This is a genomic window from Candidatus Thorarchaeota archaeon (assembly GCA_021498125.1).
Lineage (GTDB): Archaea > Asgardarchaeota > Thorarchaeia > Thorarchaeales > Thorarchaeaceae > B65-G9.
The window spans coordinates 576,716-634,386 of sequence record JAIZWL010000001.1 but is presented as its reverse complement, the minus strand read 5'-3'; the positions used below and the strand labels follow the sequence as shown (position 1 = coordinate 634,386).

General features: G+C 47.5%; 56 protein-coding genes and 1 pseudogene (1 of these 57 cut by a window edge). 36 read left to right on the top strand and 21 right to left on the bottom strand.

The features are described from left to right. On the top strand, positions 1 to 541 hold the 3' end of the coding sequence (locus K9W43_03285) for a hypothetical protein (GenBank protein ID MCF2136240.1). It extends 1,526 nt beyond the left edge of the window; the window shows 541 of its 2,067 coding nt (coding positions 1,527-2,067); the start codon falls outside the window, past its left edge; its stop codon occupies positions 539 to 541. 142 nt (positions 542 to 683) lie between these two features. Here the strand turns inward: K9W43_03285 and K9W43_03280 are convergent, their stop codons facing one another. After that, the gene (locus K9W43_03280; GenBank protein MCF2136239.1) at positions 684 to 2,270 is read right to left on the bottom strand and encodes an ABC transporter permease; all 1,587 of its coding nucleotides are present in this window, start codon (positions 2,268 to 2,270) and stop codon (positions 684 to 686) included. 244 nt (positions 2,271 to 2,514) lie between these two features. Here K9W43_03280 and K9W43_03275 point away from each other — a divergent pair, with 244 nt between their 5' ends. The 4 genes from K9W43_03275 to K9W43_03260 are packed head-to-tail and all read left to right on the top strand — an operon-like array spanning position 2,515 to position 7,326. Continuing rightward, a complete protein-coding gene (locus K9W43_03275; protein ID MCF2136238.1) occupies positions 2,515 to 3,648 on the top strand; it encodes a radical SAM protein in 1,134 nt (377 codons plus the stop codon). Beyond that, entirely contained in the window at positions 3,641 to 4,660 is a 1,020-nt protein-coding gene (locus tag K9W43_03270; protein MCF2136237.1) for a radical SAM protein, read from the top strand. The genes K9W43_03275 and K9W43_03270 overlap by 8 nt, the downstream gene beginning before the upstream one ends. A 7-nt stretch (positions 4,661 to 4,667) precedes the next feature. Next, complete coding sequence (locus K9W43_03265; protein ID MCF2136236.1) at positions 4,668 to 6,275, top strand: DUF116 domain-containing protein; 1,608 nt, start codon at positions 4,668 to 4,670, stop codon at positions 6,273 to 6,275. Then, entirely contained in the window at positions 6,265 to 7,326 is a 1,062-nt protein-coding gene (locus K9W43_03260; GenBank protein ID MCF2136235.1) for an NAD(P)/FAD-dependent oxidoreductase, read from the top strand. The genes K9W43_03265 and K9W43_03260 overlap by 11 nt, the downstream gene beginning before the upstream one ends. A gap of 74 nt (positions 7,327 to 7,400) precedes the next feature. Here the strand turns inward: K9W43_03260 and K9W43_03255 are convergent, their stop codons facing one another. From K9W43_03255 to K9W43_03245, 3 genes are all read right to left on the bottom strand, one after another. Then, entirely contained in the window at positions 7,401 to 7,766 is a 366-nt protein-coding gene (locus K9W43_03255) for an MscL family protein (protein ID MCF2136234.1), read from the bottom strand. 187 nt (positions 7,767 to 7,953) lie between these two features. Beyond that, on the bottom strand, positions 7,954 to 9,003 hold the full coding sequence (locus K9W43_03250) for an ABC transporter permease (GenBank protein MCF2136233.1): 1,050 nt from the start codon (positions 9,001 to 9,003) through the stop codon (positions 7,954 to 7,956). A 180-nt stretch (positions 9,004 to 9,183) separates the two neighbouring features. Then, positions 9,184 to 14,580 (bottom strand): hypothetical protein, encoded by a 5,397-nt coding sequence (locus K9W43_03245; GenBank protein MCF2136232.1) that lies wholly within the window; start codon positions 14,578 to 14,580, stop codon positions 9,184 to 9,186. 807 nt (positions 14,581 to 15,387) lie between these two features. On the opposite strand from K9W43_03245, the gene K9W43_03240 reads away from it, so the two are divergent. The 4 genes from K9W43_03240 (at position 15,388) to K9W43_03225 (ending at position 18,854) form a co-directional block, all read left to right on the top strand. Further along, positions 15,388 to 16,029, top strand: coding sequence for a hypothetical protein (locus K9W43_03240; GenBank protein MCF2136231.1), 642 nt, complete (start codon positions 15,388 to 15,390; stop codon positions 16,027 to 16,029). Continuing rightward, positions 16,026 to 16,262, top strand: coding sequence for a hypothetical protein (locus K9W43_03235; protein MCF2136230.1), 237 nt, complete (start codon positions 16,026 to 16,028; stop codon positions 16,260 to 16,262). Before K9W43_03240 ends, K9W43_03235 begins: the two co-directional genes overlap by 4 nt. 22 nt (positions 16,263 to 16,284) lie before the next feature. Beyond that, positions 16,285 to 17,544 (top strand): hypothetical protein, encoded by a 1,260-nt coding sequence (locus K9W43_03230; protein ID MCF2136229.1) that lies wholly within the window; start codon positions 16,285 to 16,287, stop codon positions 17,542 to 17,544. Positions 17,545 to 18,005: 461 nt separating this feature from the next. Beyond that, positions 18,006 to 18,854 (top strand): DUF3782 domain-containing protein, encoded by an 849-nt coding sequence (locus tag K9W43_03225; protein MCF2136228.1) that lies wholly within the window; start codon positions 18,006 to 18,008, stop codon positions 18,852 to 18,854. Between the two features lie 166 nt (positions 18,855 to 19,020). Here the strand turns inward: K9W43_03225 and K9W43_03220 are convergent, their stop codons facing one another. Next, positions 19,021 to 19,308 carry a MarR family transcriptional regulator gene (locus K9W43_03220; GenBank protein ID MCF2136227.1) on the bottom strand — a complete coding sequence of 96 codons (288 nt, stop codon included), beginning with the start codon at positions 19,306 to 19,308 and terminating at the stop codon, positions 19,021 to 19,023. A 234-nt stretch (positions 19,309 to 19,542) separates the two neighbouring features. Between K9W43_03220 and K9W43_03215 the strand changes: the two genes are divergently transcribed. Then, positions 19,543 to 20,631 carry an AsnC family transcriptional regulator gene (locus tag K9W43_03215; GenBank protein MCF2136226.1) on the top strand — a complete coding sequence of 363 codons (1,089 nt, stop codon included), beginning with the start codon at positions 19,543 to 19,545 and terminating at the stop codon, positions 20,629 to 20,631. A gap of 488 nt (positions 20,632 to 21,119) precedes the next feature. Here K9W43_03215 and K9W43_03210 read toward each other — a convergent pair. The 4 genes and pseudogenes from K9W43_03210 to K9W43_03195 all read right to left on the bottom strand — a co-directional run bounded on the left by K9W43_03210 (position 21,120) and on the right by K9W43_03195 (position 23,253). Beyond that, a pseudogene (locus tag K9W43_03210) lies at positions 21,120 to 21,464 on the bottom strand (iron-sulfur cluster assembly scaffold protein). A 2-nt stretch (positions 21,465 to 21,466) separates the two neighbouring features. Further along, entirely contained in the window at positions 21,467 to 22,636 is a 1,170-nt protein-coding gene (locus tag K9W43_03205) for a cysteine desulfurase (protein MCF2136225.1), read from the bottom strand. Between the two features lie 13 nt (positions 22,637 to 22,649). Continuing rightward, positions 22,650 to 23,003 carry a DsrE family protein gene (locus tag K9W43_03200; protein ID MCF2136224.1) on the bottom strand — a complete coding sequence of 118 codons (354 nt, stop codon included), beginning with the start codon at positions 23,001 to 23,003 and terminating at the stop codon, positions 22,650 to 22,652. A 10-nt stretch (positions 23,004 to 23,013) separates the two neighbouring features. After that, positions 23,014 to 23,253, bottom strand: a complete 240-nt coding sequence (locus K9W43_03195; protein ID MCF2136223.1) for a sulfurtransferase TusA family protein — start codon at positions 23,251 to 23,253, stop codon at positions 23,014 to 23,016. A 195-nt stretch (positions 23,254 to 23,448) separates the two neighbouring features. Here K9W43_03195 and K9W43_03190 point away from each other — a divergent pair, with 195 nt between their 5' ends. Both K9W43_03190 and K9W43_03185 read left to right on the top strand, forming a co-directional pair. Further along, positions 23,449 to 24,492, top strand: a complete 1,044-nt coding sequence (locus K9W43_03190; protein ID MCF2136222.1) for a hypothetical protein — start codon at positions 23,449 to 23,451, stop codon at positions 24,490 to 24,492. Positions 24,493 to 24,586: 94 nt separating this feature from the next. Further along, complete coding sequence (locus K9W43_03185) at positions 24,587 to 25,951, top strand: PAS domain S-box protein (protein ID MCF2136221.1); 1,365 nt, start codon at positions 24,587 to 24,589, stop codon at positions 25,949 to 25,951. A gap of 38 nt (positions 25,952 to 25,989) precedes the next feature. Here K9W43_03185 and K9W43_03180 read toward each other — a convergent pair whose 3' ends face one another. Continuing rightward, a complete protein-coding gene (locus K9W43_03180; protein MCF2136220.1) occupies positions 25,990 to 26,265 on the bottom strand; it encodes a hypothetical protein in 276 nt (91 codons plus the stop codon). A gap of 140 nt (positions 26,266 to 26,405) precedes the next feature. Here K9W43_03180 and K9W43_03175 point away from each other — a divergent pair, with 140 nt between their 5' ends. Both K9W43_03175 and psmA read left to right on the top strand, forming a co-directional pair. Continuing rightward, positions 26,406 to 27,101, top strand: coding sequence for a radical SAM protein (locus K9W43_03175; GenBank protein ID MCF2136219.1), 696 nt, complete (start codon positions 26,406 to 26,408; stop codon positions 27,099 to 27,101). Positions 27,102 to 27,221: 120 nt separating this feature from the next. Continuing rightward, positions 27,222 to 27,965: an archaeal proteasome endopeptidase complex subunit alpha gene (gene psmA / locus K9W43_03170; protein MCF2136218.1), complete on the top strand. Its 744-nt coding sequence runs from the start codon at positions 27,222 to 27,224 to the stop codon at positions 27,963 to 27,965. A 32-nt stretch (positions 27,966 to 27,997) separates the two neighbouring features. Here the strand turns inward: psmA and K9W43_03165 are convergent, their stop codons facing one another. Continuing rightward, entirely contained in the window at positions 27,998 to 28,885 is an 888-nt protein-coding gene (locus K9W43_03165; GenBank protein ID MCF2136217.1) for a RimK family alpha-L-glutamate ligase, read from the bottom strand. Between the two features lie 163 nt (positions 28,886 to 29,048). Then, positions 29,049 to 29,711 (bottom strand): hypothetical protein, encoded by a 663-nt coding sequence (locus K9W43_03160; GenBank protein MCF2136216.1) that lies wholly within the window; start codon positions 29,709 to 29,711, stop codon positions 29,049 to 29,051. A gap of 62 nt (positions 29,712 to 29,773) precedes the next feature. On the opposite strand from K9W43_03160, the gene K9W43_03155 reads away from it, so the two are divergent. Together K9W43_03155 and K9W43_03150 are read left to right on the top strand one after the other, a co-directional pair. Beyond that, entirely contained in the window at positions 29,774 to 30,265 is a 492-nt protein-coding gene (locus K9W43_03155; GenBank protein ID MCF2136215.1) for a hypothetical protein, read from the top strand. Between the two features lie 64 nt (positions 30,266 to 30,329). After that, positions 30,330 to 30,620, top strand: a complete 291-nt coding sequence (locus K9W43_03150) for a hypothetical protein (GenBank protein ID MCF2136214.1) — start codon at positions 30,330 to 30,332, stop codon at positions 30,618 to 30,620. 92 nt (positions 30,621 to 30,712) lie between these two features. Here the strand turns inward: K9W43_03150 and K9W43_03145 are convergent, their stop codons facing one another. After that, positions 30,713 to 31,369 carry a hypothetical protein gene (locus K9W43_03145; protein MCF2136213.1) on the bottom strand — a complete coding sequence of 219 codons (657 nt, stop codon included), beginning with the start codon at positions 31,367 to 31,369 and terminating at the stop codon, positions 30,713 to 30,715. 310 nt (positions 31,370 to 31,679) lie between these two features. Between K9W43_03145 and K9W43_03140 the strand changes: the two genes are divergently transcribed. The 5 genes from K9W43_03140 to K9W43_03120 all read left to right on the top strand — a co-directional run bounded on the left by K9W43_03140 (position 31,680) and on the right by K9W43_03120 (position 39,811). Then, positions 31,680 to 32,927 (top strand): hypothetical protein, encoded by a 1,248-nt coding sequence (locus K9W43_03140; GenBank protein ID MCF2136212.1) that lies wholly within the window; start codon positions 31,680 to 31,682, stop codon positions 32,925 to 32,927. 3 nt (positions 32,928 to 32,930) lie between these two features. Next, entirely contained in the window at positions 32,931 to 33,749 is an 819-nt protein-coding gene (locus K9W43_03135; protein MCF2136211.1) for a hypothetical protein, read from the top strand. 82 nt (positions 33,750 to 33,831) lie between these two features. Next, a complete protein-coding gene (locus K9W43_03130; protein ID MCF2136210.1) occupies positions 33,832 to 34,863 on the top strand; it encodes a hypothetical protein in 1,032 nt (343 codons plus the stop codon). Positions 34,864 to 35,085: 222 nt separating this feature from the next. Further along, positions 35,086 to 35,889: a hypothetical protein gene (locus K9W43_03125; GenBank protein ID MCF2136209.1), complete on the top strand. Its 804-nt coding sequence runs from the start codon at positions 35,086 to 35,088 to the stop codon at positions 35,887 to 35,889. A gap of 22 nt (positions 35,890 to 35,911) precedes the next feature. Then, the gene (locus tag K9W43_03120; protein ID MCF2136208.1) at positions 35,912 to 39,811 is read left to right on the top strand and encodes a hypothetical protein; all 3,900 of its coding nucleotides are present in this window, start codon (positions 35,912 to 35,914) and stop codon (positions 39,809 to 39,811) included. Here the strand turns inward: K9W43_03120 and K9W43_03115 are convergent. The 3 genes from K9W43_03115 to K9W43_03105 form a co-directional block, all read right to left on the bottom strand. Next, positions 39,808 to 40,230, bottom strand: coding sequence for a GNAT family N-acetyltransferase (locus K9W43_03115; GenBank protein ID MCF2136207.1), 423 nt, complete (start codon positions 40,228 to 40,230; stop codon positions 39,808 to 39,810). The two genes, K9W43_03120 and K9W43_03115, sit on opposite strands and share 4 nt — an antisense overlap. 68 nt (positions 40,231 to 40,298) lie before the next feature. Beyond that, positions 40,299 to 40,664: a zinc ribbon domain-containing protein gene (locus K9W43_03110; GenBank protein ID MCF2136206.1), complete on the bottom strand. Its 366-nt coding sequence runs from the start codon at positions 40,662 to 40,664 to the stop codon at positions 40,299 to 40,301. A gap of 5 nt (positions 40,665 to 40,669) precedes the next feature. Then, complete coding sequence (locus K9W43_03105; GenBank protein MCF2136205.1) at positions 40,670 to 41,023, bottom strand: iron-sulfur cluster assembly protein; 354 nt, start codon at positions 41,021 to 41,023, stop codon at positions 40,670 to 40,672. A gap of 267 nt (positions 41,024 to 41,290) precedes the next feature. Here K9W43_03105 and K9W43_03100 point away from each other — a divergent pair, with 267 nt between their 5' ends. From K9W43_03100 to K9W43_03075, 6 genes are all read left to right on the top strand, one after another. Then, positions 41,291 to 41,722: a hypothetical protein gene (locus tag K9W43_03100; GenBank protein MCF2136204.1), complete on the top strand. Its 432-nt coding sequence runs from the start codon at positions 41,291 to 41,293 to the stop codon at positions 41,720 to 41,722. 103 nt (positions 41,723 to 41,825) lie between these two features. Continuing rightward, positions 41,826 to 43,337 (top strand): hypothetical protein, encoded by a 1,512-nt coding sequence (locus K9W43_03095; protein ID MCF2136203.1) that lies wholly within the window; start codon positions 41,826 to 41,828, stop codon positions 43,335 to 43,337. A 47-nt stretch (positions 43,338 to 43,384) separates the two neighbouring features. Further along, positions 43,385 to 44,224: a DUF362 domain-containing protein gene (locus K9W43_03090; GenBank protein ID MCF2136202.1), complete on the top strand. Its 840-nt coding sequence runs from the start codon at positions 43,385 to 43,387 to the stop codon at positions 44,222 to 44,224. 162 nt (positions 44,225 to 44,386) lie between these two features. Then, entirely contained in the window at positions 44,387 to 45,601 is a 1,215-nt protein-coding gene (locus tag K9W43_03085) for a pyridoxal phosphate-dependent aminotransferase (GenBank protein ID MCF2136201.1), read from the top strand. After that, the gene (locus tag K9W43_03080; protein MCF2136200.1) at positions 45,567 to 46,169 is read left to right on the top strand and encodes a YkgJ family cysteine cluster protein; all 603 of its coding nucleotides are present in this window, start codon (positions 45,567 to 45,569) and stop codon (positions 46,167 to 46,169) included. The genes K9W43_03085 and K9W43_03080 overlap by 35 nt, the downstream gene beginning before the upstream one ends. Before the next feature lie 43 nt (positions 46,170 to 46,212). Continuing rightward, on the top strand, positions 46,213 to 47,166 hold the full coding sequence (locus K9W43_03075) for an NAD-dependent epimerase/dehydratase family protein (protein ID MCF2136199.1): 954 nt from the start codon (positions 46,213 to 46,215) through the stop codon (positions 47,164 to 47,166). A 3-nt stretch (positions 47,167 to 47,169) separates the two neighbouring features. On the opposite strand, the gene K9W43_03070 is transcribed toward K9W43_03075, so the two are convergent. The 3 genes from K9W43_03070 to K9W43_03060 all read right to left on the bottom strand — a co-directional run bounded on the left by K9W43_03070 (position 47,170) and on the right by K9W43_03060 (position 49,371). Next, entirely contained in the window at positions 47,170 to 48,138 is a 969-nt protein-coding gene (locus K9W43_03070; protein ID MCF2136198.1) for a hypothetical protein, read from the bottom strand. A gap of 46 nt (positions 48,139 to 48,184) precedes the next feature. Continuing rightward, on the bottom strand, positions 48,185 to 49,138 hold the full coding sequence (locus K9W43_03065) for a hypothetical protein (GenBank protein ID MCF2136197.1): 954 nt from the start codon (positions 49,136 to 49,138) through the stop codon (positions 48,185 to 48,187). 92 nt (positions 49,139 to 49,230) lie between these two features. After that, positions 49,231 to 49,371, bottom strand: a complete 141-nt coding sequence (locus K9W43_03060; GenBank protein ID MCF2136196.1) for a ribbon-helix-helix domain-containing protein — start codon at positions 49,369 to 49,371, stop codon at positions 49,231 to 49,233. Positions 49,372 to 49,805: 434 nt separating this feature from the next. Between K9W43_03060 and K9W43_03055 the strand changes: the two genes are divergently transcribed. From K9W43_03055 to K9W43_03020, 8 genes are all read left to right on the top strand, one after another. Continuing rightward, a complete protein-coding gene (locus tag K9W43_03055; GenBank protein ID MCF2136195.1) occupies positions 49,806 to 50,576 on the top strand; it encodes a nitroreductase family protein in 771 nt (256 codons plus the stop codon). Between the two features lie 2 nt (positions 50,577 to 50,578). Continuing rightward, complete coding sequence (locus K9W43_03050; GenBank protein ID MCF2136194.1) at positions 50,579 to 50,836, top strand: hypothetical protein; 258 nt, start codon at positions 50,579 to 50,581, stop codon at positions 50,834 to 50,836. Then, a complete protein-coding gene (locus K9W43_03045) occupies positions 50,836 to 51,108 on the top strand; it encodes a hypothetical protein (GenBank protein MCF2136193.1) in 273 nt (90 codons plus the stop codon). Before K9W43_03050 ends, K9W43_03045 begins: the two co-directional genes overlap by 1 nt. A 4-nt stretch (positions 51,109 to 51,112) precedes the next feature. Next, a complete protein-coding gene (locus K9W43_03040) occupies positions 51,113 to 51,472 on the top strand; it encodes an SCP2 sterol-binding domain-containing protein (GenBank protein ID MCF2136192.1) in 360 nt (119 codons plus the stop codon). Between the two features lie 11 nt (positions 51,473 to 51,483). Continuing rightward, complete coding sequence (locus tag K9W43_03035; protein ID MCF2136191.1) at positions 51,484 to 52,608, top strand: 3-hydroxyacyl-CoA dehydrogenase; 1,125 nt, start codon at positions 51,484 to 51,486, stop codon at positions 52,606 to 52,608. A gap of 115 nt (positions 52,609 to 52,723) precedes the next feature. Then, positions 52,724 to 53,536, top strand: coding sequence for an enoyl-CoA hydratase/isomerase family protein (locus tag K9W43_03030; GenBank protein ID MCF2136190.1), 813 nt, complete (start codon positions 52,724 to 52,726; stop codon positions 53,534 to 53,536). A gap of 185 nt (positions 53,537 to 53,721) precedes the next feature. Next, positions 53,722 to 54,888 carry a thiolase domain-containing protein gene (locus K9W43_03025; protein MCF2136189.1) on the top strand — a complete coding sequence of 389 codons (1,167 nt, stop codon included), beginning with the start codon at positions 53,722 to 53,724 and terminating at the stop codon, positions 54,886 to 54,888. A gap of 2 nt (positions 54,889 to 54,890) precedes the next feature. Beyond that, positions 54,891 to 55,304: a Zn-ribbon domain-containing OB-fold protein gene (locus K9W43_03020; GenBank protein MCF2136188.1), complete on the top strand. Its 414-nt coding sequence runs from the start codon at positions 54,891 to 54,893 to the stop codon at positions 55,302 to 55,304. A gap of 54 nt (positions 55,305 to 55,358) precedes the next feature. Here the strand turns inward: K9W43_03020 and K9W43_03015 are convergent, their stop codons facing one another. Further along, the gene (locus K9W43_03015; GenBank protein ID MCF2136187.1) at positions 55,359 to 55,694 is read right to left on the bottom strand and encodes a hypothetical protein; all 336 of its coding nucleotides are present in this window, start codon (positions 55,692 to 55,694) and stop codon (positions 55,359 to 55,361) included. A 215-nt stretch (positions 55,695 to 55,909) separates the two neighbouring features. On the opposite strand from K9W43_03015, the gene K9W43_03010 reads away from it, so the two are divergent. Then, positions 55,910 to 56,815, top strand: a complete 906-nt coding sequence (locus K9W43_03010) for an MBL fold metallo-hydrolase (protein MCF2136186.1) — start codon at positions 55,910 to 55,912, stop codon at positions 56,813 to 56,815. Between the two features lie 43 nt (positions 56,816 to 56,858). On the opposite strand, the gene K9W43_03005 is transcribed toward K9W43_03010, so the two are convergent. Then, positions 56,859 to 57,644, bottom strand: coding sequence for an enoyl-CoA hydratase/isomerase family protein (locus K9W43_03005; GenBank protein MCF2136185.1), 786 nt, complete (start codon positions 57,642 to 57,644; stop codon positions 56,859 to 56,861). Positions 57,645 to 57,671: the final 27 nt, after the last annotated feature.

Sequence of the window (57,671 nt, the reverse complement as noted above, 5' to 3'; positions counted from 1 at the left end):
TCGCTTCATCGCGGTCCCTGAGGAATTTCACAGCCCCGCGGACTACCTACACGTGTTGGCTCAACTTGTTCCCCCACAAAGATATGAACAGAAAGCCAAAAAGTTCAGCAATGAGATCAATGCTGGTAAACACGCGCCTGTGGGCCTGCTCAGCCTATTACGAGTCTTCGAACTAGCCGTTGACAAAGAGAAAGGCAAAGTAGCACCCGAAGACAACACCGAATCTTGGAAGACATTTTATGCTCATCGCACATCCGAGATCCGTCAGCTCCTCTCACGTCTAAAGTTCATTGACTCAACTGCTGAGTTGCGTAGGCGACTGGAGTCCATTCACTCCTACGAGAGTGGAGAGATTGTCTCATCCAAAGAACACTGGGCCAACGTCTCACGCTTTTTCAAGGCAATAGAGGTGTATCTGCTTGGCGGCAACGTAGAGGCTACAAAGAGAATCGCAGGTCGTGCCTTTACTCGTACTCACCTTGATGATAGCGCGCCTCTGCCATATCTCCTCAAATATGCTCTGAGGAGAGATCTGGTATAAACAGATACTACATACCATAATTTTAGGTCTTGAAATGTCAACGAAAAAGAAGAGGGAGATGGAGCTGCCCGCTTGTTCGCAGGCAGGCCCATCGTACGTATGCGTGTGTGGAAGAAAGAGGCGAGTGAGAGGAGAAATCGAATTACCTCTCTCTCAACCGCGGGTTCAACACCTGATCAAGTGTGTGACCCACAAACGTGAACGCCAGCGACAAGATCGTGATCATCAGTCCTGGGAACACGACCACCCACCAGGCCCCGTTGCTGAAGCCTCCTGATCCTTGCGCGTCTGCCAGCATTCTACCCCAGCTCGGCTCGCTCGGGTCCGTCAGCCCCAAGAAGGACAGCCCTGACTCCGATAGGATCGCTCCCACTACGCCTAAGGTGATGTCTGCAAAGAGCAGAGGAGACACATTGGGAAATACATGTTTAAAAATAATATATGTATCGCTTGCGCCTATTGCCCGAGCCGACTCTACATATGCCTTATTCTTCTCGGCCATGACCTGAGATCGGATGAGCCGGGAAGTACCGGTCCACCCGAGGATCGCAATGACAACAATGATATTTTGAATCGTCGGCCCGAGAAATGCGGCAAGTACCATCATCAATGGTAAACCAGGAATGACTAGCAAGAAGTCAACGACGCGCATGAGCACTTCATCGATCTTGCCGCCATAGTATCCAGCTATTAAGCCGACGGTGACACCGACGGCGGTAGAGAGGGCAGTAGCTAGGATACCAATCGTGAGAGAGATGCGTGTACCAAAGATGAGTTGAGCCCACGCGTCAGCGCCCTTGTCGGTAGTACCAAGAGCACCAAAGTAATCGCCATAGGCATAGAGGCTGATGCCGTAGTAGCGAGCAGAGACAGAACCATTATAGTGATCATACTCAAAGTAGAAGTTTCTGGTTGGAGCGAGACCAATAGCAAGAGTGAGAGTGTCATCGGGATCTTCTTGGCCATTACCCGAACTAATCATGCCGCCCCATGCCTCTTCCATATCGAAGTAGTTGAGGTCAACAACACGGTTCTGAGTGACGGTGGTATAGGGTGGGAAGGACTTGTAAATCATACGCCAATTACCGGATGAATCGATAAGCCAGACATAGGTCTTGAACATGAGCCCACCGTTCTCAGAAGTGGAAAAGTTGCCGCTGAGATACATTGAGACATTAAAGGAAACGACAACATCATTTGGGAGACGGTTATACGGCCATTTGAAAGACTGTGTGAAGTAAATGAAATCGCGGGTGTCGGGCATCTCGCTCTCACCAGCAAAGGGGAGAACAAAGTTTGGTCGATCACCCGCATGATGGTCCCACGTAAGTTGGACATAATTTGAGTCATCCGCATCAGTAGCGAGATGATGCGTTCCAGAGAACGAGGACGCATTCCCATAAGTTGCCGAACCGTAGGTCCGGATATAATTGGTCTGTAGGGAATCAGTGGGATCGTATAATTGGGACAGATTGGGATCTGGCAGGTATTCACGATTCTCGACGGCGCCGGGGTCGACCGCCCGCATCCAGTCGGGAGCCAGAAACGGGGGTGCAATCTTGGCACTTGGAGAGGGAGAGTATTGGACAAAGAGGGGGGCCCAGATGGCCAATACTACAAATCCAAGAATAATAGACAGACCCAAGAGTCCCAGTCTGTGCCGACGGTACTCATTCCAAAAGGACATTGTTGACTGAAACCAGTTGCTGTCACGCCAATTGTTTTTCACTTTGGACAATGTAAACACCTTGGGGTTGATGTGAGCGAAAAGTCGCCCGAGTCAATGTGAAGACTCGATGCGGATAATGGCAACCGCGAAATGAGACCCACTTATAGAGATTATGGACACAGCGGATTTGTTCAGAGGTGGTAACTATTAACTCTCACAATCTAATAAATATCAGATTGTAACTTGCGTTAAACTCTAAAGCAGGACTTGCACAGAAATGACAGAGCAAGCGCGGTGAATTCGGGTGAACACTGAAGACCAAGCAATCAACATTCCCCAACAGGAGGACCTCGAGTCTCCACAGTACGTTAGAACGAGTCTTGCTGCGGCAATGACAATGGGAAAGATCCCCGGAAAATTCTATCGTGACGCGAAATTATATTGTATTAATATTCTCCTCACCTACAACGAGGGGTGCCACGCAAAATGTGCGTATTGTGGTCTGTCAGGTTCGCGTGTCACTGAGACGGACTGGACCGATAACTCGTTCATACGGGTGGATTGGCCAATCTTTTCAGTTGATGATGTCAAGAGATCACTGGTAGATGGCACAGCCCCTCATGTGGAGCGGGTCTGTGTGTCGATGATCACCCTCGGCAAGGCACGCGACGACTGCATTGAGGTGGTCCGCCAGCTCAGTGAAGCAACATCCAATATCTCCATACTCATCACGCCGACCATCATTAACAAGGACTGGCTTGAAGAAGCAAAACGGGCAGGAGCCGATAAGGTGGGAATTGCAGTAGATGCTGCGACGCCAGAGATCTTTGACAGGCTTCGCGGAATGGGGGTCAAGGGCCCGCACAAATGGGAAAAATACTGGCGGACGGTAGACGAGTCCATTGAAGTATTCGGAGCGGAAAATGTTGGGATTCATCTGATAGTCGGGTTAGGTGAGACCGAAGAGGAGATAATCAAGACCATTCAGCGAGCTCAGGACTTGGGCGCAAGGACTCATCTCTTCTCGTTCTTCCCAGAGGCGGGATCACAGATGGAGAATTGGCCACAACCGCCTCTTGGTGCATATCGTCGAGTTCAACTCGCACGGTACATCATCAACAAGAATCTCGGGAATGCAGCCGATATGAGATTCAACGAGTTGGGCCAGCTCACCTCATTTGGAGTGAGCGATGAACTATTAGAACAGCTCCTCACTGAGGGCGAGGCGTTCATGACATCTGGTTGCAGTGGAGATACCATGGATAATGCGTGTAATCGGCCATTTGGTAATTGCACCCCCTATCAGGCATCGATCGGCCACTGGCGAAACTTCCCAATGAGACCAACGCCTGAAGACATGAAGATCGTGAGAGGCCAGCTGTGGGACTATGCATTGGAGTACATTGAACCAACAGAGGTAGATCTGAATCTTGAGTGATGACATAGACACCGTGCTGAAGGCCTGCTTTGAGACCGACTTCAACAATATGGAGCCCTACTTCAAAGAGGCGTTTTCCGTTGGCAGAGCCCTATATGGTCAGAAGATTGCGTTCTATGCACCCGGGATGGTTCACTTCGAGACCGAATTCTATACCGCAACGGATCCGTGGAGATTCCCGAGCATCTCAGTGACAGGCACATATTGTGCACTCCATTGTGATCACTGTAACGGCCAGTTACTGGAGACTATGATACCTGCGACAACTCCGGAGGCGCTCTGGGAGGCCTGCATGAAGATCAACGATCATGGTGGAAAAGGGGTCCTCATCAGTGGAGGGTCAACGCCTCGTGGTAACACACCTATGGAAAAGTTCGTCCCCACAATAAAACGTGTCAAGGATGAACTTGATCTTGACATCGTGGTCCATACGGGGATAGTGTATCCAGACACGATCGAGAAATTGAGTACTGCAGGTATTGATGGGGCAATGCTCGACATCATCGGGTCCAATGACACGATCAAAGAGGTCTATCATCTTAATCTGACCACCGATGCATTTGACAAGTCACTCTCATTACTGGAGGCATATGGAATTCCAATGATGCCTCATATTGTAGTAGGACTACATTACGGTCAGATCCACGGAGAGGATGATGCCATCAGGATGATAGCCAAGTATAGACCCGAGGCTGTAATCGTAGTGGCCTTCAAACCATTAGACCACACACCTATGGAACATACCATTCCCGCCACTCCTGAGGACATTATCCGAGTCGTCTTGGCGGCGCGTCTGGTCATCCGTGAGTTCCCTGTGGTGTTAGGGTGTGCCCGACCTCATGGAGAACACCGACGGACAACCGACAGATTGGCAATCAAAGCTGGTGTCAACGGGATAGCGTATCCCACGGAGGAGGCATATTATTTCGCAAAGGAATTGGGCCTAGAACCAGTAATGTCAGACGAATGCTGTTCACTCATGAACAAGACACTAAATCATGTAATGGAGTAATGCAATCGTGGTCGATACATGGAGACTACTCGATACGGGCGTACTCACAGGCGCAGAGAACATGGCGCTTGATGATGTGATCCTTGAATGCAAATCACAGGGGAAGACCCCGAATACCTTAAGATTCCTTCAGTTCAATCCGGCCACTGTTCTTGTGGGATATCACCAATCAGTAAAACAAGAGGTGCGCCTCGAATACTGTCAACGAAATGGAGTCGAGGTCAACCGGAGAATCACAGGAGGCGGAACAATCCTATTCACGCCAACCTGCCTCGGCTGGGAGATCTTTGCAGATAAGACCGCAGAGGGTATCAAGGAACTCAGACGCGATCTTGACAGATTGGCTCGACGTATCTGTAATGGCGCCGTCGGGGGGCTTCATCGTCTAGGTGTCAATGCAGAGTTCAGACCCAAGAATGACATAGAGATCAATGGCAGGAAGATCTCGGGCACTGGAGGGACAGAACGAGATGGCTCATTCATGTATCAGGGCACACTGCTTGTGGACTTTGATGTTGACCTGATGTTGAAGACACTTCGTATCCCTGTTGAGAAACTGAAGGACAAAGAGATCGATAGTGTAAAAGAACGTGTGACCTGCTTGAAATGGGAACTTGGATACGTGCCCGCTCTCGATACGATCAAGAAGGCCATGGTCGATGGTTTTGCAGAGGTGTTTGGAGTCGAGTTTGAACCAGAGGGTCTCTATCCGTGTGAGGAAAGACTCTTCGAAGAGCGACTCCCCTATGTCAAATCCCACGAGTGGGTCTATTTAGTAGAACCACCAGAGGATCATCAGGGCCAGGTCAGTACGGTACGAAAGACCCCGGGCGGCCTCATCAGGGTCTCACTTGCACTCAATGTTCCGGGAAACTTCATTGTGAGCAGTTTCATCACTGGGGACTTTCAGATATTTCCGCAACGTGCCATTATGGATCTTGAGGCGAAACTAAAGAACCTCCCCGCCGACGAAGAGAGCATCACGCAAGCGGTACACGAGTTCTTCGATGAGACCGGCGCAAGAATCTTTGGTGTTAAACCGGATGATCTCATCCAGTTGATCTTAGAGGCCGTAAAGAAACGTGCCTTCAGCGTTCTGGGAGTGAGTCTCGAAGAGGCAAACCACCTGATGACGGTCAACTTCATGCCTGACGAGGTCCTTGAGCAACACTTTGACTATTTACTGCTCCCGTACTGTGCCAAGTTGGTAGACTGCGAGTATCGTTTTGTGGAAGGATGTGATCATTGTGGAGGATGCTCGATCAGCAATGTCTACGAACTAGCTCTTGACCTCAATATGCCAGTACGCACGATCCAGACCTTCGAGCATCTCATTGAGACCATTGAGGAATTCAAGAAGAAAGGCGCAAGGGGCTATATCGGCTCATGCTGTGAGGGGTTCTATAACAAACATCACGACGATTTCATGGACACAGAGGTTCCGGGACTTCTTGTGGACATTGAAGATTCCACTTGCTACGAACTGGGAGAAGAGCAAGAAGCATATATTGGTGAATTCGAGGGCCAGACGACTCTGAAAGAGGATTTGATAATTCGGATCATCACAGCACTTCACGAGCGCGGGAGAATCGGCGGGAAGAAGCTTGACGAATAAGTTCGATGTCACAGTCATCGGTGGCGGACCAGCAGGTGCCAGTACTGCAATCCAATGTGCCAGAATGGGTATGCGGGTCCTGCTCCTTGAGAGAGGTCAACCAGATCGGCACAAACCCTGTGGCGGAGTTCTACCACATGTTGCAGAGGAGATCATCACGGATATCATCGATGATACGATCCCAGACGATGTATATGATCACCCGCGCGAACTTGGTCTCTACTATGTGCCGCCAAGCGGTAGGACAAATGGCGGACAAGTGAAAAATTATCGGGTCATTAACATTGACCGCGATCAGTTTGACAGCTGGCTACTTACCAAGGCAATCATGGCCGGAGTCAAAGTACAATTCGGTGCACGTTTTCTCTACCTTCAGGAGGAAGACCACAGGATCTTCTATTCCACAGGCACGGATATTTCCCAGGTGAAGACTCGTGTCCTTGTAGGTGCGGATGGAGTCCGATCACGGGTACGTGAAGAGATACTTCCAACGATTGACACGCCCATGCTCCTTGTGGGCCAACAATATCTCGACATCAACTCACGTGGAGATCTCGAAGACCATTTCTATGGGTTTCTCCGCGAAGACCTCTCACCATCCTATGCCTATGCAATTCCCAAGAGGAGGTCGCTGATCATCGGAGTAGGAGTTCGGCCCAGACATATCCCATCACTAAGTGACGCACTACACAAGTTTAGACTTATCCTTACTGATGAGTTTAGCGTCCAACCTGTGAACCCAACAGCAAGAGAGGTATGGGCTATTCCATATGGATTCTTTGCCCCGGGAGCGGATTTTGCGATTTTAGTGGGAGACGCTGCAGGCCTCTGCAATCCACTCTCAGGGGAGGGAATCCGACTTGCAGTAGAATCTGGAGAGATGGCTGCGGCTGCAATCCGCGACTCGGATGGGCCCGATCTCGTTGAGAGATATTCCCACGATGTGAAAAACATAGCCGACTTTGTTGCAAGTGTACAATCGTTCATTGATCAACTGGACGACAATGGACGTGAACAATTTGTCAGGGATGAACTCGCCCGTAAATATTGAAGAACAAAATGGCGAGCCAAATAGCCAAGCAATCTCCATAGAAAAATGGAGGGACTCCCAAGGGGAAAGGGAGCCTACTCGATTCCCATTCGTGAAGCAATTTTCACTAATAGGAAGACAACAAGTGCTACAATGATGAACGGTATGAGCTCACCAACAAAATGCCCAATTCTGAAAGTATAGACCGTGATCTCTTCCCATGGAACATCAGGGATAAAGAGATTGATAACAGGCATTATCAAGTCATCAACGAGAACCTGAACAAGCAGACCAAGATAGATACCAAGAATAAATGCCACGGCAAGACCGAGCACCTTATACCTGGAGAGAAAATCAACAAATTCATTGACGAATCCCTTAGGTGGTGCAGGCGTCGGTGGTGGTTCGCGCAGTGTCCTGATCGCCTTTAGCTCCTCTAGTATAGCCTCATCATTTTCCAATACTATCAGCTCCTCTATCAAATTGTTGATAGAACAAATTACAGCAGTAGATTGCTAAATAATAAATATTCGTGTTCTTATGGAATCAGACTTTGTGCCTTAGTCTTGCAAGATCAAATCAGTCCATCCAAGTTTTGGAGATAAAAAAAAGAAGATAGGAGAGCCTGATGGCTCTCACCATACTAGATCACCCGTACTTGATACGTGGGTCGAGTACTCCATAGAGCAGGTCGGCCACGAAGTTTGCAAGTACTGCCGTAATAGCCACGATCATGAAGATAGCCTGAACCACCGGGTAATCCAGAATGAACAGGCTGTCGAAAATATATCTCCCGAGTCCATGCCAGTTAAACACCGTTTCAGTCAGTGTCGCACCGTTGATCAGGAACCCGAAAGTCATCGCTATGATTGTGACCATTGGCAATAAGGCGTTCTTCAGACCATGTTTGTACAAGACCTGATTCTCGTCGAGACCCTTAGCGCGGGCAGTCAGAATGTAGTCCTCTGTCATAACATCAATGAGATTGTTACGCATGTAGAGGAAATAACCACCGTACCCACCAACCCCAAGAGCAACCATGGGGAGAATAAGATGGTGCACGATGTTCAGTGCTACAGTGATCCCGCCAAACGGGTCAGTTTTTGCCGCAACCCAGACTTGGTAGTCTATAGTCCCGCCGAGCGGGAAGGAGATTAACCCATTAGTCATGTTCGGCAGATAGAACGAGAAGACCATCAACAGGAGCAGACCGAGCCAAAAGATAGGTAGAGCATAGATGAACAGTGCAACAGTGACTGCACCAACATCTTTGGTAGAGCCGGGCTCAGCTGCGACCTTGACACCAGTCCAGATACCAAGAATGATAGAAACGATGGAGGAGGTACCCATCAGAAGAAGTGTATTGGGTAGGCGCTCCATGATCTCATCAATCACAGGCTTCTGGCTGACAAAGGACCTGCCAAAGTTGCCGGTAAACATGTTGACGACGTATCGCCAGAACATGTAGATCCAGTCAAAGATGTCAGGGTCCGGAACAAGGCCGAAGCGGAAGTACAACTCCTGCAGTGCTTCCTTAGTCAGGTTGCGCCGCAGTTCTTCACTAATCATCAGGTCAACTGGGCTCACACCCAGTACAAAGGTGGGGAGTCTGAAGAGAAAGAAGTTGAAACAGACGACTGCAACTATAAGCAGAAACATGTAGATGCTTCGTCTGATAACGTATTCTCGGAGCCCCAAGGAATCACCTTCAGATACTCATTTTCACAACAGTACCTAGTGACGCTAAGTACCGTGACACAACTTACAAAGCTATAGTACCCCCTAATAAGAGTAATGCTTGCCGTATAGTCAATCAATTATCAGGAAGTAGCACGGAAAGATATTAAAAAAGTTGAATGAGAGGCGCATGAGACCCCTCTATTCTTCTTCTTCAGACACATCCGAATCATCGGAACCATCTGTAGACTTCTCTGAATCATCGGACAGGTCCTTGGCGCGCTCCTCTTGTAAGAGACGTTCAACTTCAGCAACAAACTGTTCTACTGATTCGTCAGTATCACTTGTTGACTCACTGTCTTCTGTACTCTCGACCGAGGAGTCTACCGTATCAGGGGCCGAAGATTCTTCTGATGCCTCCTCGGCCTCGGGGGCATCTTCACGTACACTATAGGGAGTAGACATACCTTCCACAGTCGTTGGAAGGTGACCCTGTCTCTGAAGAACCGTAGCAATATCAATTGGCTGGATCGCATTTATCTCTTCCAGACGAATGAACATGTCTAAGACCATCATCTTTGGAGCCTTGAGCATCTCCGCAGCTTTGTCTAGATACTCACCGACTCTGAACTCAGACTTGCCCTGCGACTCCAGATCCTGCTGGATATAGGACAATAATTTCTTCTCCCTACCTGAGAGGCGCGAGTGACGCATCCGAATAGTGTGCGGTAAGACAATCTGGTAGCCAAGCTCAGAGTAGAGAGTAGAAACGATCCATTCGGGATCGAAGCAATCCATCAGGCCTGTCCAATCAGTCAGGTCGGACTTGTACTCTTTCTCAAATTCCTTGACAAAGTTCTGAAGACGTTTCCGAATCTCAGGGGTCATACTTGTTTCTGCTATCAGAATACCAATGACCAGATCACCGTTATAGCTGGCAACTCGCAATCCTGCGTAGCCAATCTCTTCAAGGGCCCCACGATCACCACTGCCCTTGATCTCACCGTACATCGAGGTCATGGCGGAGATGAACCCACTGATGAGATCAGCATGGATTCGGTGCTCTCCAAAGGGATGGTAGAAGATGCAGGTCCCACGATCCTTGTAGACGATCATGAAGTGGCGAAGTGAATTGAGGCTCAGGAAATCGTCATAACGCGACTTCAGACCGGAGAGCCGTCCAGCACGTTTACTCGCCCGGCGCCTCCGCAACTTCACGCCTGTCACGACACTTCCGGCTACTAGAGCGAGGAGTAACCAACCCGGGGGCGTCGCAAATAACTGTGTCAATGCGGTACCGATATCCGGTTCCACAGAAGTATTGAGCGGAATAGAATCAGCACGCCATTTGTCACGAGTACCCCTGTACTCCGCCGTGATCGCCAATGATGACGCTACGGTGTCACTTGTAGGAATGATATAGGTCAGTTCGGCAACTCCATGCTCATCGGTCTCACGACCTATAACTGATGTAACATTGTCGCCTGAGGAGTAAAAGACCATCACATGGAAATAGACAGTGGCACCTATGATTGGATGCGTTCCCTCAGTCAGAGTGGCTCGAACGACAACGGGGGCACCCACCACTACCTTTCCGACTAACTCTATTGTGAGAGTGGTCACAGCCTTTGGATTGACAATGAGAGTCGTATTGGCCTCACATCGATCATAACCGGGAGCGGCACCTGCAAAGGTAATCGTGTAGGAACCCGGTGATAGCACAATGAGAAAATCGAGATAATATGACTCATCTTCGGAATCGTAATGCATCATGTATGTGCTTCCGCTAATGGTGACATTCACCTGGCGACCAGCCAAGATGAGATTGCGATCGGTGTCCCTGAACTCAACAGTGAACCGGATGGTCTCATTCTCATACTCTTGATACAGAGTGTTGGTTGTGATCTCTGTGTGAACTGCACGAACTATAATGTCGCTATCAATGACCTGCCCCGAATAATTGCTGCGGGAGAGAGAGATGTATAGATTATGTGCTCCAAATGCCAGATCAACTGCACTCAGAGTGAACGAGAACCTTCCAGCAGTCGGTTCGGAATAGGTCAGTGAACTCCCGGCCCAGGTAAAAGTCGTGGCGGTAGGATCAATGAGAGCATTGGTGTGTGTATTAACATATTCCAACGTGATCTGAATGGTCTGATTCAGATACATCTCTGTGGGGATAGTACCCACAATGACATCTACTCTTGTAGGGACTGGCTCTACATCGAGAGATATTGTGGTCTTCCACGAGTCATATCCAAATAGATCCGCAGTGAAGTTTCCGCTGAGCGTGACTATACCGAGTTCATATCCAGTGAGATTGAGCTGATAGGTCCCATCACCATTATCTGTTAGATGATAGATCGTAGTCGTTGTAGTAAGATTGACAGTCATTCCCACGATCGAATTATTGTCCACATCACGTAGTGTGACTGTAAAGATCACCCAACCATCATGATACAGAGCCGTATTATCGAAACCACCGAAGCCCGTCAACAGGTCACCACTGATTGGGGTCTCAACAATCTCTATGTGGACTGTGAGTGAATGATTCACAAGACCATATCTCCACGTCCAGACTTGTATATTGAAGGCGCCCATTCCATCATGGCCGTCAATTGTGAGCCGATAGATCCCGCCGCCCACATGAGTGAGATTGTAATTGCTTCCGCGATAGGTCGCATTCACTAAGGCATCGGTCACGGGGTGACCGAATGAGTCCAGAACGGTAATGTCTAGATTCTCAGTGTGAGTGTAATAGACAGTGGTTGAAGACCAATTGGGAGCGGCCGTACAGACATCTACAACCACCGTCAGTGTATCTGTCTGACGCCCTGTGTCATATCCTGTCCGATTGGCCAGTATCGTCGCATTCCACTTGCCCAACCCCACATCCGAGGCGTTCAGGAGCAGATGCCACCTGTCATCAACAGGTGATAGTGTGAAATCGTAGGGACGAGTAGAGTTCAGATAGAGTCGCACCGTAGCCCCAGGAACGGGATCGCTATCATAAGTATAGATCACGGTGATGTTGACCAGTTCTGTATAGGTCGCGTTCAGGTCGGAGGGGTTCTCCCAGATGACAATGAATGAGTTGGGGGCGAGGGTGATATTGATGCCAGATGTTGTATTCGATTGTGGCGCGTATCCATAAGACCATGCGCTTATGTATGCGGTATGAATGCCCAGTTTGAGGTCCGAACCCGCAAGGCTGACATTCCAGACCGAACCAATATAGGTCAGGGGATAGGTGACCCCATCAATTGTCACGTTCACAAGTGCAGACCCTGAAGGGACATCGCCAGTCCCGTATGTGTAGTCCACTTGGAGATTAAGACTGTCTGTATAGGGAATGGTCACATTCGCAGGGGTCCACGTCACCGTGATCGATGTGGGCTCTTTATAGATAGACAACGACTGAGAGGAGTCGTACTGCGACTCGTATCCCGTCTTTGAGGCACTGATGTTGAGCGTGTGGGTACCAAGACCGGGAGCATCAGTCCCATTGAACTGTAGCCAATAGTACCCCCCACTTGAATCATACTGCAATGTCCATGTATGCGTATAATCCGTCACAGTGACAAGAGCCTCTGAGATGTGTGTACCATTCACAAAATTGTACTGGACTGTAAGGTTCGTGTGTGAGGTGTAGCTGATGTTATCCGTATTCGACCATGCCACCACCAACGGCAGTGTGTCGTAAGTCAGGGTCACATCAATCGTGATGCTCTGGTTCTCGATGGCATACCCGCTCCCATTCACTCGCACTTGGTAGGTTCCGGCTGTGAATCCGGCCGTGCTGATGGTCGCGGTCCATGTCCCATTCCCCTGATCGGTCATGGATGTCCATGCGCTGCCGTCAAAGGAGTAGACCGTCGAAACCCCTGCATAGCTCCCATCAAGAGCCTTTGGGGTGAAGGTTTCATTAAAGTACACACTGATGTCGAAGCTGCTGTCTGTGAATGTTGAGATGGAGGCATCCTGACTGGTAAGGGTTGTAGGATAGTAGACGATGAATTCTCTCGTGAGATAACCAGCCTCTGTCCCGTTCGCCCAGTAGACCTCAATCCGGTATGTGCCATTGTTTGTTGTGTCAGAATCAATGTCCCATGTATAGGTCGTCGCGCCATTGACAACGGTCTCATTTGCAGGATGGGCAACACGGGCTGAGTCTTGCCAGATTGTCAGATTAGTCGATCCGGTAGTTGCATTATTTGCACCAGTATCCTGAATCGTGTTTGTGATTAACAGATTGTCTGTGATACTCACTGAATCACGTGTAATGATCTCTGTGACATAGTTGGGGGCGGTACAGGTCAGTGTCCATGTACCATTTGTCATCGTAGAAACGGTGATGCTATCAGCCATTGTAGTATAAGTAGAATGATTTGTTGGATCAGTCCCATTATAGAATCCCGTTGTTGTCCAGTCAACCTGTTTTGTAAGATTAAGATATCTCTGTTGAGCAATTTGTGGATATAAAACCAGACTTGTTATATTCCAATCAACATTTCCACCTGAACTTGCAGAACTCCAAGTTGAGCTTGATAGGACATCTTGTTTGTACCAAAGTGTTAAATTATGATAAATATTAACTGATTGATTCGATGAAAACGAAATCTGAGTGATATTTGAAACTGAAGTGAACAACCATTTATCCCCAACAACACTAGTAGAGTTTGCACTCAGACTGACTTCGGTTGGTTGAGAATAGACTATTGGACGCGACTCCGTTTTATTCCAAGGTACGTATGTGTAATTTAGTTCAGCTTCTTCACGAGCTATGCCCGAATATTGACGCCAAGCATCATCTCGACCGTGATATCCTGTTTCAACACCCAAGATTGTCTGCGAGTCCCAATATATTTTGTTGAAATACCAATCGGAGGAAACTTTTGTTCCAGTCATTGCAGTACCATCAATAACAACATAATAGTAGGAACTTGCGTTCAGTATGGTATTGTCTGAAGAAACATCATGGCTCACTGTTGTTTCAGTGATAATCTGAGTGAATGGAGATATCCAACTCGAAATATTAGTCGAAGGATTCGAATAATCAGATCGAACAACAAGCCAAGCTTTCCCTAGAGATGTATCGTAGTATGGGGCCATGTAGCCAAGAGTATAATTCAGAAGCTTGCCATCATGAGTCCGGTAATAGAATGCCTGATACAATGCATCAGTTGTATATCCACTGTTGTTTTCTATCTTAATATGATCGTTTGGAACAACATTTAGAGTCTGCCTCTCGGCAGTGGCCGTAATATTGTCGATATTCATCTCCACTTTATACAAGGTCCATCCGGGGATGAGATAAGGGGTGAGGTCAAGGTTCCCGTTGTGCGTGGCAGGAGTAGCATATGTATTGAGAACAGACAATGTCTGACTTGGAATGTCTTGTGTAAAATATACAGTGGCACCAGATTGCTGCCCCTGACCCCCCGCATCTGCAATAAACAGATTTTCTTGAATAGTGGGTCCAAGTGTACCATTTGTGCTAGTGATAACTGGAGAGTCCTTAGTGATTGGCGTGACCGGAAACAGTAGCGTTAAGATCATTACAAAGAGCATTGCAATGGAGAGTAATCTAATTTTCATAGGAGCCATCTTCCTTCAGTGCATTCTAGTAGGGGGGATCATGGAACAGTATGTAGAGGGGTGACACGAACGTGAGGAAGTTCGGTCAAGGTTGTTGTGTGACCTCTGGAAAATCATGTCCAATGCAGGTCGCGATGAGTCACGAGAAATACAATTACCTGTAAAGATAATATATACTTCGTGATAAATATTATTTTTTGCCACAGCAGTTGTGAACGAAAGGAATACAGGTGAATGTATATAGCTTGACTTGTCCTGAACTGCCATAGAGGGGATCATTAGACTCATATTATGAATGTTGAAACATCTTAAAAATGTGAAGCATAATCATTCTCACATTGTTTCTACCTTTTTGTTGCGGCAGCATACACGATTAAAACAAAATAGAATTATATTACTGGTAGTCGTACAATCAACAGTCAGAAGTATCGGCTCTGTGAAAAGTCCACAGACGTAGTTCGTTCAAGTCAGAATAGGTTCTGAAGACTCTTGGATACAGACACAAAATGGAGTCACAGACGGTTCATGCGTTTCATGACCACTATTATATTGACTTTTCACACAAGCCAAAAGTATCAGAAAGCTTATTTACATTTGGTCTATTGATTGATTGATTGAGGAAGGAATTCTCATGGGTGAAATGGGGATAGTTAAACGTGCACTTGTTGCACGAACAGAGTTATGTCGGTCGGTCGTCATAGACGTAATCTTTTGAGAGTGAGAACTGCGCTGCTTGTGATTGCTGTGCTATCACCGTTGTGGGTCATGCCGCTCTCGGCACCTGTGGTCGCGGATGTGGTTGTTGTCATGCATCATGACCGTACAGTGAACACAGCGGTTCAGACAATCGTGGCAAATGACCCACATGTGCGAGTTGTGGAGTATGAATCCTTGGAGTATGCACTGACCATCCACCGGACAGTCGGAAGAGTTGTATGGGTATCTCATGGATCCGAACAAGGAATTCTTGCAGGTCATCACGCTATTTCATGGGACACGTTTAGTGACAGAGTTGAGCTTACACCGGGTTATGACATTATTTTAGCGTGTAATTCCAATTCTATCAAACAGTATATTTCAAGTTCTTCAAAAAGCCAAGTTTTTACTTTTGATGGTTTAATCGATGCCACTCTTGGTGGTTTTTTTGCGATCATCTTGTTGTCAGGAAGCCACAATGCTTTAACAAGTGCTTTTCAACGAGCTATCGATCTGGCTACTCACTCATGTACTCCTGACTATTTGCTTTGGTCAACGATGGAAAAAGCTTGGTTTGCTATTGATGCTGCAATCTTTATCGTAAGTGCCCTGTCCACTTCTTTTGCAGTATGGAAGGCAACATTGAACCCCGCTGCAACAATGGATGTTTTTGCAGTAGCTCTACAATTTTTATCAGTATTTTTGCAGTTGACCGTATTTCTATGTGGGGCATTAAGTGGAACCTTTCGTTGATTACTGTCGCCACGAAGATTTTATCAATAATGGGCATGGTCCTCTTTGCGATAATTAAAGGGGCACCATGGTGGGTTCAAGTCCTCTGTGGGTCAGAGGCTGTTCTCACTGGCCCGTGGCGGTTTGTTCCACTTGTTCTGATGATTATAGGATTGGCATCACTTATTATAAATCTCTATAATGATATGACTGATCCCGATCCTGTATATGGTCGAATCTGTGTAGGAATGTAACCTAAACGATAATGGATGGGATATGATGAGCTCAAGTGAGATAATGGACAATTCAGAGGCACAGGGCCGTTTCAAGAAGATTCTAGATAGACATCAAATCCCATCTGTTCAACCAACAGATGGACTCATTCTCTCCCACATTGGAACTCCACCTTTTACGGTTTTATCAAAAAAAGTACGACAAGATGCGGGACCGATACTTTTGATGATTCGAGTAATTCTATTCACTCTTTCTATGGTCCTGCTCTTTTTGGCACTTCAGCAAGAACCAACAGGAAATACTCTTTCAGGGGAACCGTGGGGACCTCTTGAACAAATGAATTGGCCATTAGTATCCATTGGGACTCTTCTCAGTGCTTATGTACTGATTCCAATTACATTTGTTATTGGTGTATTGATCTTAAGTGGACTTGATATGCAGGTCACTTGGCTGTTCAATAACAAGCGATATCGAGTGGGACAATGGATCATCTATAGCACAATACTCTGGTTTGGTCTCTCAATCGTCTTTGGAATTCTTATTGAAGCTACTATCACTTGGAGTGTACGTCTATTTCCAGAACTCTCTCAGCAGATCTATGTGGTATTACTTGGTGGAGCAGTTCTAACAAACATGGGCTTGGCAGTGCTGCTCTTGAGTGCCACTAGGGAGTTTATTCGACAGTTCCGACCTGATCTCATTCGCATTGAAGGGCGTATTGTTGCCGTGCGTGATTTTCTCACAGGCCGCAAATTCATGAGATGGCCTTTTACTGGGTTTTCAGGCTCCACCTCGTCTGAGTTGACTCACTTCTTTTTTGTTCGTGAATCAATAGTGAATTGGACACGAGCGGGAGTCCTGATAGCGAGCAGTATTGGCTTTGAGTACTTACTCTCTCTATTTGCACCTGCTCCCTTTTCGACACCTGAAACGACCATCCTTGCATTCCTTGTTGGAATAGTAATAGTAGGTCTGGGAACCAATCTCGTGCTTCATAGAATTCGGTCAGGAACACACTCCTATCAGTCGGCCTTTCTCGCAATCTCATCTATTGCCATTGCAGGTGGCGTTGCTCTTACGCTCATGTACGGTCTTATTTCAGCCGTATTTCTCAATCTATTTGCAGTGTTTTGCCTGAGTTTTGTTACTTACAAAATACGATCGTTCAGTAGAGGAAATTCTGCTGTCTTCAATCCGACATATTACAGGACACTGCTCGAGATATCAAGTCCGGCTGAGTCTCATAGGTTTGTTATACAGACTTTAGACGAATTGGAGTCAGTTCTCTCCTCATTATCCTAACTTATTTAGTTCATGATGGTTTCATCAGCGTTTCATACAAGAGATAATATGGGAGATACTTTATCAGTTATAGAGAGAATAGGGAGCGGTGGGAGTAGTGAATATTGCCCACATCAGTACTGTAGAACAATAGGCTCTTAAAAGTCAATAAACGAGTGAATATGAAGAGTATGACCACTATAGTATATCCGGCGCCAAGACTCTTCAGGATTCTTTCTACATTGATTGATCTATGACTATGCACCTTTCACATAGCACTCACGCACTCTGTAAACAAGTAGTGCCAGTATCAACAGCCATACAAAGACACACAATACAATTGTGATTAAATAGGGCAACCGCTCGTGAGCATGTGCAAATTGATTGATTTGATATTCAATATCATCTATACTTCGCTTCTTAGGCCTCATCAATATAGTAATGTTAATATCAAGTCACTCTAAAAGTAATAATGATACACTATGGGATCAAATGAATCAAGCATTCCTGCGTCTCAAATCGAGGCGCACCTTCGCAAAGTACTTCCAGATATCCTTAGAGAGATCACTATAGTGTATTCACCTGAAGAGCTTGTCACCAAGAAAGAGTTTCAAGAAGCACTCCAATTGATGCAAGAACGCTTTGAAGCAATGGACAAACGCTTTGAAGAGATCATTGATTTAATGGACAAGCGCTTTGAGGCCGTCGATAAACGCTTTGAAGAGATCATTGATTTAATGGACAAGCGCTTTGAGGCCGTCGATAAACGCTTTGAGGCCGTCGATAAACGCTTTGAAGAGATCATTGACCAGATGGCTAAACGTGCTGAGGCCGTCGATAAACGCTTTGAAGATATGAACAGACGCTTCGAAGAAATGAATCGCCACTTCGAAGCGATGGTAGCGGGACTGCAAAAGGGCTTCGACTCGCTCCGGAGAGATGTATCTACAATCTCCACTAGATTTGGGATTCGCCTTGAAGACATCTTTCGTGAAGTCTTTCGAGAGGCATTGCTGAGCGAGGATCTGGATCCCGAAAAAATACGCCGACTGGATGTCCTCGATGAGAAAGGAGTGGTCGTTCCACCAGGAGAAGTGACCGATATTGACATGATGGTTCACGACTCCCAATGCGTCTTTGTGGAGGTCAAGTCCCACATGGATATGCATGACATATGGAAGTTCATCAAGACTGTGGAACTGGCCGAGATGCAGGAGGGAGTCAAGGCGACGAAGCTGGTGGCTGTGACCTTGGACATATCCCCACGTGACAGGATAAAGGCCGAGAAGTTAGGTATCCGAGTCATCACCTCTGATGCAGGTCCACACTGATTCATTCGAGATCGGACTGACAAGAGAACAGACAATGAGCCGGTAGCATAATCATGGACTTTTGCGTCCTTTGGATGGAAATTTACGTCACTGTCAAATGTCGAGGCATTTTACAAGACAAGTGCACCTTGCAAATCTACAACAATGTACAAGGTGCATTGCATAGTCAAAATGCTCTAGACAGAATACCTGCTTCTATACGGAGCTGATCGATCATCTGTTGAAGTTCTCTGAATCGATCACGATCAAGATGATAGAGCGGCTGGCGCATATCTCGTAGGTTAGGTACCTTCCGGCAGAGATTGATTCGAATCAGTTTTTTTAGGGCAAATGACACGGTGCGTGGTGGCAATTTGGCCTGTGATGCGATTTGCTTAGGGCTCAGAGGCCCTTGGGATTTTAGGCTGTCAAGAACAATTAACGCGCTTCTGGGTAGATCGCTAGTCGTGAGCATTTTTGGTGTCACCTCTTTGAAGTTGTGAGTAGATCGGTTCTTGTTCACACCAAGGCATTGCACACCCGCAGACAATGGATTGATGACGACAAGACACAAATCCACTACTGGGAAAAATCGGCAAAGAATATATAATCTTTATGCCGTATCTGAATACACATAGATAATGAATATGTATCTATAGATTCCTTAAAATAACACTTGGAAAATCCACCAAAACACCGAGTTGGTGCCATGTCACGTAAGAAACCATTAGACGATCTTGATTTGCAGATATTATCAGCATTGGATCAACTGGGGGGAAAAGCGTCCGCGGAACTCTTGGCACAGATATTAAATCGTTCAGCAAGGACTATCAGATACCGCCTGAGCAAACTAAAAGAGGATGGGTATCTGGGTTTTCTCTATGCGCAGACCCATGATCGAAAATTAGGACTTGGTGATGCGTTAATCTGTCTTGATCTAGCACCTAGTGTTGCAAATATCGGTTCTCTCTTTCGTGACATCCCATTATTCTATATCTATGGTTCAACCTATGGGCAATATAATGGGCACCTTGCTCATCTGACATATCCAATAAATGAGGGCGATGTGCCTGAAAAAATCAGTAGGGCCTTACTCGAGCAAGGGTTGATCAAAGCGTACTCAATCGTCGAGATCATGGACATTTTTTTCACATCAGGCCAAGTGGAACGACTTGATGTTCATGGTGGCTGGAAATGGGACTGGCATGAATGGGCCGCCGAATGTGATAAAGTAGTAGAGGAGAAAACCTCCATTGATCTGAATTTCGAGTTCCATCCCACTCGTGCAAAATTTGATGCGAAAGATATTGCCATTCTCAGTTATCTAAAGGTTGATGCTGCCAAGACCCTAAAGGAGCTGGGAACCGAGATCGGTCTCTCACAGACCCAAGTGAATAAACGGATCAAACGAATGGTCAATGACGGGATCATTAAGGGATATAAATGGACGACTGAACCACAAGAGAATCCTCTCTCAATCTATTTATTTTTCGAGACAAATGGCCCTAGTGACCCCCTACTAACATGTCTGGTCAACTTGCCATTTCCGAAAGAGATGGTGGCAGAATCTCCAAAATCATATGTATTCAGGTTAATCTTATACGCCTCTGATCTCGCCAACTTCTTGCGGGGCCTCGATAAGATCCGAGGGGAGTTCAAATCATATAGTATTCAAATTGTACATCATTTTCATTCTATACAAATGGGTCGCTTCTTTTCGTACTACAATGTGGATAGCAATGACTGGGACGTGGACATCGACGAATACTTCAGAATAATTGAGGACTTTCGCGTTTAATTATTATTACCGTTTCAACCTCTAAAATACTTGCCAGTCGTTTACGATTGAATTGGTCATTCCATTGTAATCAAAGCATCGATAAATAATTCGTAGGTAGTATCTTCGTCCAAGTTATGGACAATGACCTTTTCCAATTCACCTTCTCCCTTTGCCTCGATAATCTCGCCCTCTGTAATCACCTTGACTGATGAACTGTCAAGTTCGTGTTTCAAAGTATCAGAGGCTGTGATCGTTTTCTGTGGAGTAATGAGTACAACACGATTTGTATACTCGGTCAACGTGATGGCGGTCCTGATAGCGTCATCACCAGTGTACAGGACGAGCACTCGAAAGTCGCGATAATCTTCGTAGTTGTCTGCACTCTTGAAGATCCCGTTTCCAATGAATGTCTCTTTACCCTTGATTGGTGTGACCACGATATCTGTGTCCAGTTCTTCTGCTACGGCAAGTCCATGTTCGATCATGTACTTCTTAATGGCCTCATGTAGAGCATCCGCTGCGAGGTTGGAACAATGCATCTTGATGGGCGGAAGACCATCCAGTTCTTCTGCAACATCCTTACGGGTCACCTTCATTGCATCTTCCAAGGTCATGCCTTTGACCATCTCAGTTGTCATACTGCTAGTGGCTATGGCGGACCCACAGCCAAATGTTTGAAATGTTGCATCCACAATCCGACCGTCTTTTACCTTGATGTAGACCTCCATGAGATCCCCACACACAGAGTTGCCAACACGTCCGGATGCAACATCGTCACCCTCGAGGGTGCCAGCATTTCGCGGATTTCTAAAATGGTCAAGAACCTTTTCTGAATATTTAGTAGATTTCATTCTCATCTTCCCCTTGGCCTGTATAATGGAGAGAGTTCTCGAAGTCTTGCCACTATCTCGGGTATCACTTCTAGAACTTGATCAACATCATCACTTGTTGTGAATCTTCCAGTCGTAAGCTGTAACGAACCATGGGCCTCTTCGTGGATGAGACCTGTTGCTATGAGCGTATGTGATGGCTCCAACGTCTTGGATGAACATGCAGAACCTGTTGACACTGCAATCCCTCTATCCTTGAAGGACAATAAAATCGACTCTCCCTCTATACCATCAAATCGGAAATGGGCATTGCTTGCCAATCGCTCGGTAGGATGTCCATTAAGATGACTATCAGGAATCGTCTCAAGAATCTCTCGAATCATCCGATCACGGTAACCCTGTAGTCTTTTGACCTCATCTGCCATCTCATGCTTTGCGATCTGTGCTGCTACGCTCATTCCAACAATTGCAGGAATATTCTCAGAACCGGATCTGAGACCGCGTTCCTGGCCGCCCCCAATGATGAGAGGGTTGACCCGGTATCTCTTTTGCATATAGAGAACGCCAAGACCTCTAGGACCATAGATATCATTAGAGCTGAGCGACATCAGATTAATGCCATCCCTCCGCACATCGATGTCAACAAGACCCTCGGCCGCTACAGCATCCGTATGAAACGCCACCCCTCTCGCGTCTGCAATCACGCCTATCTCTCGAATCTTCTGGATGGTACCAATCTCGTTGCTGGCATAACCAACAGAGATCAGGATCGTATCATCACGTATTCGTCTCTCAATTTTTGATGGGTTGACACGTCCATATTGATCCACTGGAACTTTGGAGACCTCGAACCCATTCGCGGTCAGATATTTTGCAATGTTATGAATCGATATATGTTCAATCTCCGAGATGATGATATGGTTGCCTTTTCGTTTATTTCTGAGAGCATAGCCTATCAACGCCATATTATTGGACTCGGTTGCACCTGAGGTAAAGATAATCTCATCAGGATCAGCATTGATGAACTTTGCAATCTCCTGACGACTCTTCTCAAGAGCCTCTGTGGCCACATCGCCCACACTATGTAAGGCAGAGGGATTTCCGTAGTGCTCTGAGAAGTAGGGAATCATCTCTTCTATAACACGCGGGTCAACAGGTTTTGCTGATTGATAGTCCAAGTATATGTTCTTCATGAAATTCAAACCTCTAAAACCACATTGTGGCATCGGCCTCAAGCACTAGGTCATTGAGCGTTGCAGCCCCAACGATCTTGAGACCTTCTCTCAGTGTGACAGCATCCCACCCCAACATTCGCTTAGATGCCTCACAGACGTAGATTTCAATACCCATTTCAAGAGTCTTTGTCAGCATCTCATCTAGGTTCGGAAATGTTCCAATCTTTACGGATCTGCTGGCCTCTGGGGTCAATACTTGTAACGCTTGGCCAAGATAGTATACCTTCGCATCGATATCCATCATCTTGGCGGATTGTGCAAGTACAAGTGGAGAGTACTGTCTCTCCGGATCATTACTTGTCTGCACATACAGAATGCTCTTCACTTTATACACCTTATTTCGTTCTGCGGATTAGGAATCTGTGAACGCCGTCCTCGAGAAGCTCGTACTTTACTATCTCATGCCCTGTTCGCTTTGCAAACCTCTTCAGGTCCTCTTCAGCGGCAGGATCATCAGCTAGCACTTCGAGTATCTCACCCACCTCTATCTCATCAATGGATTCTCTTGTCAAGAACAGAGGCTGTGGGCAGTACAGTCCAATACAATCGATCGTCTCAGCAGGCTCGTCCGTCATCCACATCTCCTAACAATGGTTAATTAAAGTTACAATCTGTTACTTATAACCATTGCGTTTAGCCTGATGAACATTATCATAGCCTCACGAGATCATGCAATTGATGAGAAACAAGTGCCCACACCACAACTCCATTTAAGACCTCATGAATAAGTCGGGGTGATGTTCAACTCTCAAAATTGTCGTGTGGGCTTCATGTGGAATGATGGATTTGAGCGATTTGATAATGGAGATCGCCATCCAGTCCGCCGTGGGCGATTTCGTGGTGTCCGAGACTATGTACGAGCAATGGGATTCTTTGAGAATGAACTTACACATGAATTGGTCTCAGAACAGCTTCCGGTCGCATTAATTGAGAGAATTCATGACTCACAGTATATAGCACAGGTCAAGGAGATATCACGCACGGGCATAGGAGAGATCGACATCGACACGCCAGGTTTTGTTGGCATCTATGATACTGCCAGATGGTTATGCGGCAGTACAATATCAGGAGTTGAAGCGATCCTCCGGGGAGAGATCGATCATTTTGTCACTCCGACTGGCGGCTTCCATCATGCCTTTCGAGACCATGGAGGCGGCTTTTGTGTGTTCAATGACGTTGTGGCCTCAGTCTATCTCTTGAGAGATAAGGGGATTCGACGTGTGCTTATTGTTGATCTTGATGTGCACCATGGAAATGGAATTCAAGACTACTTCTATGATGATCCCGATGTGATGTATATCTCATTACACGAGGATCCGGAATGGCTGTACCCACACTCGGGTAACGTGGATGAGATTGGAAGTGGAGCAGGACGGGGCTATACAGTAAACGTACCGATCCCCATGGACAGCGGTGACGAGGTCTATAGATATGCCTTTGATGAGATCGTCCCACCTCTTGCCACCTCGTTCAATCCTGAATTCATTCTCTACTTGCCAGGATTTGACTCGCACTATCTTGATCCGTTGGCACACACGGTAACAACCACCGCACTTGTGAAGTACACAACAGAATTCATGCACAGGTTCTCCCATAGATGCTGTGATGGCCGGCTTGGACTTATGGCAGGTGGAGGATATCATGATGATGCATTAAACTGGGGAGTTGCCACTGTGATGGCCGTACTGACCGGACATCCCTATCACACCCCTGAAGAGAATCCACCCATTGAAGATGACGAGGAGACATGGGGTGAGATCACCACTACAATTGAGCGTGTCAAAGAATTGGTATTTCCGGTTCATAATCTGTAATTTTTAGACAAAATGTAATACAAACAATTTACTGGTATGAGTCAGATACCTTTTTGTACATCGTTTTCATCAATCGAACGTAGGTTGGATTGACGTGGACCCCCCTTTGCTCCAAGCAATTACTGATGGCTCGAATGAGGCCATAGCAGTCATTGATGTTCGGCAGAGTGTGATCTATGTCAATGGTCGATTCTGTATTCTCTTTGGCATTCAACCTTCAGACATTATCGGAAGGCCACTGAACACCCTGAGTGATCTTGCACCAATTATAGAGAGAATCACAAACGACATGGACTCACAGAGAGAATTCCCTTCACGGTCCATCATCAACTTCTCGGCAAAAGACCTGAACAAACATGACTCATATCTGGTCCATCTAGACTATGTCAGTATTTCTGGTGCGATTTATTGTATTATTAGACTCAATGAGTCATTACCAGTTCAGTCATCACTCCTTCAACCAGACCTAGACTTTGCATGGCTCTTGGAGAGCCTTATGGATGGGGTTGTAATAGTCAACGAAAAAGGAGAATTTCGATACGTCAACTCAGCCTTTTGTGAGATGCTCGAACGAACCTCTGATGATCTGATCGGGAAGCGGTGGGTGGATTTCACATCCTATCCTGATGATGATATTATTTACGAGAAGGTTGCACTTCGTCGCGCCGGGGAAGCAGAACGCTATGAGATTGAATGGACTCTCCCAGATTCGACGTATCTATCCACATATGTATCTGCCGCACCGTATTATGACAAGAATGGATCATTCAAGGGCTCGATTGGTGTAGTGACAGAGATCACCGACCTCAAAGAACATGAGAACGCTCTGAAATTTTATATTAATCTTCTCACTCACGATATTCCCAATCAACTGCAAGTCGTTCTTACTGCAGCTGGTCTACTTGATGCGGAGCTTCCTTCATCGTACATTGATGAGGCGAGGGTCACCATCACTGAGGCCATTGAACGATGCAATCGCCTAATCGTGAAGGTCAAGCGTGCAGCCAAGATGCGCGACATTCCAATTCGTGAGATAGATCTCGCGCAGGTCCTTAAAGAAAAGATTCGCGTGGTCGAGAGAGTCTATCAGGCAAAGGTGCACCTCGATAATTTTAAGAGTTCAATCAATGTTCTGGCCAATACACTACTTGGAGAACTGATCTGGAATCTGCTAGAGAATGCCGCACGTCATAATCCGAAGACGGATCGCCACATCTGGATTCGTGGACAGGTCGTAAACGAGTACTTCTCAGTATCCATCGAAGACAATGGCCCCGGCATTAGTGATGCGAAAAAGGAGATTCTATTCGACACGACACGACGAACAGGAGGCGTAGGTCTCACTCTTGTGGATCGCATGGTTCGTGAATGCGGAGGATGGATTGAAGTCCATGACCGCGTAGAGGGTCGCCCCGATCAGGGGTCGAAATTTGTCATGTATCTCCCACTAGCTGAATGACTTGTACACCAAGAGCAAATGCATTCATCAAGAGCAGACTATCTCTGTCGGTCAAGCAAGTTTCTGATACGTTTGAAGAGGCCATCATAGAATTTTTTCTTTTCAATTTTATTTATCTTGAAAAAGTTCGTGTCAATCCTATACAAGCTTCTTCTAATTCTGTTGAAGTCCTCGACTCCACGTTTAATCAGGTAACGTTCGAGTACATCAGTGACCTCATCGGGAAAATCATCGATGTACTGGCATTTACTCACTTGAATGTGAAATAGCGTACTACGTAGAAGATCCTGTCTATCTATACTTTCAACTGTCATTGCATTGGTCCCAATATAAAAATGGAGCATTCTACAATTAAAATCTTCTAGTTAACTCACTCGCCTATAGATTAGTCAATCGTCTACATTAGAGATGAACATATATCCAATTATGATAGCGAGATTCTTCGTGCCTGAAAATGAGAGTAAGCTCGATTTTAGATATCAGTCTTGTTGACATTCCCGGTGTCCCTGCAACGGTGATCTTCACGGGCGGTTGTAACTTCAATTGCCCATACTGTCAGAACGCCTCATTGATACCCCTTGATGCAGGGGAAGAACGAACGATCTCCTCAATCATCCAAGAAACGCACGGATTTCTCTCTGAGGGTTATTGTATAACTGGTGGGGAGCCAACAATTCATTCATCGCTACCAGAGTTACTCAAGGCCCTTCGAGCAACAGGTACAAAACATATCAATCTGAACACCCAAGGTTCAGTACCCGCCGTCTTGGAAAAATGCATTCCGTATCTGGACTCTGTATGGTTCGATCTCAAGGCCGCTCCTGAGAGATACCAAGAAGTGACACGCGCAAGATCGAATCCTTGGCCGCACGTGAGAGAGAGCTTTGAGAAACTACTTGCATCGAAGGTGCAGTTGTGGCCGCGGACCACGTACGTTGGAGGTCTCAACAATCCCGCAGACATAGATGCCATCTTCAAGTTCCTCGTCGAGGTCGGCTTCAAGGGAGAGTATCTCATACAGAATTACATTCCATCAGAGGGGGTCCGTCCGGAAGAGGCCAAACAACTCTCTAAAGCGAATCGCGCAGAAATCGAAGAGGCAATCGCGGAACCACCCGCGGGGATCAGTGTACGACTCGACTGGCGCTAATTGACTCTTCCAAGCAGGTGGAACCGATTTCCCACAGACAAGCTTTTAAAAGCCATAACTATGACCTCTTTTTAGTAAAACCCAGCTGAGGACTGGGAGCTTCTGGAGCGTATTTGATCGATGTTTCGCACGCAGAGTATGGAATATGACAGAGCAATTACAGTATTCTCACCAGAGGGCCGACTCTATCAGGTAGAGTATGCGACCGAGGCTGTACGCCACGGGCCACTGGCTGTTGGCGTCAAGGCTGTCGATGGCGTTGTTCTTGCCGGTGAGAAGCGTGCGCCGCATCCGCTCGTTGATGTTACCACGTTAAAGAAGATCCTGCTCATTGATGACCATGTTGGAACAGCAATTGCGGGTCTTCATGCAGATGCCCGGAAGCTTATTGATAATGCGCGAGTACAGGCTCAGATCAACCGACTGAGTTATGATGAACCGATCTCGATTCGCTCACTGGTTGTAGACATCTGTGACATCAAGCAACAGTACACACAGTTCGGTGGTGTGCGACCTTTTGGGGTCTCGCTCCTTGTTGGTGGTGTCGATGATGGTGGCCCGCAACTCTTTACAACTGACCCATCAGGTTCATTCTGGGGTTGGAAGGCGACTGCCATTGGTAAAGAGTCAGATGCGGTCCGTGACTTTTTCAACGACGAGTACAAGAACGACCTCACAATAGATGGAGCTATGAAGCTCGCTTTGAGAGGGCTGCTCAAGACCGCTGGCGAGAAGGCAGATATCAATCCCGCCGAAAAGGCAAGACTTGTCGAGATTGGAAAGATCGATACTACCGACAAGGTATTTCGCATCCTCCCATACGACGAGACCAAGGCGCTCATTGAAGCTCTTCTTGCAGAGTAATAGAATGAGATCAAGCAGTAAATAGAGAGAGTCTATTTCTTGCTCTTCTCAATCAGTCTGTCAACGATCATACCAGCAATATCAAGACCTGTCACTCTGGACAGAGCACTCCATGATGGTGCAGCGTTCGCCTCTATGACACATGGCCCATCTTTTGATTCGATTATATCCACCCCTGTATAATCAAGGCCCATGACCTCGGCGGTCTTGATGGCGCACTCTTCATACTCCTCACTCAGTTGAGTATATTCTGCACGCCCACCGCCATGAACATTGGTTCTCCACTCGCCATCAGTCCCCTCAGGAAGATAGCGATACATGGAGCCCACCACCTGATCCCCAATTACAAATGCACGGACATCACGATTTGGTTTCTCGACCAATTCTTGAATATACAGGACCTGACCAAGCTGATGGATAAATTTCATTGCCCGATAAGTGAGCTCTTTGTGCTCTGCATGGATTGCACCAAGTCCTCTAGAGCCAATGAGCGGCTTGATGATGACATCACCAACCTCGTCCACAAAATTAATTGCGGCCTCTAGATTTTCGCCGATGTATGTTCGTGGCACGAGGATACCTGCCTTATGCAGAGCTGTCAGTGTTGCATACTTGTCTTTTGCCCGTCGAAATGAATAGGCGGGATTCATGACATAGATTCCCGACATCTCAAAATGTTCCAATAGACTGATCCTATACGTGATCTGGTCGCTGTTTCCAAAACCCACCGTTCGAACGATCATTCCTGCAATATCAGATATGTCCTCATCCTCCAAGTGCGTGAACTTGCTTGGAATCTCGGCCGCGACATCTGGAAGACGAATCGGTTTGACCTCGTGACCTTTTGCCTTCATTGCCTCGATGAGGCTCTTTGTCGCCCAGTTGTTTACATTCTCATGGTAGGATATACTTAGGAGCATCAGTTTCTTGCCTCTACAAATTCATAGCACTCGGAATCTTACCTTGGCTAACGTACTGGCTGGCTATAGGTTCATCATCTATACGAGCCGACCTCGTGAAACCTTTGCCATATATAAGATGCGCGAAGAGTAGTATTTGATGCGTTTTATCTCAGCAGCCATACTACGAAACAGTTCCAGAGAATGAGACGACCACATCCTCGTGGATTGGAAGATCAATGATAAACGAGTTGAGTTGAAATACTGGGACTACTGGCACGCCGTCATGAAACGTGACCTCCTCGATGAGCCATGTGACGATCACAGGATAGAGAGTATAGGTTCCGGGCGCAAGTGAGATCTTCTTTTGAAGAAGACTCAAGTCCGATGCGAGCTCGCGCGTTCGGCGTCTCTGTTCTTCAGCGGCGCGTTTCAGGGCGGCTGTCTTCCCTCCTCGAATATCCCACATCTTCGCATCCACTGAGATGATCCTTCGACCCTGAACACCGACCACATCGATCTCCATGCCATGGACCGTTGCATTTCCTCTACGGCGAAGACTCTCCACACAACGAAAGCCGTTCTCCATAAGAATCGTGGCCACAAAACTCTCAAAATCCTTCCAAGTCAGGACTTTGACTATCTCCTCCAGTTCTACTCTTTGCCGGGCCAATACTAGAGCGATCTCAATTCGCTTGTCCCTTGGTACGTGATAGACTCCGGGACCATTCTCAGGTATCTCAAGGTCATCAAGAACAGATCTCATCTCTTGAGTTGCATCAGTTATCGTCTGGGACTCCTTACTCTGATACAATATGTTGAGGAGCGTGTGCGTGTTAGCAGTCATTGACCTACGATAAACAGACCTTTAGTTTATAACCTGAACGACTCAACTATAGTACGGTTGCGATGTCCGAGACGGTAGATGGATGGAGGCGTGTTCTCAACGCCTTTGATAAATGGATTGAATATGAGGCAACAGAGTTTGGCCCATGGACCTCGTACTTTTCACTTGACAATCTACATGATCTGACGGATCAGGAACGACTGGGCTGGATGCACAAGATGGTCGAAGAGATTATTCCAGGGCGGATTGACAGGTGCAAGGAGGCTGGAGTTGCGCTGGAGGACTTTCTTCCCTACATGCCCGAGCCTGCAACGATTGAGACCGTTCGCTCGATGATCGATCTTGCCACTTTACTACAGGACAGTATGATGCAGATGAGCGACCTGATCGCGGAGATGATGGAGGCCTACCGCATTGGAGGACTTGATGAGATCATTCCCCTGCTCTCTGGAGTTGCAGAGGCTGAGGAAGACATCAGACACCACATGAGCCTCTTCAGCCAAGGATTTGGTAAATTGAAAAGCCTTGGTCTTCAAATGCCTGATGAGCTGTAGTTCCATTCTCATTGGTAACTCTTAAGTAGAAAAACACCTCTGTGAGCATGACCCAGTTACGTTAGTGAGATCGTTCCTGCGACTTGCAGATTCGCGTCTGACAACTACTCAGAAGACAGTCTTGTGCGCAAGTGCTGAAACTCTTCGCTTTCACCAATTGACCATGACAGGTCTTGCCGATCTCTTATCGCGTAGGACCGGAGTTCCTTATTCTACAGTGAAGTGGAACCTGAGATCCCTGATGGATTTAGGTCTCCTGACTGGAACGAATGGTCAGACACGTGGCGCAAAGGTCGTCCTCACAGAACCGGCATTGATGCTCGTACAGTACCTTCAGGAATTGAATGGCCAATAGAAAACAATGACTCACGGACAGTAATGGAGATGCCACCAAGAAGGGGTTGCTGCCCCTCCTCCATCGACCCTGCTCTGCTTTACGGGTCAACATCATGGGATCTTCTTGGTGAACATCTCCCAAGCCTTGACCAGTGCAGATGAGGTCTCATCTTTCGTGCGGCCTGCAGCAATCACAATATCAATGGTCCGTTGGTCGCCTGGTTGAAGGTCTCCAAGGTTCCATTGTTGCGCCGCTGCTATATCTGCTGGTCCAAGCTCGGATCTGTTCTTCAAGTCGCGTCTGAATTTACTCGGTCTCAGTCTTATTGGTCCTGCCACATCCCAAGCGTCTACTCGTGGTTGTGATGCGATCATCACACTGACAGGAGTATCGTCCCAGAGATTAATAATGCCAGACTTGGAATCGAAAACTCCAAAGTCGTCATCGTGACTGCTAGGGCCACCCAGATCAAAATCAAGTAGGTGATAGACCTTGAGGTCATCAATGAAGTCTTGACTGACATTCTGTACATTGTAACGTAACAATAAGAAGGGTTGATCTCTACTCCAGATCTTGATTGTGGTCTTAAGCGATGAGTCCTGCTCATCAGGAAGGTGCTCGTAGCTCACTGACAATACATGGTCCTCGTGATGAATCTGAGTGGGAGAATATTTCCCGGGCTCAGTAGAACGCCCTATTTTCGTGCGTGCACCCATCATATAGCTCATCCAGAAACCTGCCTGATAATATGAGGGATTTTTCAGCAAGAGGCACTCATCACCATTCGAATCGATAAGACTGAAACGTTTGAGATAAAATCCGGAGCGACCTGTTCCTCACGAGATGCACTCGACCGTATAGGTCAGGTCCATTCGTGGATGTCGTCTTCCAGTCTCAAGTATCTCTGACATCAGTGTCACCAGTCCGTAATGTAAACGATACCGCCACCTCAGAATATAAAGATAGTCAAGTGCTCGTTCATGTAAAACTGCCGAGGACTCAATAGCACAATTTTACATAGCTCGCAAAGTTGATATGGGTCTCAAAAGGCGTCAACTCAATTCAGGTGAAATTTGTATGACCACCCTAACAATCCCTCAGCTCGAAAAGTGGTACCGCAAACGCCTTCGAGCCAAGTCCAAAGATTTTATTAAAAAAGCCGAGCGAAGCTACAAGATTGTAGATCATGCTCTCAAAGATGTCCAGTCTGTTGCGCGGGCGCTCCGTGATTCCAGTTCCAATGAAGACTCGGAGATTGAAGGGATTGCATCACGTTTTGCTCTAAAGATTGACGAGATCGTCAATGATTTTGATATGAAAGCGGACATAACCTATTCCGGCACTGAGATCATGCAGAGCGAGATCCAACATTTTATTCAGGAACTGTGGGGTGCTGGTGCGCGATGGATCAAACGCATGGACAAGCGACACAAGGGAACAATCAAGCAACTTGACGCATACATGAAAGACTTGATCAATGCGATGAAGATGATCGGCAAACTCCTCTACGAGTACAGTTGGTTGAAGGACCTTGAACGGATTAGTAGTAGAATCGCGACACTTCGAGACCTCACCTATGGGAGAGAGATGTTCGAAGAGAGCATTCGCCAGACCCGTCTTAAGATCGACCAAGCGAAAAAGGAGTACGATATTGCCAAAAAGGAGCTTGATGAGTTTCGCTCCACATCCAATGTCAGCGAAATCCTCAATCTTGACGAAGAGGCAAGTCATCTTGCAGGGCTACTGCGAATGAAGCTCAACACCCTCAAGAAACCTGTCAAAAAATTCCTGCAACATGATACTGGTGTCCGCATGACCCCTGCTGGTTCAAAAGCACTGACCGATTATTTCGAAGATCCGTACGCTGCGATTGTCGAGGAACCTGATGGCTATCCCGGCTTAATTGAAGGACTTGAGGGTCTTAAGGAAGCAATCGACAAGGGCATGATTCCCATCAAGGATCGGCTAGGCCGAAGAGCCATAGAAGAGATCGCGCAGATTAAAAAGGGCTCACTGAAGGAGATTCAAGAGAAAGCAAAATCGATCGAGGCCAAGCGCCACGAATTCGCAGGCTCCGACATATACCGTAAAGCCGAGGAACTTGAACTGAAATTTGATGAGGCACGCAAGAACTTGGAATACCATCAGAACGATCTCTATCGTATACGTGATGAGATTCAGCGACAACTAGAAAAAATCAAGGAATTTCGGGAGCGCATCGAGTCGGAGATTGCTGAAGCCTTCGATGAAAAGATCATAATTGACATAGGGGAGACCCTTGAATCGCTCCTATCTAAATGTGAGATTGAATCGTTGGAGGCATGACCCATGCGCGTACTTGTGACTTCCACGCAAGATATTGCAAGCCAAACAATCAAGCAGTCACTAATTGAAGAACATGGCTTCAGGGAAACCGACAAGTCCTTTGAGGGGCATCCAATCTATGCACGAGATGACTCTACTATCCTTATCACCTCAGAACACGACCTGATCGATTGTGGTCATCTTGAGGGCACTTTTGACGCAGAGGTGTTTATCTTCTGCTCTCGCCACAAGGCAGCCTCGGGACGCCCTGCACTTCTAGTCCATAGTACAGGAAATCTGGGAGCGGAAGCAGAGTACGGCGGCTCACCACATAGCCTCTCGGTCTCCACAGCAAGCCTTGTCTCACGAGCATTACGATCACTCTTCCGTGAACGTGAAAAACGCGACTTGTCCGAATTTGATGTGACCATGGAAGTCACGCATCATGGACCTACCCGGATGAACACGCCTCTCGTCTTTGTTGAACTTGGAAGTAATGAGGAATATTGGAGGCATGAGGAAGGAGGACGTGCTGTTGCAGCAGCAATCATGGACTGCGTTCGAGAACCGTTTCAGGCAGATGCCATGATCGGATTTGGAGGGTCTCATTATGCAAGCAAGTTCAACAAGGTCGTCCTTGAAGAGAAATATCGACTGGGGCATATGGCTCCAAAGTATATGCTCAATGATATTCCGGTCAGCGTGATCGAACAGATGATCATGCGCTCTCGTGAAAAGGTCAAGGGAGCGCTTATTGACTGGAAAGGCACCAACGCAACACAACGACAAAACGTTCTGCCAGTGCTTGAGGAGCAAGGTATTGAGATTATTCGCATGGGATGATTGTAAAGATTCATCTCCAAAAGGCTAATTACGCTCTATTGTAACTCAGGTTCATTGTGCTTATACTCTACGAGGGGAAAAAATGTCATCTGACGAACAAATTAGGATTGACGGTCTTGAAAAGACTGTTGAAAAGCTCACCGCTGAAATGGAGGCCCTCAAGAAAGAGATGGCGGCTCTGACTGAGTTACCAAAAATAAGTGATGCGATCAAGACGCTACAGACCTCCCTCACAGAGGTCAAGGATTCTATATCGCCGATCACTAAAATGAATGATGTTGTATCATCATTGAAATCACTGGAGTCTGAAGTCTCAGCCATCACCAAAGACAAGAGCATCCAATCATTGGACAAGAAGGTCGATGGACTTGCAAGTAGTATGCAGTCTCTTGATGCGCGTCTTGAGAAGATCGAGATATCTAAAGAGATTGCCGCCGTGGACAAGAAAGTGGATGATGTTCTAAGTTCTGTGGCGGGTGTGGGCAAGGGTCTCCAACAAGTTCGTGATGAGATTAATGTTGACACACTAATGAAGAAAATAGATGATCTACAAGGGTACGTGGCAGGATTCTCGAACATCGAAGAAAAGATACAGGAACTCACCTCGACCTTTGATGAAACTCGTGAGATTGTAAGCATTATCGTTCGACAACTAGATGATATAGAACGCAAGTATAACAAGGCACTTGGTGACGTGTCAGAGGCATTGAAAATCGTACAAGAAACAATAGTAACTAGCGCAAAAGATCGTACATCAACTACACCCCAATCAGAAAAGCAGACCTCGCCAAAAGGAGAAAAGAAGAAACCGCCTCCGAAGACCGTCAGTGATGCCGCATTGCCATCAACCATTGATTCGATTATGGAACAGCTTCTGTCAATGGTCACACCCCATACTGAAGCAATCGCCATGGCCGAGGCCTTAGAGTCAACCCGTGATCAGCTCACTGACTTGATCAAAGAACACACACCGGTCATATTCCAATTTGGCAAGATCGCTCGTGAATTGAAGTCGTATCCTCCCACGGCTACATTGAACGAGAACGATATCGCCAGACTAAATAAAGAGATTAGAACGTGGACGGCCAAACTGAAAGAATTAGCCAGAGGGTAAGAGACCATCTCAATCAAATATAATCATACCTTCCGTTGGTAGAGAGGATCCATTCAAGCTTAGGAGCAAGGAGACCTATCTGAAGGCCCCAGATTTCGGATACCGTTCCATAGATTTATCTCAAATTATTTCATCTTCAATTGTGACTCCAGTCGCAGAGTGTAAATCCGAAGAGCGAATGGGCAGTTTTCCCAAATCACTTGATAGTAGGTTGAAATAGAGATGCAGCTCGTAGAAAATGCAGAACTGATTGCAAAACATGTGAAGTTACTTGACCGAGAAGCTGATGTGCAGTTAGTCAGAGAGATGATGGAACTGCATGAGGACAAATGCCGTCATTGCCAAGAAGATCGGCTTAGTTGCACGGTCCGCCCCTCTTGCAAGAACCGTAATTTCTTGAATATGCTTATTGAGGTGGGGGTGCCCCCATCCAGTCTGCCATCGTTCTGTTATGAGCAGTATCTTATCCAAATTCGGAGATATATCCTTGAACGGAAGGGCCGAAACATGATCAATCGGCGAGTCCCCACCAAGGACCTGCTCGCAAGCCTGCATATGAGTTCGATACGCCAATTCACTACGAACTTTACGAAACGGTGGAAGCGTCATGCATTAATCCGTGAGGCAAACTCGCTCATTGTCGCAGGTGATGACATCTTCTTTCATTTTGATTTCTCACAGGGGATTGTAGAGATCAACCCTTGGAATCTGGAGCTGCGCGAGTTTGATGTCTTTGGCCTGTATGTACGACTGCTCTCAAAATATTACAATGTAAAAGCGGACATCTTTGATGCCACCACAAATTGGTGGGTCCTGACTATCGATCCGGGGAACATTGATCTCGAGAAGGCAAACAAGATCGTAGAGTCCAGATTTGCTCGTGAGTTTGAGGCCCTGCATCTAGTTGCAAAAGATAATTCAACGGTCATTCAGGCAGAGATCGTTGTAGAATCAGGGGAGGATGCGATTCATGTCAATGCTCTTCGGAAACTTTTCTCTCGTGTCGTCGAGGCGAGAGGCAATTAGTTGTCACATGAGGTGAGGTGTAATGAGTGGAAGTGAAAGTGTACAAAAAGCAATACCTGTATTGTCAAAGAATCTTGGGTTGACCCCAACCGAATCGAAGGTCTTTCTTCCCATTCTTTTGGGCGGAAATATGACACAAGGCGCCATTGTATTAATGACCGGACTCTCCAACACAAAGGTCAGAAAGGCACTAAGTTCATTGATGGAAAAAGAACTGATCATTCGCATTGACGGTGTAGTTCCCATCTATCGCGCTCTGCCCCCAAGCCTGGCACTTGCAGATGTACTGGCGGGTGTGGCTGAAGAAATGATGATGTTGGGGGAGAAGACAGAGGGAGTTGTGGCAGAGGGCGTGAAGGCGACAGATGAAACTCTCCAAGTAATCACTGACGCAAGAAAGGAGCGCATGAAAAATCTTCGTCTGCACTTGGACTCATATGACTCTGCAACCCAGAGGATTGTAAAGACCCAAGTCGATACGATGGTCAAGGTGGCCTCGGAATCTATCGCGGGGTTCTTCTCGACAGCTGAACAGACACTCAAGACCCTTGAGGCCTCACTAGATGATAGACTGGGTTCTGTTCTGTCAGATCTGATGAAAGAGCTTGATGCCACTCAACAGACATTCAACGAAACGGTCACCATGATCAATAACGACTTTCACGACTTTCTTGCCTCAGAGGAGGCCACATCAAAAGAACTGCTCCACTCATTTCTCAACCGTGCGGAAAAGTTCATCGAAAACACACGTACAGTTGCAGACACCATTATGACCTCGTATCAGAAACGAATTGAAGAGGTCATTTCAGTAATTGCGGAGGATCTAAAGGCCAAGGCAACGACCGCAACCGAGCCTGCTCTGGAGATACTACGTTCGGCCGCTATGGAAATCGACAGCAATCTTGTACACATCAATTCACAGCTTGCACAGGTATACAATCAAGTCAGTGGGTTACTTCAGGAAATCCTCTCCAAGATGTCCCAGATAAATGAAGAGTATGCCGAATCGGTCACGACAAAGATGAATCAGGCACTTGAAGTGACAAAGGTCATGCACTCCGACATAGAGTCGTGGAAGAACGAGGCCGTATCCCTTGTAGAGAGTGCCTCTCAGACCGTGACCAATCATCTAAAACAGATTGCGTCGGTTGATGCATCCTATCTTGATGGTATGGAGAACACACTCTCACAATATCTAGAAACGACTTCCACTCTGCTCTCTGACGAGTATTCTCAGGTTCGTAATCTTGTCGCCTCAATTCGCAAAGACTTTGACACATTGATCACAGACTCGCGTTCTGCTGTTGTCAATATGCTTCAAGCGCAGAACCAGAGCGATCAGGAACGTCTCAAAGAGGCTCGCGAAACTCTGCTTGCATCACTTGATTCCGGAGTCAAACGTACCCAGAAACAGATTGGAAAACATATTTCGCAGGCGGCCACAGACGTCTCAACAGTACTTGACACAGAGGTCAATGAACTCACTGCACTGGTCGAGAATCTGGACAGTCGCCTTCGTTCCGCCTTTGGATCAATTGTAGCCTCTACCAAGACACGTAATTCGACCGTGCTCTCGGGCGCTCAAAAATTCGCTGATGATTTTGAGAGCTCGTTTGTTGACCAATTGGATGACATCCTCAATAGATTCTCAAACCAGATTTCCACTCAGGCCGAGAAGACAAAATCACTCTACGAGGGGATCAACACTCGGCTTGATGAGCGACTTGGCCAGAGCATTGCAACTATTCGCTCTCATGTCAGTCGGGTAGACACAGAGATCGAGACCGCGCTTGCAGATCAATTGGGCCGGCTTGACAGACATGCAGACGGGATACGACAGGAATTTCATGTCCAGATCGATGAACTCACTCAGCAGTTTATCTCATTGGTCCAAGGACTCGAGGTCTCGTTTAACGGCTTCCTCTCAAATCAGACACTGGAAGCACGCGATCTCATAAAGTCCACTCACACATCATTCAAAGAGGCGGTCAAACAAGAGATGTCAACACTACACGATGACTCTCTCAAGCTCCAACAAGAATATGCCTCAGAGATAGGCAGTAAGATAGATGAGGTGATTGAGTCCGCAGAGACCGCTCGAAAGGCGCTCGAAGATCTGACTGTCACTCATCGTGAACAGGTCACATCTGGTTTACACCAGACACTGATGCAGATCCAGAGTGTACTAGAGGGCATTGAAACAAGCCTCCGAGAGATCGAGTCGGGAACGGTTCGGCAAGTCGGTGAGAACCTTGTTCAGCTCACGCATGAGTTCGAGACATCTGTTCGCGGTGCGGGCGACAATATTGCTGAACGACTGGCTACAACACAAGAGAGCATAGTAGGTGTGCTCAAGAAGAGTGTCATGACGACCCGAACTGCAACGGATGCATTCCTCTCACAGGAGGCAGACCATAAACAGAATTTTGTCGCAGAGGTCAGTAAGAAGCTGGATGCTCTGTCCACAAAGATCGGCAAGTCTTCAGCAAGTAAGTTCGAAACATACGGTTCTGCTCTTGCGGAGCGCGAGACCGCCTTAGTCCAGTCACGTAATCAACTCAAGGACGCGGCGCTCTCAGGTATCAGACAACGGCGCGCAGAGGCAATAGAGTCCCTTGATGCTGCAGCAGTGTGGATCGATTCGACAATGACAAATGTGGCCTCATCTGTCAATACCATTGGCGACAAGATGGATAACGAGGTCACAGTGATTCAGCAGGGACTTGTACGGGCAGCTTCTGATGTGTCTAAGGCAATCTTAGAAAAGGGAACGGATAATGTGCAGCAAGTGGAGAAACTGTCACTAGGACTAATCAACAAAGTCGAGTCATTGGTCAGCGATCAATTAACTGATTTCACTGAGAGCAATTCATCACAGGTCGAACGCTCACAAGATGGAATCACTAATGTCCAGAGAAACATCGAGAACATATCAGTGGCTCTTGTTGAGCAGGCATCGGTTGCCCTTGACGATGTGATCGTGGAGGTGGACCGACAACTTGAGGGTAAAGCCTCTGAGGTCAAGTCCACACTTGATACTACCGTATCGACATTCGAAACCTCAGTGGACCGCACACGAGCAAAGATACTGGAAACCCGAGATAATCTCTTTGAGGCTGCACAGGAAGCGCTCAAAGGAATGAACCTGCGCGTGATGAAAAAGTTCGAGTCCTCGGGCATTGCTCTAAAGACACGATTGAGTAGTGACATCTACACACTGAGCGAGGCCATTCGCAACGAGATCTCCTCATCCAGTGAACGCCTGTCAGATACGGCAGCAGTTGTAAATACGGCCTTAAGCGAGGAAACATCCAAACTAAAATCCAAGCGTGATGAGGTAATCCAACACCTAGAGAGTGAGTTTGACAAGTCGCTCAAGGACTGGGCCACCGTCGTCAAGAATAATCTCGATGGCCTGAGGAATGCACTTGGGTCAACAATGACTCAGCTCACTATAGTCGCAGAGGAGTCCAAGACAACGGTCACAGCCATTCGTGAGGCCAGTGATGCTCTTACTGCTGGTGACAATATTAAGACATGGTATCTGACAGGGGAGGAAGAGATGTGCGCTCATATGTTTGACATGGCAACACGCGCCAAGTCATCGATTGTGATCTCAGTGTCTTCAACGAGCTGCCTGAAGCTGAAGAGGCTCGCAAAAGTGGAAGGCCCGACCCGAAAAGTGCTCATCATTCCTGAGAGCCTTGAGGACGAGCCCACCTTCAAGCCACCCGCGGGTTGGCGAGTCCTTGAGATGAAGAGTCCACCCAGTGTCGCTATCCGCGATGATGCAGAGATCGTCATCGGAGGACTTGAAGGAGAAGGAACCCCCTTTGCCATTGTCTCTACCGAACCTCGATACATAAGGCTCTATCACGACATCATTGGTCCTCGAATCATTCGCAAGAAAAAACGAGCCTAAAGATCGACTGTGTAAACGATCGCATCCTCATCACCATAGTACTTGGGGATGCGACCTATTTTTCTCATACGCAGAGACTCGTACAAATGTCGCGCAGCAGTATTACTCTCACGCACTTCCAGTTTGCACCGCGCCATTCCTGTGATCTTCATGTGCTGAAGCGCGTACTGCATCAGGGTGGTCCCGATCCCTCGACCACGCGCATCTGCTCTCACTGCAATATTAAAAATACGCCCCCACAGAGATCGCCTGTGGATACTCCAGATAATATATCCAGCAACCGCGTTGTCATCACGCAATACTCGTCCATAGGATATGTGGCCCGATTCAATCTCAAGACCATCGGGATATGAACTGTAGAGTGTGAATATCTTTTTCTCCCAAGGTCGAGCGAACGAACTACATTCAATGTCATAAATTGCATCAATGTCTTCAGGACTGAAAGGAGTAATTTGGAGCCCCGTACCACCACTCCCCGTATCCTTAACTAATAACTACGGTCTTCCGAGGGAGAGATTCGCTCCCCGCAATAGGGGCAGTACACAGCATCGATAGGCACAGGGCGTCCACATACCGGACAGATCGCACCCAGACGAGTCGGTTCAGAATATGAGCGCGCGGAGGCCATCTTAGTCAACGGCCAGACAAGGAATACTATGACCAGAGGTATCGAAACCATGATGACAAATGTGATTGCGATGGGCCACACAGGAAGATAATTTGAGATCGTCGCCCAGTCCAAGCCCATAAACAAGTGGATGACAAATCCGACGAAGAAGATGATAATACCAAACATAATCATCAGTTTTGCAGTGGCCGAGTGGGTACTATAATTGCGATCGAGTTCATACATAACATTCACAACATACTTCGTTCCTGAAGCTGAGCAATAATGTTTTGGTATTTTTCGTTGTCACTTATCATATCATTAACTGCCGCCTCCTGACTGTGCGAGCCAGGAAGGACTTTGACACGAACTGTAAACTCAGGCCAGACTTGCTCCAGTCTATGACGAATGAGCACTCCTATCAGTCCGCCCATTGGACAGTACGGCGCAGTTGGCTTGAACAGTACAGTAATGATCTTCTCTTCAGAATTGACCTTCACGTATTCGGGAACCACTATCTTAATTCGTGGATCAACAATGGATATAGGATATTCAGGGTCCTGTACAGGTCGGAGCGCCTCTACGACATCATCTGCACTTATCAATAAGATTCACCACTCTTTTGGCTTAGCGTATTCTTAAGAGTCTATAGCAATATCCCAATATCCCTATCTATGCAAAAAAATAATGCGATTTCGGAGGCTTGGACCGTTGGTTGTGACCTGACGATGTAAGCCACAGCGACATTCAACCCGAGGCTGATCAAGTTGCCACTGACAAGCGCTCGTCACCCACACAACAATTATCAATAGGTTCTTCAATATATTATCGGGGCTATGTGGCACTTTCAGATGCTGACGGAGACTCTTCCCATGGCGAATAATGATAAAAAGGCACGCTACCTCTTCAAAATCACAATAGTAGGACCCGATGATACTCTACTTCGCGAGGTCATGGACGCCATCAATGAGAATATTGTAGCCGTCGACGGTATCCAGATAGGATCGACCGATGTCGAGGCGGGAGCCTCAGAAGTGCATGCGGTCATGATGTCCCCAACACGAAAAGCAATGGACATCCTTCTGTCTCTTACATTTCGAGGCGCAACTGCGGCCATAATTGTCCTTCGAAAGCCAGATCCTGCAATTGAAAAGAAATATCGGACTGTGATTCGCAAGAATATCGGTACAGGTTATCCCACCCGTATGTTCTATGTTGGTAAATCCCTCACTGCAGCCAAACGTAAAGAACTTGCAAAATTGTTCAACAATCTAATCGAAGAGATGCTTGCAGCACGAGAGTGAGTACTGAAACGGTGTGCTGAAAGGCGCGCTAATCAGAGAACACAGGACTACACGGACACAAGCCTTTTCTCTATATACCGTGTAGATGCAAGTGGTGTTACAAGTGACCTCCGATGCTGATGAGAATTATTGGTTAGGAGTGCGTGATGCACTTCGCATGGTTGACAGTTTTATCGAGTGGGCGCGACTAAATCCGGATCGTGCAAAACCACTCGCCCAATTCATAAATGAGGCGTTGATAGCTGCTGCAAGACGATGCAAGTCATGCCTCACACATACCTTAGGAGTTACTTTCGCTGCATCACAAGAGGAAGAGAAACGGAGAATTTCGGCACGCCCAACAGTGGATTTCTTCGAGGACACACAGACAATGATCGAGTCCTCACCACTTGCAGACACCCTAAGTAATCCTGATGACCTTTATGGCACCCCGCACCGAGAAGAACCTCCGGCACCTCCCGTTCCTGAGGCGCGGGAACCAAGCCCCAGTGAAACACGCCTGACTGATACCACCCCATCTTTTGAGATGACCCCTCCGTCACCAACAGAAGAGAGCATGAAGACCGCACCAGAGATCGAATTCGTTTCGCATCATGAAGGCCCACGTATTGAAACGGAACAGCCAGCACAATTTCATGAGGTCACTCCACCCCACGCAGAACCCGAAGAGTCATCACCATTAGAGACCCTTGAGCGGACAGGTGAGATGAGTGAGGCCGATATCTCACCGGAGGGATTGCCACGTGATTTCAGTACTGATTTCCAGTTAGTTGAGCCTGAGCCTCTGTCTACAGAGGAGACAAAGCACGAGACTGCGCCTGAAGATGATGAGACAATCATAACGCCAGAGAGTTCCACAACCTATGAGGATGATATCTCCACAGAGGAGCCTGAACCAAGAAAAAGTGATGAAACGAAATTCATACCTGACGATGCATTCAAAGATGCAATAGCTGAAATCGACAGAGTGCTTGATGAGGCATTTGCAATACATTCAGAGGCTGAAGATCATACTCCAGAGACCGATGAACCTAGTGAATTTACTTGGCACGATTATGAAGACACTATGACACCACAGGAGAGCCCGCTGGAGCCATCATCAGAACCCAGCATCACTACAGACGAGGAAGAGATCGGAACCGAACCTGAGGCGGATTATGACCAACCACTGGTGACACCTCCACCTTCAACAGAAGCAACACAAATGAGTGAGACCCCTGTTTCTGAGGAACCACTGGTAACACCTCCTCCGCCCGAGACCATGATGCCACCAACAGAAGAAGAGCCATCCGACGCATCAGAGCGATACACCGAGGAAATGGATGAGTCCCCCTCCACAACCTCATATGAAGAACCTATTGAGGAACGGAAACCTTGGTCAGCGCCACCTGAGTCCCGTGACGCATGGAGCCCTTACGACGAGCCATCTATAGATCATGAGGCCAAGACCTCACCACTTGAAGAACCAGAGAAAGACATGGAAGAGATCACTAGTTCAGAAGACGAGCCAACAACCGTGACCACTCCGCCACCCCCACCGCCTCCACCACCTGAACCTGATGAGAGCGAGGAGGAGCGTCAGAAACGTACTCGGCGTCTGTTCTTTGGTGCATAGTATCTGATGAGAACAGTCGCATTGCACAACAGGGGGGAGCCAGTCAGGTGGACTATACGGCAGAAGTAGCAGTGGGTATTGCCCGTAACCAAAGAGAGGCATTATCAAATGCGCTCAAGAAATTGAGTTCCCCACCAGTTCTTACTTCCAAACAGAACCAGGTCGTTCTCAAACCCTCAATCTATGATACCAACCTCCCAGACAATACCTCCTTTGAGTTAATACGTGCGATTGTCCGCACATTTAGTCTAGTGGGCCAAGTTCATATCGTGGAGGACGATAACCCTCTGAGGACAGCAGATATTGCATTCTCTGAGAGCGGGTATGCACAACTCGCAGACAAAAACGTGATCCTTGTCAATCTCTCAAGAACCCAGTCCAAACACGTTCAAAAAACGGGGCTTATCAGAGGTGGCTATGACCTACCCAGATTGATCCTCCAAGATCGATTTTTCATTAATGTTCCCACTCTGAAGATCGACCCGCGAGTCACCATTGGAGCGGGAATCAAGAATCTGTTCGGTCTCATTCCTGAAAAGAATAAAGATGCCCTTCATGAACAGCTTGAGGACATTCTACTTGATCTGCTCTCGATAGTAGCCCCTGACCTCACCATCCTAGACCTCACAGATGTTGTAATAGGCTCACGCGAAGATGAGAAGACTGTTCATGTGGGAGGCGTCTTAGTCGGAACTGATCCTGTGGCCGTGGATGCACTGGCCGCATCATTACTTGGTCGTGACCCGCTGAACATCTCCTTACTGCGACGTGCTCACGATATGGGTCTTGGTGAGGCACTACCTGATCGAATTCGACTTGTTGGGACTGAGCATCAAAAGGAGATCCTGTATGATTCTATGGAGCGAATCCGTAACGCTTCGGACTGAATTCAAAGAGAAACCGACTTTAGGCGTTTAATCCATCCGAAATTGACAATATACGCAATAGATGCACTTATAGAGCTAATCAAAAGTATTATAATGCGCGTCGTTCGCGCCAGCTTGCTGGTGTCTGAAGTACCATGAAAACCAGCGTGCGGTGATAGTGCCATGGACTGGACCTCACTTCACATGCAGCGAATCCCTGCATCCGGAACTCTACGAATGTTCGACCTTGCCGCAAAACTTGAGGCAGAAGGTCGCAAAGTGTACCACTTTGAGGTCGGTCAGCCTGACTTTCCGACACCAAATAATATCATTGAGGCAGCTGTTGAGGCGCTTCGAAACGGTTTTACAAGATACGTTTCTTCAAGGGGTATTCCCCCACTGCTTGAAGCCATTGCTAAACGCTATCATGATCGAAACATTGAGATCGACCCGGCGGAGAACATCATTGTCACGCCAGGAGCAAAGATGGCACTCTTCATGGGATTTCTTGCAGTGATTGATATTGGGGACGATGTGGGCATCATTTCGCCGTCGTGGCCCAGTTACCGTATTATGATCCGCAATGCTGGGGCCTCACCTGTGGACATCCCCACAAGTCCAGACTACGGTTTCGATGAGGAGGCTGTCAAGGAGAGCCTGACACCTGACACTCGTTGTATTGTTATCAACAGTCCAAATAACCCCACTGGGGGGATCATGACCAAGTCCGACTTGAAGGCACTCTACGACTTGGCATGCGATCACGACTTTGTCATATTCAGTGACGAGATCTACGAGCATCTTGTCTATGACGGTTTCAAACAGACGAGCATGCTTGAGATAGATCCCACAATGGAACGAACACTCGTCATCAATGGATTCTCTAAGGCCTACGCGATGACTGGCTGGAGACTCGGTTATGCGATTGGAAATGCCGAGACCATCAGCAACATGGTCCGTATCCAGCAGAACACGACCTCCTGTGCTACTTCATTCGTCCAGGCCGCTGGAGTCGCTGCCCTTCGAGGGGATCAGTCACCAATTGAAACCATGCGCAAAGAGTACGAACGCCGCAGAACACTGATGAGAAACATGTTCTGCTCGATGGACTCTGTTACATGTGTTGCACCCAAGGGGGCATTCTACATGTTCCCAGATTTCGCAGCGTATGGGATGCGAAGTACTGAGATGGCCGAAAAGATATTGCGAGAGACGGGAATCGTATGTACACCTGGTGTAGTCTTCGGTTCCGCATATGATACGCATTTGAGATTCACATATGCTGCCTCGGCAGAGGTCATTGAGGAAGGACTTGCGATCCTAGGAGATTATCTCTCGAGCCTGAAAAGGAGTACTCCCACCCATGCCGGCAGATTACCTCAGACCCCAGTCACCTGAACTCACAGAGGTTAGGTTTGAATGCTTAAAATGCGGCGTGTGTTGTCGCCAACCGGACATCATCATAACAGTGACAGGACATGATGTCGCCCGCTTGGCACGAGGTCTCAATCTGTCGCCACCCGAAACTTTACGAGCCCTCGACTTCTATCTCTTAGACACAGTGGAAATAGTGCCCCTTGGTCTTCGTGAGATTCCGGCGGTAATGACAGAACACGGGCTTGCGTACATGGCACTCAAAAAGATCGATGATGGTTCCTGTGTGTTTCTCTCAGATGACCTGTGCCTCATCCATGCTATACGTCCAAGCGCATGTGTGTCCTTCCCGTTCACGTTTCGTGTAGTTGCAGGATCCATCATGTGGGGCCTGAGCGCAAAGAAAGAACTCTGTCCAGGAATTGGAAAAGGAGAACCTGTGTCGGAGTTGGAGTTGTATCAACTGGCCGCCCCAGTTATTGAAGAACTGTCACTCTACTCAGAGTTTGTCAGCCAGTGGAATGCCAGCGAGATTAAACACACTGCGGCGGGTTTTGTCAAGGCAATTCTTGAGAGCCCGCTCTTCGCATAAGGAATCTTTATCTTATCGGTAAAGCGTGTTCGTTTGAGCAGCTATGACAGAACGAGTGCTGGTCACTGGCGGAGCAGGATTCATTGGCAGTCACATTGTCGACAGATTGATCGAGTCCTATGACGTAGTGGTCCTTGACGATCTCTCAGCAGGTCTCTTGGAGAATATTCAACACCATATGTCACGCGATAATTTTGAGTTCATTAAAGGCTCAATTGGGTCTCAAGATGATGTCCGTCGTGCTCTTGAGGGGGTCTCGATGGTCTTCCATTTTGCAGCACAACCGGATGTCAGACTTAGTGCCGAACGACCATTATGGGATTTCAATATCAATGTGACAGGAAGCATGCTTCTATTAGATACGATGAGGGAGATGGAAGTCCCCAAGATGATCTTTGCATCGTCTGGTGGGACCGTGTACGGGGACGCTGAGGTCTTTCCCACACCTGAGTCTACAGCGTTTCGCCCGATCAGCAATTATGGCGCTGCAAAAGGTGCCTTTGAGATGTACCTCTCATCATATGCAGAGCTCTACGGTATTAACTCTGTGAGCCTTCGGCTTGCAAATATCATTGGGCCTCGTTCGACACATGGGGTCATTTATGACTTCTACATGAAAATAAAACAAGAACCCACACGTCTTGAAGTACTAGGTGATGGCACTCAGGACAAGGCATACATGTATGTGAGCGATATGGTCGAGGCTGCAGTCCTGCTGGCTAAACGTATGAAACCCGGATACCTACCGGTCAATGTTGGATCCGGCCAGCGCCTGAAAGTGGCACGTATTGCTGAACTGGTCCGTGAGGAACTTGGTGTTCCGGAGGCACAAATCGTCTATACTGGCACCAAACGTGGATGGGCAGGTGATGTAGTCATCACAGACATCGATATCTCGCTCCTCAAGTCATTTGGATGGACTCGCAAGATAGAACTGGAAGACGGTGTGCGACTGTATATCCAATGGCTTGTGGACACATTTGGGCCAGTCCAGTAACTCTCATACCTTGATGAGAATTTGGAAGATGTTACCAAAGTTATGTTCAACAATGCGACTTTTCTCTGCATACTCCGCAAGAGGCTCAAGCCGCTTGTCCACTTTGACCTTCTCTGCAAACCGAGTTGAGCGAATCTCATTGTGGATGTCTTTATTCACTAAGAGGATCTGATCTGCGGTCTTGAGGATAAATGATAACATGCGCAACAATATATTAAAATCTTGAACTTCACGCAGCTGTAGTGTCTGACTATAGAACTGGAATTCGTATCGCGCCAACAACTCTCGTTTTCTGACAAGTTCAATTAGCCAATCTTCAGTCCCTTCCTTCCTCAGGGAGTTTTCAAGATCCATCCAATATTGTTGCTGCTCCAACAATTGGACCAGATATCTTCTCAAGAAGGCAAAGTGATCAACCCCCTCCTCGATATCATCCTCATCCCCGATCGGATGCATGAGAGAATCCACTTGACTGTGCTTGACTGCGATCATCAATGAGAACTTGTCCACATATCTCTTGATCTCTGCTGCCTTTTCTGCCTTTGTCATTGTGTCCGCAAAGGTATCTGCTAAAGTAAGCAGGAATTTGTAAAGGCATTCGCTACAGATTTCTGCACTTGCAGTCATGTCTTTTGTTGACAAGAACTGCAATGCGTCCAAAAGGTCCTGTGCTGGAACATCGCGACCATGAATTCTGAGCTTCCAGCCCTGAGAGATACAATAGACCCTATTGTCTTCGAAGTTGACATAGATTGACGAGTAGCAGATATTGTCCTCTTCCGCACGTTCTTTTTCCATCTCGGCCCTACTACGGTTAAGAGAGAAAATTGACGGGTCTATCTCAATATGGTCTACTTCAAGAACTTCATCATTATTGACGCACAAGGTCTCCCCATCGAAGACCTTGAAGCAGGGACAGCCTCTCACAAGTTTAATTGAACTTGGGGAATCCTCATCATCATCAAAGACCATTATGAACCGCCTCGATTATGTTCTCTCTCTCCCTCGCGCAGTGATATCAAGATGGAACCGCGCTATTTGAAGATTTGCGACTGTCCATAGTCACGAGAAGTGCCCTGATTCCTTCCTCGATTCTCTCTCTGTTTAGCATGTGTGTTCGGATCATGGACTCGGTCTCTGGAGGGATTTCGGAGGATAACAAGCGATTGTTTATCTCTTGAATCTTTGAACATAATGAAACAAGACGCGCCGCGGTCTTTCTAATGAGCCTTGGCTGAGTAGTTGGGCCCCTCTCGTGTTCATATAAAGCGAGGAGCTGATAATGAAGAACCATCTCCATTCGCGAGGTGCGTCTGTACAGCTCTAAAAGCTCGTGAAGAGTCTTTGTACCCTCGGTTACTGACTGTCTACTGATGTACGAGGACCATACTCGTTTCTCCTCGATCAGTTCCCGAAGATGGGCTCTAAGCACGCTTCGGTATGTGACCCCGGTCATTCGCTCATCTGTATGCGAACGATCATGAGGAATGTGCTGTGAATGAACAATATATGCCTCAATCAGTTTATGTGCCTCATCCGAAGAGATTTCCTCCTCAAAGACACCACCCATGGTCACTAGATATTTGTAGATACACGACGAACACACTTGCTCGTTTTCGGTAATGATGCTAAATTGGATCGCATCTTCTATGTCACTTGAGCGAATCGGGACTCCATTGATACGTAATGGTTCTCCATGTAATGCACAATAGGCGACACCATCAGATCGCCCGACATCCACAATACCATAGCAAGGCCGTGGGTCTTTATGGTAACTGGCCTCATTACTCCTCTGGGAATCACGGATACTCTCGAGAGCCATCTCTTTTGAGACGTCGAGAAAATAAATTGGAGTGATCTCATCATTATTGATGCAGATCTGTTCTGTTCCAAACTCCATCAGGCAAGGGCATCCTTTGACGAGATATGAGGTGGGCTGTGTGTCATGATGATTCACACTATTCTCAGTCATCTCTGTCGCTTTCCCAAGGGCAACTTATCGTTACCTATTTTCGATAAATATGCCCTATTTACTGGTATTAATATTATGGTGTGTGTATTTGCCTATCCCCATAGTTCCCGCTTGAGCAGGTCACGGATCGCAATACGAATTGCCTCGGATCGGTTTGGATAGAGATTGTTCTCCACAAGCTTCTCCAGTCCGTCAATATAGGTTTCAGGAACATGCAATGTTACAAGTTTCATTTCTCTCTCACCTATCTTTCTTTACGAGGGCGACAATGTACAATCACAATGTCTATCTCGATATTCATCTAATCCTACTCTGGGTCATACTAGAATATGGCTGTGTGTAATACTCACTCGGCATTGAAGCTAACAGTGCCATGCGTCGGATTGGTAAAGGAAAACATGCATACGGCCTGACGTTCCATGAGTCAGTGAAAAGGAGGAGGAGCGAAGATCGCTCCCGCTCTAAAAAAGAGAGCGCGCACCAGTTGCCGGGAGAAGTTTCCGTGCGCGCCAAGTGATGTGAAATCAAGATTCCTTATGGCATCTTGTGTGTTGCAGCCAATATCTGGTTAATACACAGGCAATAGTCAGGTTATGCCTTCTCTCGCAATACATTTTAGGCAGTAATCCCCTTTGCCATACTATTCACATTGAGGTGAAAGACACAAATGTCAGGAGGCGCTACAGACAAACAATCTGGCTCTGCGGGCGCTGCAGAAAACACTCCTCAGACCACTGAGGAGTTGCAATCTTTGAAACTTATCAGAGAGAGAAGATCAATTCGAGAGTTCACTGGCGAGAAGATCCCCGACGAACATATCGAGATGATCCTTGATGCAGCAAGGCACGCACCGAGCCCTGAGAACATGCTAATGATACGCTTCGTTGTCATTCGTGATGATGAAGAAACCAAGAGATTCCTGGCCGATATTGCACAAGAGATGGCCCAGACAGCCTTCGGTGGTTCGCCCTTTGAACTTGCAAGTGGGCGAAATTGGTTCGTAACCGATCCATACCGGGCTGCTGTCTACGCGACTCTGCGTGATGGCGATTTGTTCAGGTATCCAGAAAAATCCGATGCTGTAATTATCGTCTGTGCAAGTGAAGCATGGCATGATGCGGGCTATCTATATCCCCTAGAGCTCTTTGGTTCAGTAGTGGCAGGGATGGCGGTTCAAAATATGTGGCTCGTTGCCACAGAACTGGGCTATGGTTGTGGATACGAGGCTCTAATAGCTGCAGATCCGCGACATGCTGAACTTGTCCGTGATCGACTTGGAATTCCACCACTCTGGACACCATTGACGGCATTTTGTATCGGAAAGCCATCTAGACCAAGATACCTTGGGCCAAGCAGGGTTCCGCTTGAAGGACTGATGTATAACGAACGATGGGGCAACCCGTACAAGCGTTTGGCCTTCAGAGAAAAGGAGGAATGAAGATGGAAGTCAATTTTGAAGGCGAGATCAAAGAGAAGATCGAGGAACTTGCCGCAGAGACCGGTGTCAAGCCAGAGGGCTTGATAGAGATTGTGATGCGCGAATTCGCACGGAACACCGGTGGACGCGTCTATGTGGGTCGCTGGTCAAAGGGTGAAGTCGATGGTGTAAAGGGAATGCGCTATGTGGTACAATGGCCATTCCGTCCAGGCTTCCTAGAGGCGACTGGAGATCTTGTCAAAAAGTGGAGGAATGAATAATGGCAAAGTTCAGAAAACATCCAACCGGAGAATGGCCGTTCTATCCGCGACTCAAAGAGAGCGACATCGATGCCGAGTATTGGTCAACTAAGAAGATGTACCTCAAGTCATTCATTGACGATCGCAAAGGGCGTATTGTCGTCCTTATGGATGGCGACGAGTACGACACATTTCTAGACAAAGTCAAGAAGCGAAAAGGCAACATCTGGGCCTCATCTGTTGATGCGGCTATGAAAGAGGCCATCGCAGACTGGATAGCTAAGGAGGACTGAGATCATGTCACAACTACAAGAGTTCTTCCAGTTTCTAATCGCAAAGGTGCGTGAGAAAGACGATCTGAAGAAGGAGCTTGCCAAGTGGGTGGGTCCCTACGACGGAAAGATCCTTCAGGTCTATACCGAGGATGGCCCACAATACATTGTCGTGACCAAAGATAAGATGAGCCTTCACAATGGCACATACCCAAGTCCGGATGTCATCTATAAGGCATCGGCTGCGACCCTGCTTGCCATTTTTACAGGAGAGGTGCCTTTCAAGAAGACACAGAAAGATGGTAGCCTGGTCGTCATAGGAAATGCCCATGAGAGCGTTCCGCTTGCCAATCTGATCCTTCAAGTGATGATGTCTGCTATGTAGAGGGTGATGTCATGGAAGTCAAGAGGATAGCCGTCATTGGTTCTGGCCTCATGGGTTCTGGCATCGCCTATGTCTCTGCATGGAATGGCTTTGATGTCGTCATGGTCGATATCAAGCAGGAGGCCATTGATGCTGGTATGGAACGCATCCGAAACGATGTGATGACCGGCATTGAAAAGGGCAAGATGTCGTTAGCCGACGCTGAGGCCCTTATGAGCCATCTGCGGGCCACAACAGATACAGCGGATGCTGTGAAGGATGCGGATTTGATTATTGAGGCGATCTTTGAGAACATGGAGGTCAAAAAGAAAGTCTTTGCTGATGTTGATGCAAAGGCTCCGCCTCATGCGATTCTTGCATCCAATACTTCCTCTCTCAGTATTGATGAGATCGCAAGTGCCACAAAACGCCCCGACAAGGTGGTAGGGATGCACTACTTCTCCCCAGTTGCAGCGATGCGATTGGTCGAGGTAGTAATTGGTGAGAAGACCAGTGAGGAAACTGTTGCAACCGCCATTGGAGTGGCTGAAAAGCAGGGCAAGATCCCTGTAAAGGCCAAGAACAGTCCAGGGTTTATTGTCAATCGTATACTCATGCCTGTGCTCCGAGAGGCGATCCTTCTCTATGAGCAAGGGGTTGCCACAAAGGAGGAGATTGACAGTGCCATGACCGTCCATGGCAAGTTCCCAGCAGGACCATTTGTGTTGGGCGACTTCGTGGGGCTGGACATAGCTCTCCATACAATGGAGACGCTCTATCAAGAGATCGGAGAGTGCTTCAAACCTCCCGAGTCCTTGAAGAAGCTCGTGGAGAGCGGTGCCATCGGTACGAAGTCCAAGAAAGGCTTCTATCAATATGGTGGTGCGGCTGCGGAACCTGAGGCACCCAAGGGTGTTGATCCACAATGGCTAGTAACACGAATCACGGTACCTGTTGTCCGCGAGGCGATGCTGCTCATTGATGAGGGTATTGCTACAAAGGATGACATCGACAAGGCCATGAAGCTGGGTGCCAACTTCCCCAAGGGACCATTTGAGATGGCCGAGGCACTTGGTATGGACAAAATCAAGGCCGAGTTGGAGAAGTTGTATCAGGAGCATGGCGAGTGTTATAGTCTGCCAAAGATGCTCGAGTGACCAAAAGTGGTAGGACGGGCGAATTAGCCTGTCCTCCCGACTCTTTTTTATAATGGCGGAGGTTTATTAGTCGCCTTGCAATTTGTTTACAATAGAGTCTCTGAGAGGTATAAGAATGCCAGAGTTCGAGACAATGCTATACGAAAAGGCGGGGTCATTTCTGTCGCCCGTCAAGAACGTAGCCCTGATCAAGTTCAACCGCATCGATGCGCTGAATGCGATCAATGATCAATTCATCAAGGATCTCATTGCGGCTCTAGACGAGGCGGAAAAGGATCCAGATGTTCGTTCTGTAGTCCTAGCCACAGCCCATGAGAAGGTCTACTGTACAGGTGCTGACCTGAAGATGGCACAGGGCCTCTTGGGTAAACCTGATGCCGTTCGTGAGCTGGTCTCACTTGGTCAGAAGGCCATTGACAAGATTGCAACCTTGAGCAAACCAGTCATTGCCGCGATCCATGGTCTGTGCCTTGGTGGGGGTACCGAGATCGCACTGGCCTGTGACATACGAATTGCCGATGAGGAGGCAAAGATTGGCGCTCCCGAAGTGAGTCTTGGTCTCATCCCCGCATGGGGTGGTTGTGTCCGGCTGCCACGAATTGTTGGGCTTGGCAAGGCCATGGAGCTGATTCTGACAGGTGGTCAGATCTCGGCTCAAGAAGCACTTGATATAGGTCTCATCAACAAGGTGACCAAACCCGAGGAACTCATCAGTCAAGCAATGTGGTATGGTGCCAAGTTCGGAGGAAATGCGCCAATTGCAATGAAGTATGCAAAGAAAGCGACTCACATGGCCTTCGAGGCATCTTACGAGAAGAACTTAGAGTTCGAGGTTGACGCTGCCGCTGAGTGCTTCGGGACCAAGGATCTTGCAGAAGGCATCTCCGCAGTCTTCGAAAAGCGACGAGGCAAGTTCAAGGGCGAGTAAGATTTGGATAGACCCCGGTCAACGGGGTCCTTATTTTTTCTTTTTTCTTGTTTTTGCTGGATTTTCTCTTTGCTATAAAAAAGCGTCAAGCTTAAGACCAAGTTTGGGAAACAATGACAAATCTATACAATACCTTTGGGACCTGCGCCAACTAATGCAGGAGAATCCCAGGAGGAAGAAAAACATTGACAAGAAGGGTAGCAGTAGTGGCTGGTGGCCACGCAAAGTTCGGGAAGCGATATGATGCGACCATGCGAGAACTCTGTGCTGAGGCCTACAAGCCCATCTACGACGAAGGAATCACTCAAGATAAGATCGATGCGAGCGTACTATCATACGCGGCATCACAGTTCACGGGACAGGGTGCTGGTTCTGCACTAATAGCTGATTATCTTGGCTTGGCAGACAAACCACATCTCCGTGTTGAGTCAGCGTGCACAACCGGAACCGCCTCTTTGCGAGCAGCATGGGGGATGGTCGCCGCAGGTCTCTATGATGTGATGCTTGTAGTAGGTGTAGAACAGATGAACCGTGTCAGCTCTGCACGAGCGACCGAACTGATGGCCCAAGCTGGTGATATGCGATGGGAATACCCATACGGGGTCTCATTTCCGGCATTCTATGCGTTGATGGCCTCCAGATACATGCACGAATACAATTTGCCTCATGAAGTCCTGTCTATGATCTCGGTCAAGTCACATCATTATGGCGCCCAGAATCCAAAAGCGCATCTCCCACGTGAGGTCACACTGGAAGAGGCCAATAATGCAGTCCCGATCTGTAGACCGTTGAATCTCTATGACTGTAGTCTCATCACCGATGGTGCAGCAGCAGTGGTCATTGCCGCCGAAGACAGAGTCAAAGAGTTCACCGACGAACCAATGTGGATCAAAGGCATTGGCGCCGGAGCCTCCGAGATGATGATTCAAGATCGACCCTCACTGACCTCCATCCCCGGCGCAAAGCGCGCAGCGAAGGCGGCCTATAAGATGGCGGGAATCGGCCCCAAGGACATAGACATGGCCGATGTGCACGACTGCTTTTCGATTGCCGAACTCATAGCCTACGAGGACCTAGGCTTCGCCGAACCGGGCAAGGGCCGCGAGATCGTTGAGAACAAAGAGAACTATCATGACGGTAGAATCCCGGTGAATGTCGATGGGGGCCTTAAGAGTAAGGGACATCCATTAGGTGCGACAGGAGTCTCGATGACTTACGAGATCCTCACTCAGATGCGTGGCGAGGCGCAGAACCCATCACGTCAAGTCGATGATGTACAATACGGCCTTGTCCATAATGTCGGCCAGAGTGGGCAATTCACTAACATCTTCATCTTCGAGAGGGGTTGGTAATCGTGTCAGAAAAAGAACTATACTTAGGCTATGCGACCGACAAGGTCGTCACACCATTCTTTAGAAAATTCTTAGAGGCACTCGAACAAGAGAAACTAATGAAGAGCGTATGCCCCAATTGTGGTGCTGAATTCTTGCCTCCGCGGCAGCATTGTCAGAAATGTTTGAGCGAGACCGAGCTGAAAGAGTTCACAGAACGAGAGGCGAAATTGTACTCCTATGTGATCGTTGACTTCCCACCAGAGAGCCTTGCCTCGCGGGCGCCGTATGTGGTCGCTATCGGCGAGTTCCCATCGGGCCTTCGCTTGACCGCACATATCACAAATCTGACGAGCATGCCTGAAGTAGGTATGCCACTCAAATTGGCATTCGACCGTGTCGATGAGAAAAAGATCACGTACAAGTGGCTTGTGTAGTGGGCCTACGCCCCTACACCTTATTTTTATTGCTTAATTTTTAGAGATTACGTCTCAGCATCGGTGAATGACGTATGTAGGCTCCAGTGGCATCTTTGCCTGAGACTCATTAGACATCTCCAAAATGCTTGCCACCTTTGTAAAGAGCGCCACCTGCTTCATTGTGCTATTAAAAATCATTGCTGCCTCTCGGTTGTCGCAATGATCCAGACGACTCAACGCATCATCGATGACTTCAAGGATGTCATGAATTCTCCGGCGTCCCTCATTTCTCCTGTAGTCTGAAAAGACAACGTAGTCAGGTGCATCAGGACACCATGATTTGAGGAAGCGTTCCTGTTCGGACACAATCGTCCTGAATTCATAGGTTCCAAGCAGAGACTTCTTCATTGCTTGAAGGGAATTATGCCAAATTGTTTTCCTGTCTATCGAGGCCACAACAAACACCCGTCGTTCTCCCGGAAACGACAGCTTCGTTTTAACTCAAACATACAAATAAATCTAGGGTAAAATGGTCTTGTTCCATGTACGAACGGTTTTTGTAGCATAGTAGATGCTAGGACTACACCTTGACCGACTTTGATTATCCAATCCACATCGAAATTATGCCTCATGTACACCTTATCCGCGGAGAGAATCGTTCTCGATTCCCAAACTCCAATAGTATTCTCATCGATGATGAGATTCTCACTCTCGTCGACGCGGGAACCACTCTTGGTCTCATCGAAAAGACTCTACACGATCTTGGTCACGAACTCAAAGATATTGATAGAATAGTTCTAACACATTTTCATTTTGACCACAAAGGAAATGCGAATCGCATCTGGAATACTGCACAATGTGAGGTACTTTGCCATCCGTTGGGCGAGTCAGGCATTAAATCATTCAATGGTTTTATTGAAAATTATGGGATGCAGAATCATCGATTCTGGCCTGAGTGGGAAACCTTCTTTAGAAGTCAAATGCCACATGTACTGGAGAATTATGAGGTCACGGGTCATTTCCAAGATGGAAAGGCGATCTCCTGCGGCGAAGTTGAACTAATCCCTATCCACGCCCCAGGTCATTCCAAGGACCACACCTGCTTCGGTATCAACGGTTTCGACACCATTTTGCTTGTGGACATAGATCTCACAAAATTTGGACCGTGGTATGGTAATGCTGTTGGAAACATTGAGGACTTCAGGCGCTCGATTCAGAAGATCATCGACTTGGAGCCACAAGTTGGGATCAGTAGTCATCAACTCGAGCCCATTCGTGAGGATCTTATTCCGCGGCTTGAGAAGTATCTTGCAGTTTTTGATTGGCGTGAACAACAGATCATAGAGCGGGTAGAGAAAGGTCTCGATACAGTTGAGAAACTGGCCCTCTCCAATGTAATCTATCCGCGATTCCCACACAAACTCTACATCATGTTCGAGGAGATAATGCTCAAGATGCATATTGACCTGCTCGTCAGTAAAGGCAACCTGATATGGAATGATGGGAAACTTGAGGTGGTTCATAAATAGAAAGAGCGACCGGGGAAGCCCCGGTCTGATTGAATGAACTTAATCATTTGTGCTTGAATTGGGCCTCTCTCTTATTGAGAAACGCATCAACACCTTCTTTCATGTCCTCGGTGTCAAAGACTTTACAGAAGACATTGACCTCGAATTCAAGGGACTCTTTCAAGGGGAGAGCCCATGCATTGTTCAGAGATTGCTTGGCCACATCCACCGCAACACCAGGCTTGGTCGCAAGTTTCTTCGCAAGCGACATCACACCATCACGCAGGGCCTCAACAGACTCGAAGACCTTATTGACAAGGCCTATTGTCTGTGCCTCCCCAGCGGCGATCTGATCCCCTGTGAGTACGAGCTCTTTTGCCATTCCAAGACCCACAAGTCGTGGGAGCCGAACGGTGCCGCCAAAACCGGGAATAATCCCAAGGTTGATCTCGGGTTGCCCAAATCGAGCGTTGGCTGATGCATAACGTATGTCACAAGCCATAGCGACCTCACAACCGCCCCCTAGTGCAAACCCGTTGACTGCCGCAATAACAGGCTTACTCATGGATTCAATGTATGTACATAGCGCCTGTCCATTCTCGGCCAAGGGTCTCACAGTCTGAGAATCCTTTCCTTCAAACTCTGAGATGTCGGCTCCTGCGGCGAAGGCCTTTTCGCCAGCCCCTGTGAGAATGACGACTCTGACCGAATCATCCTTTTCCGCACGCTCAAAGAGCTCCCTGAGCCTCTTGACTACGGCGATGTTAAGGGCATTGTATTTCTTTGGTCTATTGATAGTGATCGTGGCCACTCCATCACTGGCCGTATACAGAACATCTTCTTCGGACATCGATACTCCTCTCCGATGTTTATATCC

Coding starts and splice junctions, on each gene's coding strand:
- K9W43_03085 (MCF2136201.1), top strand. CDS start 44,387: ATGGACTGGACCTCACTTCACATGCAGCGAATCCCTGCATCCGGAACT.
- K9W43_03160 (MCF2136216.1), bottom strand. CDS start 29,711: ATGACTGCTAACACGCACACGCTCCTCAACATATTGTATCAGAGTAAG.
- K9W43_03140 (MCF2136212.1), top strand. CDS start 31,680: ATGACCACCCTAACAATCCCTCAGCTCGAAAAGTGGTACCGCAAACGC.
- K9W43_03080 (MCF2136200.1), top strand. CDS start 45,567: ATGCCGGCAGATTACCTCAGACCCCAGTCACCTGAACTCACAGAGGTT.
- K9W43_03165 (MCF2136217.1), bottom strand. CDS start 28,885: ATGCTCCTAAGTATATCCTACCATGAGAATGTAAACAACTGGGCGACA.
- K9W43_03100 (MCF2136204.1), top strand. CDS start 41,291: ATGGCGAATAATGATAAAAAGGCACGCTACCTCTTCAAAATCACAATA.
- K9W43_03120 (MCF2136208.1), top strand. CDS start 35,912: ATGAGTGGAAGTGAAAGTGTACAAAAAGCAATACCTGTATTGTCAAAG.
- K9W43_03035 (MCF2136191.1), top strand. CDS start 51,484: ATGGAAGTCAAGAGGATAGCCGTCATTGGTTCTGGCCTCATGGGTTCT.
- K9W43_03070 (MCF2136198.1), bottom strand. CDS start 48,138: ATGGTCTTTGATGATGATGAGGATTCCCCAAGTTCAATTAAACTTGTG.
- K9W43_03180 (MCF2136220.1), bottom strand. CDS start 26,265: ATGACAGTTGAAAGTATAGATAGACAGGATCTTCTACGTAGTACGCTA.
- K9W43_03045 (MCF2136193.1), top strand. CDS start 50,836: ATGGCAAAGTTCAGAAAACATCCAACCGGAGAATGGCCGTTCTATCCG.
- K9W43_03215 (MCF2136226.1), top strand. CDS start 19,543: ATGTCACGTAAGAAACCATTAGACGATCTTGATTTGCAGATATTATCA.
- K9W43_03040 (MCF2136192.1), top strand. CDS start 51,113: ATGTCACAACTACAAGAGTTCTTCCAGTTTCTAATCGCAAAGGTGCGT.
- K9W43_03110 (MCF2136206.1), bottom strand. CDS start 40,664: ATGTATGAACTCGATCGCAATTATAGTACCCACTCGGCCACTGCAAAA.
- K9W43_03015 (MCF2136187.1), bottom strand. CDS start 55,694: ATGAAGAAGTCTCTGCTTGGAACCTATGAATTCAGGACGATTGTGTCC.
- psmA (MCF2136218.1), top strand. CDS start 27,222: ATGTTTCGCACGCAGAGTATGGAATATGACAGAGCAATTACAGTATTC.
- K9W43_03030 (MCF2136190.1), top strand. CDS start 52,724: ATGCCAGAGTTCGAGACAATGCTATACGAAAAGGCGGGGTCATTTCTG.
- K9W43_03125 (MCF2136209.1), top strand. CDS start 35,086: ATGCAGCTCGTAGAAAATGCAGAACTGATTGCAAAACATGTGAAGTTA.
- K9W43_03075 (MCF2136199.1), top strand. CDS start 46,213: ATGACAGAACGAGTGCTGGTCACTGGCGGAGCAGGATTCATTGGCAGT.
- K9W43_03175 (MCF2136219.1), top strand. CDS start 26,406: ATGAGAGTAAGCTCGATTTTAGATATCAGTCTTGTTGACATTCCCGGT.
- K9W43_03245 (MCF2136232.1), bottom strand. CDS start 14,580: ATGAAAATTAGATTACTCTCCATTGCAATGCTCTTTGTAATGATCTTA.
- K9W43_03195 (MCF2136223.1), bottom strand. CDS start 23,253: ATGACGGACGAGCCTGCTGAGACGATCGATTGTATTGGACTGTACTGC.
- K9W43_03065 (MCF2136197.1), bottom strand. CDS start 49,138: ATGACTGAGAATAGTGTGAATCATCATGACACACAGCCCACCTCATAT.
- K9W43_03220 (MCF2136227.1), bottom strand. CDS start 19,308: ATGCTCACGACTAGCGATCTACCCAGAAGCGCGTTAATTGTTCTTGAC.
- K9W43_03055 (MCF2136195.1), top strand. CDS start 49,806: ATGTCAGGAGGCGCTACAGACAAACAATCTGGCTCTGCGGGCGCTGCA.
- K9W43_03190 (MCF2136222.1), top strand. CDS start 23,449: ATGTGGAATGATGGATTTGAGCGATTTGATAATGGAGATCGCCATCCA.
- K9W43_03205 (MCF2136225.1), bottom strand. CDS start 22,636: ATGAAGAACATATACTTGGACTATCAATCAGCAAAACCTGTTGACCCG.
- K9W43_03240 (MCF2136231.1), top strand. CDS start 15,388: ATGCATCATGACCGTACAGTGAACACAGCGGTTCAGACAATCGTGGCA.
- K9W43_03130 (MCF2136210.1), top strand. CDS start 33,832: ATGTCATCTGACGAACAAATTAGGATTGACGGTCTTGAAAAGACTGTT.
- K9W43_03050 (MCF2136194.1), top strand. CDS start 50,579: ATGGAAGTCAATTTTGAAGGCGAGATCAAAGAGAAGATCGAGGAACTT.
- K9W43_03010 (MCF2136186.1), top strand. CDS start 55,910: ATGCCTCATGTACACCTTATCCGCGGAGAGAATCGTTCTCGATTCCCA.
- K9W43_03005 (MCF2136185.1), bottom strand. CDS start 57,644: ATGTCCGAAGAAGATGTTCTGTATACGGCCAGTGATGGAGTGGCCACG.
- K9W43_03060 (MCF2136196.1), bottom strand. CDS start 49,371: ATGAAACTTGTAACATTGCATGTTCCTGAAACCTATATTGACGGACTG.
- K9W43_03225 (MCF2136228.1), top strand. CDS start 18,006: ATGGGATCAAATGAATCAAGCATTCCTGCGTCTCAAATCGAGGCGCAC.
- K9W43_03135 (MCF2136211.1), top strand. CDS start 32,931: ATGCGCGTACTTGTGACTTCCACGCAAGATATTGCAAGCCAAACAATC.
- K9W43_03230 (MCF2136229.1), top strand. CDS start 16,285: ATGATGAGCTCAAGTGAGATAATGGACAATTCAGAGGCACAGGGCCGT.
- K9W43_03155 (MCF2136215.1), top strand. CDS start 29,774: ATGTCCGAGACGGTAGATGGATGGAGGCGTGTTCTCAACGCCTTTGAT.